This window comes from Halopseudomonas sabulinigri (assembly GCF_900105255.1).
Taxonomy (GTDB): domain Bacteria; phylum Pseudomonadota; class Gammaproteobacteria; order Pseudomonadales; family Pseudomonadaceae; genus Halopseudomonas; species Halopseudomonas sabulinigri.
Genome location: NZ_LT629763.1, coordinates 1,093,708 through 1,150,210 on the forward strand (window position 1 = coordinate 1,093,708; position 56,503 = coordinate 1,150,210).

The 56,503-nt window shown below is 58.9% G+C and carries 55 protein-coding genes (2 of these 55 running past the window's edge); 12 read left to right on the forward strand and 43 right to left on the reverse strand.

Features of this window, described 5'->3' with window-relative positions; genetic code table 11:
* Nucleotides 1–745 carry the 3' portion of a LysR family transcriptional regulator gene (locus tag BLU26_RS04880; protein WP_092284383.1) on the forward strand. The gene continues 179 nt to the left of window position 1, outside the view, so only the last 745 of its 924 coding nucleotides appear in the window; its start codon lies beyond the left edge, outside the window; the stop codon is at nucleotides 743–745.
* A 758-nt stretch (nucleotides 746–1,503) separates the two neighbouring features.
* Here the strand turns inward: BLU26_RS04880 and BLU26_RS04885 are convergent.
* From BLU26_RS04885 to BLU26_RS04905, 5 genes are all read right to left on the reverse strand, one after another.
* A complete protein-coding gene (locus BLU26_RS04885) occupies nucleotides 1,504–2,205 on the reverse strand; it encodes a TSCPD domain-containing protein (RefSeq protein WP_092284385.1) in 702 nt (233 codons plus the stop codon).
* A 72-nt stretch (nucleotides 2,206–2,277) separates the two neighbouring features.
* The gene (locus BLU26_RS04890) at nucleotides 2,278–4,431 is read right to left on the reverse strand and encodes an adenosylcobalamin-dependent ribonucleoside-diphosphate reductase (protein ID WP_092284388.1); all 2,154 of its coding nucleotides are present in this window, start codon (nucleotides 4,429–4,431) and stop codon (nucleotides 2,278–2,280) included.
* A gap of 255 nt (nucleotides 4,432–4,686) precedes the next feature.
* Nucleotides 4,687–5,268 carry a DUF1285 domain-containing protein gene (locus BLU26_RS04895; RefSeq protein ID WP_092284390.1) on the reverse strand — a complete coding sequence of 194 codons (582 nt, stop codon included), beginning with the start codon at nucleotides 5,266–5,268 and terminating at the stop codon, nucleotides 4,687–4,689.
* A 70-nt stretch (nucleotides 5,269–5,338) separates the two neighbouring features.
* Nucleotides 5,339–5,938, reverse strand: a complete 600-nt coding sequence (locus BLU26_RS04900) for a DUF4823 domain-containing protein (RefSeq protein ID WP_092284392.1) — start codon at nucleotides 5,936–5,938, stop codon at nucleotides 5,339–5,341.
* Nucleotides 5,939–5,970: 32 nt separating this feature from the next.
* The gene (locus BLU26_RS04905) at nucleotides 5,971–6,870 is read right to left on the reverse strand and encodes a radical SAM protein (RefSeq protein WP_092284394.1); all 900 of its coding nucleotides are present in this window, start codon (nucleotides 6,868–6,870) and stop codon (nucleotides 5,971–5,973) included.
* A 282-nt stretch (nucleotides 6,871–7,152) separates the two neighbouring features.
* Between BLU26_RS04905 and BLU26_RS04910 the strand changes: the two genes are divergently transcribed.
* Nucleotides 7,153–8,865 carry a carboxylesterase/lipase family protein gene (locus tag BLU26_RS04910; protein WP_092284396.1) on the forward strand — a complete coding sequence of 571 codons (1,713 nt, stop codon included), beginning with the start codon at nucleotides 7,153–7,155 and terminating at the stop codon, nucleotides 8,863–8,865.
* Nucleotides 8,866–8,969: 104 nt separating this feature from the next.
* On the opposite strand, the gene BLU26_RS04915 is transcribed toward BLU26_RS04910, so the two are convergent.
* Nucleotides 8,970–9,950 (reverse strand): amidohydrolase family protein, encoded by a 981-nt coding sequence (locus BLU26_RS04915; RefSeq protein WP_092284398.1) that lies wholly within the window; start codon nucleotides 9,948–9,950, stop codon nucleotides 8,970–8,972.
* Nucleotides 9,951–10,065: 115 nt separating this feature from the next.
* Nucleotides 10,066–10,716: a TetR/AcrR family transcriptional regulator gene (locus tag BLU26_RS04920; RefSeq protein ID WP_092284400.1), complete on the reverse strand. Its 651-nt coding sequence runs from the start codon at nucleotides 10,714–10,716 to the stop codon at nucleotides 10,066–10,068.
* 256 nt (nucleotides 10,717–10,972) lie between these two features.
* Here BLU26_RS04920 and BLU26_RS04925 point away from each other — a divergent pair, with 256 nt between their 5' ends.
* Nucleotides 10,973–12,139, forward strand: a complete 1,167-nt coding sequence (locus BLU26_RS04925) for an aminotransferase class V-fold PLP-dependent enzyme (protein WP_092284402.1) — start codon at nucleotides 10,973–10,975, stop codon at nucleotides 12,137–12,139.
* Nucleotides 12,140–12,375: 236 nt separating this feature from the next.
* Here the strand turns inward: BLU26_RS04925 and BLU26_RS04930 are convergent, their stop codons facing one another.
* From BLU26_RS04930 to BLU26_RS04990, 13 genes are all read right to left on the reverse strand, one after another.
* On the reverse strand, nucleotides 12,376–13,155 hold the full coding sequence (locus BLU26_RS04930; protein ID WP_092284404.1) for a TatD family hydrolase: 780 nt from the start codon (nucleotides 13,153–13,155) through the stop codon (nucleotides 12,376–12,378).
* Between the two features lie 3 nt (nucleotides 13,156–13,158).
* Nucleotides 13,159–13,515 (reverse strand): PilZ domain-containing protein, encoded by a 357-nt coding sequence (locus tag BLU26_RS04935; protein WP_092284406.1) that lies wholly within the window; start codon nucleotides 13,513–13,515, stop codon nucleotides 13,159–13,161.
* Between the two features lie 38 nt (nucleotides 13,516–13,553).
* Nucleotides 13,554–14,549 (reverse strand): DNA polymerase III subunit delta', encoded by a 996-nt coding sequence (locus BLU26_RS04940; protein ID WP_231702005.1) that lies wholly within the window; start codon nucleotides 14,547–14,549, stop codon nucleotides 13,554–13,556.
* Nucleotides 14,542–15,174 (reverse strand): dTMP kinase, encoded by a 633-nt coding sequence (tmk, locus tag BLU26_RS04945; protein WP_092284408.1) that lies wholly within the window; start codon nucleotides 15,172–15,174, stop codon nucleotides 14,542–14,544. The genes BLU26_RS04940 and tmk overlap by 8 nt, the downstream gene beginning before the upstream one ends.
* Nucleotides 15,171–16,238 (reverse strand): endolytic transglycosylase MltG, encoded by a 1,068-nt coding sequence (gene mltG / locus BLU26_RS04950; protein WP_231702043.1) that lies wholly within the window; start codon nucleotides 16,236–16,238, stop codon nucleotides 15,171–15,173. Before mltG ends, tmk begins: the two co-directional genes overlap by 4 nt.
* Before the next feature lie 2 nt (nucleotides 16,239–16,240).
* Nucleotides 16,241–17,065, reverse strand: coding sequence for an aminodeoxychorismate lyase (pabC, locus tag BLU26_RS04955; protein WP_092284412.1), 825 nt, complete (start codon nucleotides 17,063–17,065; stop codon nucleotides 16,241–16,243).
* 14 nt (nucleotides 17,066–17,079) lie between these two features.
* Complete coding sequence (gene fabF / locus BLU26_RS04960) at nucleotides 17,080–18,321, reverse strand: beta-ketoacyl-ACP synthase II (RefSeq protein WP_092284415.1); 1,242 nt, start codon at nucleotides 18,319–18,321, stop codon at nucleotides 17,080–17,082.
* Nucleotides 18,322–18,523: 202 nt separating this feature from the next.
* Nucleotides 18,524–18,760 carry an acyl carrier protein gene (gene acpP, locus BLU26_RS04965; RefSeq protein WP_092284417.1) on the reverse strand — a complete coding sequence of 79 codons (237 nt, stop codon included), beginning with the start codon at nucleotides 18,758–18,760 and terminating at the stop codon, nucleotides 18,524–18,526.
* Between the two features lie 177 nt (nucleotides 18,761–18,937).
* Entirely contained in the window at nucleotides 18,938–19,681 is a 744-nt protein-coding gene (gene fabG / locus BLU26_RS04970) for a 3-oxoacyl-ACP reductase FabG (protein WP_092284419.1), read from the reverse strand.
* A gap of 10 nt (nucleotides 19,682–19,691) precedes the next feature.
* Nucleotides 19,692–20,630: an ACP S-malonyltransferase gene (gene fabD / locus BLU26_RS04975; protein WP_092284421.1), complete on the reverse strand. Its 939-nt coding sequence runs from the start codon at nucleotides 20,628–20,630 to the stop codon at nucleotides 19,692–19,694.
* Between the two features lie 95 nt (nucleotides 20,631–20,725).
* A complete protein-coding gene (gene plsX / locus BLU26_RS04980; RefSeq protein ID WP_231702044.1) occupies nucleotides 20,726–21,703 on the reverse strand; it encodes a phosphate acyltransferase PlsX in 978 nt (325 codons plus the stop codon).
* A 36-nt stretch (nucleotides 21,704–21,739) separates the two neighbouring features.
* A complete protein-coding gene (rpmF, locus tag BLU26_RS04985) occupies nucleotides 21,740–21,922 on the reverse strand; it encodes a 50S ribosomal protein L32 (RefSeq protein WP_065335934.1) in 183 nt (60 codons plus the stop codon).
* 19 nt (nucleotides 21,923–21,941) lie between these two features.
* Nucleotides 21,942–22,376: a YceD family protein gene (locus BLU26_RS04990; RefSeq protein WP_157719303.1), complete on the reverse strand. Its 435-nt coding sequence runs from the start codon at nucleotides 22,374–22,376 to the stop codon at nucleotides 21,942–21,944.
* 220 nt (nucleotides 22,377–22,596) lie between these two features.
* Here BLU26_RS04990 and BLU26_RS04995 point away from each other — a divergent pair, with 220 nt between their 5' ends.
* The gene (locus BLU26_RS04995; protein WP_092284427.1) at nucleotides 22,597–23,175 is read left to right on the forward strand and encodes a Maf family protein; all 579 of its coding nucleotides are present in this window, start codon (nucleotides 22,597–22,599) and stop codon (nucleotides 23,173–23,175) included.
* 10 nt (nucleotides 23,176–23,185) lie between these two features.
* On the opposite strand, the gene BLU26_RS05000 is transcribed toward BLU26_RS04995, so the two are convergent.
* The 3 genes from BLU26_RS05000 to rluC are packed head-to-tail and all read right to left on the reverse strand — an operon-like array spanning nucleotide 23,186 to nucleotide 25,828.
* On the reverse strand, nucleotides 23,186–24,154 hold the full coding sequence (locus tag BLU26_RS05000; protein ID WP_092288367.1) for a S49 family peptidase: 969 nt from the start codon (nucleotides 24,152–24,154) through the stop codon (nucleotides 23,186–23,188).
* 29 nt (nucleotides 24,155–24,183) lie between these two features.
* Nucleotides 24,184–24,876 carry an HAD-IA family hydrolase gene (locus BLU26_RS05005; protein WP_092284429.1) on the reverse strand — a complete coding sequence of 231 codons (693 nt, stop codon included), beginning with the start codon at nucleotides 24,874–24,876 and terminating at the stop codon, nucleotides 24,184–24,186.
* Nucleotides 24,869–25,828 (reverse strand): 23S rRNA pseudouridine(955/2504/2580) synthase RluC, encoded by a 960-nt coding sequence (gene rluC / locus BLU26_RS05010; protein WP_092288368.1) that lies wholly within the window; start codon nucleotides 25,826–25,828, stop codon nucleotides 24,869–24,871. Before rluC ends, BLU26_RS05005 begins: the two co-directional genes overlap by 8 nt.
* Before the next feature lie 694 nt (nucleotides 25,829–26,522).
* Here rluC and rne point away from each other — a divergent pair.
* Nucleotides 26,523–29,864: a ribonuclease E gene (gene rne, locus BLU26_RS05020; RefSeq protein WP_092284433.1), complete on the forward strand. Its 3,342-nt coding sequence runs from the start codon at nucleotides 26,523–26,525 to the stop codon at nucleotides 29,862–29,864.
* 66 nt (nucleotides 29,865–29,930) lie between these two features.
* On the opposite strand, the gene murB is transcribed toward rne, so the two are convergent.
* From murB to BLU26_RS05060, 8 genes are all read right to left on the reverse strand, one after another.
* Entirely contained in the window at nucleotides 29,931–30,968 is a 1,038-nt protein-coding gene (gene murB / locus BLU26_RS05025) for a UDP-N-acetylmuramate dehydrogenase (protein ID WP_092284435.1), read from the reverse strand.
* Complete coding sequence (locus tag BLU26_RS05030) at nucleotides 30,965–31,441, reverse strand: low molecular weight protein-tyrosine-phosphatase (RefSeq protein WP_092284437.1); 477 nt, start codon at nucleotides 31,439–31,441, stop codon at nucleotides 30,965–30,967. Before BLU26_RS05030 ends, murB begins: the two co-directional genes overlap by 4 nt.
* Nucleotides 31,438–32,196, reverse strand: a complete 759-nt coding sequence (kdsB, locus tag BLU26_RS05035) for a 3-deoxy-manno-octulosonate cytidylyltransferase (protein WP_092284439.1) — start codon at nucleotides 32,194–32,196, stop codon at nucleotides 31,438–31,440. Before kdsB ends, BLU26_RS05030 begins: the two co-directional genes overlap by 4 nt.
* A 4-nt stretch (nucleotides 32,197–32,200) precedes the next feature.
* Entirely contained in the window at nucleotides 32,201–32,386 is a 186-nt protein-coding gene (locus BLU26_RS05040) for a Trm112 family protein (protein WP_092284441.1), read from the reverse strand.
* A gap of 4 nt (nucleotides 32,387–32,390) precedes the next feature.
* Nucleotides 32,391–33,422, reverse strand: a complete 1,032-nt coding sequence (lpxK, locus tag BLU26_RS05045; RefSeq protein ID WP_092284443.1) for a tetraacyldisaccharide 4'-kinase — start codon at nucleotides 33,420–33,422, stop codon at nucleotides 32,391–32,393.
* A 73-nt stretch (nucleotides 33,423–33,495) separates the two neighbouring features.
* Nucleotides 33,496–33,930, reverse strand: a complete 435-nt coding sequence (locus tag BLU26_RS05050; protein WP_092284445.1) for an ExbD/TolR family protein — start codon at nucleotides 33,928–33,930, stop codon at nucleotides 33,496–33,498.
* Nucleotides 33,931–33,932: 2 nt separating this feature from the next.
* On the reverse strand, nucleotides 33,933–34,616 hold the full coding sequence (locus tag BLU26_RS05055) for a MotA/TolQ/ExbB proton channel family protein (protein ID WP_092284447.1): 684 nt from the start codon (nucleotides 34,614–34,616) through the stop codon (nucleotides 33,933–33,935).
* A gap of 80 nt (nucleotides 34,617–34,696) precedes the next feature.
* Entirely contained in the window at nucleotides 34,697–37,003 is a 2,307-nt protein-coding gene (locus BLU26_RS05060) for a DNA internalization-related competence protein ComEC/Rec2 (protein WP_092284449.1), read from the reverse strand.
* 38 nt (nucleotides 37,004–37,041) lie between these two features.
* Between BLU26_RS05060 and BLU26_RS05065 the strand changes: the two genes are divergently transcribed.
* Nucleotides 37,042–37,566, forward strand: a complete 525-nt coding sequence (locus BLU26_RS05065; protein ID WP_092284451.1) for a DUF2062 domain-containing protein — start codon at nucleotides 37,042–37,044, stop codon at nucleotides 37,564–37,566.
* Here the strand turns inward: BLU26_RS05065 and lolD are convergent, their stop codons facing one another.
* Entirely contained in the window at nucleotides 37,567–38,250 is a 684-nt protein-coding gene (gene lolD / locus BLU26_RS05070) for a lipoprotein-releasing ABC transporter ATP-binding protein LolD (RefSeq protein ID WP_092284453.1), read from the reverse strand.
* Complete coding sequence (locus BLU26_RS05075) at nucleotides 38,243–39,487, reverse strand: lipoprotein-releasing ABC transporter permease subunit (protein WP_092284455.1); 1,245 nt, start codon at nucleotides 39,485–39,487, stop codon at nucleotides 38,243–38,245. Before BLU26_RS05075 ends, lolD begins: the two co-directional genes overlap by 8 nt.
* Nucleotides 39,488–39,597: 110 nt before the next feature.
* On the opposite strand from BLU26_RS05075, the gene BLU26_RS05080 reads away from it, so the two are divergent.
* From BLU26_RS05080 to BLU26_RS05090, 3 genes are read left to right on the forward strand one after another with little or no spacing between them, the layout of a single operon-like run.
* Nucleotides 39,598–40,173 carry a PilZ domain-containing protein gene (locus BLU26_RS05080; RefSeq protein WP_092284457.1) on the forward strand — a complete coding sequence of 192 codons (576 nt, stop codon included), beginning with the start codon at nucleotides 39,598–39,600 and terminating at the stop codon, nucleotides 40,171–40,173.
* The gene (locus tag BLU26_RS05085) at nucleotides 40,170–40,466 is read left to right on the forward strand and encodes a hypothetical protein (protein ID WP_092284459.1); all 297 of its coding nucleotides are present in this window, start codon (nucleotides 40,170–40,172) and stop codon (nucleotides 40,464–40,466) included. Before BLU26_RS05080 ends, BLU26_RS05085 begins: the two co-directional genes overlap by 4 nt.
* Before the next feature lie 4 nt (nucleotides 40,467–40,470).
* Nucleotides 40,471–41,199: a glycerophosphodiester phosphodiesterase gene (locus tag BLU26_RS05090; RefSeq protein ID WP_092284461.1), complete on the forward strand. Its 729-nt coding sequence runs from the start codon at nucleotides 40,471–40,473 to the stop codon at nucleotides 41,197–41,199.
* 19 nt (nucleotides 41,200–41,218) lie between these two features.
* Here BLU26_RS05090 and sthA read toward each other — a convergent pair whose 3' ends face one another.
* The 9 genes from sthA to BLU26_RS05135 all read right to left on the reverse strand — a co-directional run bounded on the left by sthA (nucleotide 41,219) and on the right by BLU26_RS05135 (nucleotide 49,943).
* Nucleotides 41,219–42,616 carry a Si-specific NAD(P)(+) transhydrogenase gene (gene sthA, locus BLU26_RS05095; RefSeq protein WP_092284463.1) on the reverse strand — a complete coding sequence of 466 codons (1,398 nt, stop codon included), beginning with the start codon at nucleotides 42,614–42,616 and terminating at the stop codon, nucleotides 41,219–41,221.
* A gap of 202 nt (nucleotides 42,617–42,818) precedes the next feature.
* On the reverse strand, nucleotides 42,819–43,061 hold the full coding sequence (gene nqrM, locus BLU26_RS05100; protein ID WP_092284465.1) for a (Na+)-NQR maturation NqrM: 243 nt from the start codon (nucleotides 43,059–43,061) through the stop codon (nucleotides 42,819–42,821).
* A 4-nt stretch (nucleotides 43,062–43,065) separates the two neighbouring features.
* A complete protein-coding gene (locus tag BLU26_RS05105) occupies nucleotides 43,066–44,088 on the reverse strand; it encodes an FAD:protein FMN transferase (RefSeq protein ID WP_092284467.1) in 1,023 nt (340 codons plus the stop codon).
* Between the two features lies 1 nt (nucleotide 44,089).
* Nucleotides 44,090–45,316, reverse strand: a complete 1,227-nt coding sequence (gene nqrF, locus BLU26_RS05110; RefSeq protein WP_172830676.1) for an NADH:ubiquinone reductase (Na(+)-transporting) subunit F — start codon at nucleotides 45,314–45,316, stop codon at nucleotides 44,090–44,092.
* Nucleotides 45,317–45,329: 13 nt separating this feature from the next.
* A complete protein-coding gene (nqrE, locus tag BLU26_RS05115) occupies nucleotides 45,330–45,938 on the reverse strand; it encodes an NADH:ubiquinone reductase (Na(+)-transporting) subunit E (protein ID WP_092288369.1) in 609 nt (202 codons plus the stop codon).
* Nucleotides 45,939–45,944: 6 nt separating this feature from the next.
* Nucleotides 45,945–46,616, reverse strand: coding sequence for an NADH:ubiquinone reductase (Na(+)-transporting) subunit D (locus BLU26_RS05120; protein WP_092284471.1), 672 nt, complete (start codon nucleotides 46,614–46,616; stop codon nucleotides 45,945–45,947).
* Between the two features lie 2 nt (nucleotides 46,617–46,618).
* Nucleotides 46,619–47,398, reverse strand: a complete 780-nt coding sequence (locus BLU26_RS05125; protein ID WP_092284473.1) for a Na(+)-translocating NADH-quinone reductase subunit C — start codon at nucleotides 47,396–47,398, stop codon at nucleotides 46,619–46,621.
* Nucleotides 47,388–48,602 (reverse strand): NADH:ubiquinone reductase (Na(+)-transporting) subunit B, encoded by a 1,215-nt coding sequence (locus BLU26_RS05130; protein ID WP_092284475.1) that lies wholly within the window; start codon nucleotides 48,600–48,602, stop codon nucleotides 47,388–47,390. The genes BLU26_RS05125 and BLU26_RS05130 overlap by 11 nt, the downstream gene beginning before the upstream one ends.
* Before the next feature lie 3 nt (nucleotides 48,603–48,605).
* The gene (locus BLU26_RS05135) at nucleotides 48,606–49,943 is read right to left on the reverse strand and encodes a Na(+)-translocating NADH-quinone reductase subunit A (RefSeq protein WP_092284477.1); all 1,338 of its coding nucleotides are present in this window, start codon (nucleotides 49,941–49,943) and stop codon (nucleotides 48,606–48,608) included.
* 294 nt (nucleotides 49,944–50,237) lie between these two features.
* Between BLU26_RS05135 and BLU26_RS05140 the strand changes: the two genes are divergently transcribed.
* Nucleotides 50,238–50,798: a chalcone isomerase family protein gene (locus BLU26_RS05140; RefSeq protein WP_092284479.1), complete on the forward strand. Its 561-nt coding sequence runs from the start codon at nucleotides 50,238–50,240 to the stop codon at nucleotides 50,796–50,798.
* Between the two features lie 61 nt (nucleotides 50,799–50,859).
* On the opposite strand, the gene BLU26_RS05145 is transcribed toward BLU26_RS05140, so the two are convergent.
* Nucleotides 50,860–52,299 (reverse strand): glyceraldehyde-3-phosphate dehydrogenase, encoded by a 1,440-nt coding sequence (locus BLU26_RS05145; RefSeq protein ID WP_092284481.1) that lies wholly within the window; start codon nucleotides 52,297–52,299, stop codon nucleotides 50,860–50,862.
* Between the two features lie 199 nt (nucleotides 52,300–52,498).
* Between BLU26_RS05145 and mfd the strand changes: the two genes are divergently transcribed.
* Together mfd and BLU26_RS05155 are read left to right on the forward strand one after the other, a co-directional pair.
* Entirely contained in the window at nucleotides 52,499–55,990 is a 3,492-nt protein-coding gene (gene mfd / locus BLU26_RS05150) for a transcription-repair coupling factor (RefSeq protein WP_092284483.1), read from the forward strand.
* Nucleotides 55,987–56,503, forward strand: partial view of a CsiV family protein gene (locus BLU26_RS05155; RefSeq protein ID WP_092284485.1) — the 5' portion only. 50 nt of this gene lie beyond the right edge of the window; 517 of the gene's 567 nt are visible here — the first part of the coding sequence; its start codon is at nucleotides 55,987–55,989; the stop codon falls past the right edge of the window. Before mfd ends, BLU26_RS05155 begins: the two co-directional genes overlap by 4 nt.

Sequence of the window (56,503 nt, forward strand, 5' to 3'; positions counted from 1 at the left end):
CGCCGGGCTGCGTCTGTTACGGCTGGCCGACAGCGTGCTACCGCAACTGCGGCAGGCGGAACGGGATATTCAGCGCCTGGCGGGCGGCCAGGCCGGACGCCTGCACATGGCTATCGAGTGCCACAGCTGTTTTCAGTGGCTGATGCCAACCATTGATCAGTTCCGCAACGCCTGGCCGGATGTAGAAGTCGACTTTGCCTCGGGTTTTTTCTTCGCCCCGCTGCCGGCACTGGCCCGCGGCGACCTGGACCTGGTCGTCACCTCCGACCCGCTGGACATTGCCGGCATCAGCTACGTGCCACTGTTCACCTACGAAGCCCTGCTGGCCGTCAGCAACCAGCATCCCCTGGCGGCGCAGAGCTACGTGCGCCCCGAGGATCTGGCCAGTGAAACCCTGATCAGCTACCCAGTCGATCGTGATAGGCTGGATGTGTTCAAGCACTTCCTCGACCCTGCCGGCATCGAACCCGCGAGTTTGCGCACCGCCGAGATGACCGTGATGATGATGCAGTTGGTCGCCTCGGGCCGCGGCGTCTGCTGCCTGCCCAACTGGGCCATGGCCGAGTATCTGCACAAGGGCTACGTGAGCGCGCGCAAGCTGGGGTCTGAGGGGCTATTTGGCACGCTTTACGCGGCGGTGCGTGAGGACATGCTGGAGATGTCGTATCTGCAGGACTTTTTGCTGACGGCGAAGGATACGTCCTTTGCGACGCTTGAAGGGGTGAGTGCCAAGCGGAGTGAGTGATCCCCTCTCACGCGAATCTCCGTAGGGCGGGTAACGCCAGAGACTTGCCACAATGGTGAATGGCTTCGGCCATCCACCCTACATTTTTGGCGGTCTTCAAGCGTGGTGTTTAGCTCACTATCGCTTTCGCCTCTAGGCGAGTCAGGGGGAGATGCTTGCCCATCGCCCCCTAACAACCCCCTCGGGAACCCAGCTGCGCGGCCCTGCGGGTTCGCTGCGTTGCTCAATCTGCCGGGGGCCCTCGCAAACTCGGCGCTACGCACCTCAGACACCGCGAGGACCTTTTTCCCGCCAGCTCTGCGCTACTCGCCCGCTCAGATGGGACTATAAGTCCGTGTCGTTGCTTGTTTTTGCGTTACTCAATCAAACAATCAAACCTGAAAACCGCAGCGGGGCCTAGCTTTTCGTCCCCTTCCAAGCTGTCGAGTAACGCCGGGATCGAGCGGAATAGCGTCGCGAGTTGTCTGAGCGAAGCGAGTTTTCGTGCGGCCGGCGAGGCGACGCCGCTCGGCGCCGAGTAACGCAGAGAAGCCGCAGGCCAGCTTAGTGGGGTGGACTTTTTTTTGGTTACTTTTGTTTGGCCAAACAAACAAAAGTGACTCGCCGGCAAAGGCGAAAGGCAACCGAGAAGAGAGCTCAAAAAGTAGCTTTGAATACCCATTTTCGAAGTACGGAAGCTCACCTCTAGAAGACGAAACAAACAAAAAACCGCCAAATTTGGCGGTTTTTTATGGAGCAAGAAAAGCTAAATCAAACACTTAGCCACACTTGCTATCACCACAACTCAAGCAAGTAAGACAGCCATCCATCTGCACAGCCGCCTTGGTATGACACTTGTTGCACATCTGCGCACCCGCCGGATACGCGGAAGCGCTGTCGTCACAGTCGGCTTCTGCCTGTCCCTGCGGCTTGAGGCTGTTGAACTCGGCCCGCTTCTGCTCGAGGTAGGCCAGCTGATGCTCATCCATCTCGTCCTTCAGCATGCCGATGCGCTTGAGATGCTGATCCAGCACATCGCCGATCTCGGCTACCAGGGACGGCATCCAACGACCGCCGCGCTTCATGTAGCCGCCCTTGGGGTCGAACACGCTGCGCAGCTCTTCTACCAGGAAAGTACAGTCACCGCCCTTGCGGAAAACGGCGGAGATAATCAGCGTGAGGGCTGAAATCCACTGGTAGTGCTCCATGTTTTTGGAGTTGATGAAAATCTCGAACGGGCGACGGGTTTCGTGATCGCTGCCGTGGTTGAGCACTACGTCGTTGATGGTGACGTAGATGGCGTGCTCGGAGGTCGGCGTCTTGATCTTGTAGGTGGAGCCTTCAAGAAACTCGGGACGCTTGAGTTTTTCATGCATTTCTTCGATTGCCGGGGCGGTGTTCTTGACTTCCGGCGCCTTGGCCGGCTCGTCGGGCTTCACCACAGAGTAGTCGACAATCTTGCTGTTGATCTTCAGTGCCATGTAACGCTTTCCTCGCTGCGCGGCTGCGCAGCCATCAATTCAATCGTGTTCGGTACGCCGCGGCGCAGCTTATCAGAACTTGCCGTAGTAGCCTTCTTTCAAGGCGTCGTACAGGTTGGCGGCAGAGTGCATTTCGCCGTCGTATTCAATTTCATCACCGCCTTTGGCCTCAATGAAGCTGCCATCTTCCAGCTTGAAGCGGTAGGTGGTGTTGGCCAGATCCTGCTCCTTCACCAGTACGCCCTGGAAAGCTTCCGGGTTGAAGCGGAAAGTGGTGCAGCCCTTGAGGCCCTTGTGGAAGGCGTACAGATAGATGTCCTTGAAGTCTTCGTAGGCGTAATCGGTCGGCACGTTGGCGGTCTTGGAGATAGAGGAGTCGATCCACTTCTGCGCCGCGGCCTGCACATCAACGTGCTCGGTGGGTTTTACGTCATCGGCGGCGATAAAGTAATCCGGCAGATTGCGGGTGCCGGCTTCCATGCTGGGCAGCGCCTCGGGATTGACGAAGTGACGGTAGGCCAGCAGCTCGAAGCTGAACACGTCTACCTTCTCTTTCGATTTTTTTCCTTCACGGATCACGTTACGGAAATAGTGATGCGCGAAGCTCGGCTCGATACCGTTGGAGGCATTGTTGGCCAGCGACAGCGAGATGGTGCCGGTAGGCGCAATCGAGCTGTGGTGGGTAAAGCGAGCGCCCTTCTCTGCCAGTGCCTTGGCCAACTTGGGATCTTCTGCGCTGACCTGCTGCATATAACGGCTGTACTTGGCCCAAAGCACCTTGCCCGGCAGCACATCGCCCGCCTTGACACCGTCTTTCACCATCTCCGGGCGCTTGGCCAGCATGGCCGCGGTGACCGTAAACTCTTCATCCATGATGGGCGCGGCGCCCTTCTCTTCCGCCAGTTCCAGGGCGGTACGCCAGCCTTGCATGGCCATTTCCTTGGAGACTTCTTCGGTGAATTCGAGCGACTTTTCCTCACCGTACTTCATGCACAGCATGGTCATCGTTGAACCCAGACCCAGGAAGCCCATGCCGTGGCGGCGCTTGCGGAAAATTTCGTTACGCTGCTGCTCCAAGGGCAGGCCGTTGATCTCGACCACGTTGTCCAGCATGCGGGTAAAGATGGCGACCACGCGGCGGTACTCGTCCCAGTCGAAACGCGCTTTCTCGGTGAAGGGGTCACGCACAAACAACGTCAGGTTGATTGAACCCAGCAGGCAGGCGCCGTAAGGCGGCAGCGGCTGCTCGCCACAGGGGTTGGTGGCGCGGATTTCTTCGCAGAACCAGTTGTTGTTCATCTCGTTGACGCGGTCGATGAGGATAAAACCCGGCTCGGCAAAGTCGTAGGTGGAGGCCATGATCATGTCCCAGATCCGCCGCGCCTTGATGGTGCGGAAGATACGGCAGGCCACCAAGCCGTCCTCACGGGTGACATAACGCTCGTTGCTTGGCCATTCGCGCCAGATGACCTGTTCCGGATCATCCACATTCACACCGTCAGCCAGCACTTCTGCCGAGTTCAGCGGGAACGCCAGCTGCCAGTCGGAATCGGTCTCGACCGCTTTCATGAACTCTTCGGTGATCAGCAGCGACAGATTGAACTGACGCAGACGACCGCCCTCACGCTTGGCGCGGATGAAGTCCATTACATCGGGGTGGCCGACATCAAAGGTGGCCATCTGCGCGCCACGACGGCCACCGGCAGAAGACACGGTGAAGCACATCTTGTCGTAGATATCCATGAACGACAGCGGGCCGGAGGTGTAGGCGCCAGCGCCTGACACGTAAGCACCCTTGGGGCGCAGGGTGGAGAATTCGTAGCCAATACCGCAGCCGGCCTTCAGCGTCAGGCCCGCCTCATGCAGCTTGGACAGAATATCGTCCATCGAGTCGCCAATAGTGGCGGACACGGTGCAGTTAATGGTCGAAGTCGCCGGTTTGTGCTCGAGCGCACCGGCGTTCGAAGTAATCCGGCCAGCAGGAATGGCACCGTGACGCAGGGCCCAGAGAAACTTCTCGTACCATTCTTCGCGCAACTCGGGTGCTTCAACATCAGACAGGGCACGGGCAACGCGCTGATAGGTCTCGTCAACCACGCCGTCGATGGCTTCGCCGTCCTTGGTTTTGAGTCGGTACTTGGTGTCCCAGATATCCTCTGAAGCGGGCTGCATGGGGATGCTGGTAACCACGTTGTGCAGGCGCTGCACCTTGGCTGTCTGACTCATTACTTTCTCCTGAAACACTCGACCGGACCCGCTGGGGGATTGACTTGCAGGCTTTTGACCTGCTATGCGCACCCCGGCGTACGAAACACTAGTTATTGTGCATTTCGGGAATCCTAGACCTACATATGGTAAATATCAACCGCAAAAAAGGACTCATTTGAGCCTTTTTCGGGTTGACTTTCGGGGCTATTGAGGCAGTGCAGAGACGCCTGGGGAAGCGCGCCCAGCAATGGCGCACCACAGTGCCGGATGCACCTATTCGCAACCGTCTATCGGGAAGAATTCACCGCTGCTCCAGACCCCCAATCGAGTCCGTCCGTTGACTTGATGCTCGACCGCTCGCTCAACCAGCTCATAAAACAGATTGCGACTGATCAGCGCATCCAGATTGCCGCGCAAGCGTACATAAGGTGAGGGTTCTTCGGTCTCGGCATCGACCGTCACGCGGATGCCATGCTCAGCATTAACCGTTACCTCGTCCTCAAGATTGGTGGTGAACATCAGTTTCTGCTGTTTACCCTCACCTTCCACCTTGAGCCGAGTGGCCACAAAGGGCGCGTCATCGACCTGAATGGCCCAGCGCTCAACCGGGGTTACCAGGTAGTAACGACCATCCTCGTCCAGCCGTAGAATACTGGCGAAGAGCTGCGCCAGTGCCTTGCGTTCTATGGGGTCCCCTTCGTGATACCAGGTACCGTCGCGGGTGATGCACATGTCCATCTCGCCACTGAGATCAGGGTTCCAGAGATGCACTGGTGCGGGGTCACGGCGCTGCAGGGCACCGCGCTGGGGAATACTGTCGAGCAGAGATTGTGCCGGCAGAGGGCGATCAGCCATATCAATCACTCCTTGGAGAAATGCAAGAGGGCCGGGCTCGCTTTATCAGCCCGGCTGAACTGCTTCTGACTCAGCGGCGGCCCAAAAGTTGCCGTGTATAGTCTTGCAGGGGCGGTCGCAGAAGGTCTTCCGGCTTGGCTTTGTAGAACTGCAGAAAGCCGCCCTTGGTATTGATGGTGGTGAAATCCACCAGGTGACGTGTTCCTACTTCCATCAAGATCAGTTGCAGCACACCGCTATCGGCGCCCACATCCTCCCACTGCTCGGAGGTTTCCCACTGCTCCTGACTACCGACGCCGTCTTCTGCTGCGGCGAAGCGTGTGTACAACAGATAGTCGTACTGATAGCTGCGCGCTTCCAGCAAGGCCTCTTCCAGGCCCAGCGGCTGCTGCGCACGGCGCACCATCGGGAACACCTCAACGGCGGCGGCGAAGGCTTCTTCAGCCACCACGTTGGGCCGCGAATAGGGATTGCCAATCGGCAAAAAATGACCTTGTGCGATATAGAGCTTGGAGTCGGACTGCAAGGTCCAGGTGCTGCTGCGGTTGATCTTGTAATGGTCCAGCAGGCCTGCGTCGCCCAGGTAATAACCGGCCTGCTGGGTCATGTCCGAGGGCTTCATGCAACCGGCAAGCATTGCCAGCAACAACACCATAGCCAAACGCCTCATGCACCTTCTCCTGTCTGCATTGACCAGCCGGTTTACAACCCGCGCATCCACTCCGGCCGCAGTTGTGCTCGCTCTGGCCGCGCAATGGCGTTGTCGATCTGCGCCAGCAACCGCGCTTTATCTGCTCCAAGCACACCTTTGAGCACCAGGGCATTGGAGGCATGGTCGCTGCGAAACACACTATTGTCCAGCTCCAGCGCGCCGACAAATTGCTGCAACTCATTGAACAATGAGGCCTGGTCCAGCTCAACAAAGTCGGGATACTGCTCCTTGAAGCGCGCCATGCCCTGCGGGAAGTTCACTACCAGCGTAGACACAAACTCGGGCTGCGTCAGGTTCATCAGGCGTGCCGAATTGGCGGCATGCTGCGCGCTCAAAGCCTTGCCACCGAGCCCATTGAGAATCATCACCGAGCGCTGCAGACCCGCCTCGCCAGCCTTGCTCAGTGCATCGGCGGTAGAGGCAAAAGTCTCGCCCTTGTTGACCCGTGCCAGCACTTCGTCGTCCCCCGACTCGGCGCCCACATACAGCATCTGCAGGCCGGCCTCACGCAGTTCACGCAGCTCCTCGACGCTCTTGCGCTTGATGTTGCGTGGCAGACAATAGGAGGTGACCCGCTCGACGCTGGGGATCTCGTCACGAATGGTTTCCAGAATACGCAGCAGCCGCCGCGTCGGCAGGACCATCGCATCGCCGTCGGCAAGAAAGATGCGCTGCACTATGTAGCTCGCGCCAACCCGGCGAATTTCCTCCAGCACCTGGGCCTCATCACGGGCGCGGAATTTCTTCTGCGGCGCGGTGTACATCTCACAGAAGGTGCACTTGTTCCAGGAACAGCCATTGGTCACCGGCAGAATCAGCGAGTGCGCCTCGCTCGGCGGGCGAAACACCGGTTCGATATAGCTGACAGGAAAATCCTGCTCAAGGGGCATGGGCAACTCCACAAGGCAATCAGGTAATACCACTGGTCGTAGGAGCCGGCGTAACCGCATTAATCGCGAGTAGTAATCCGCCCCGCGCCAAAGCTCTGGCTGAGCAAAACCGGTAATCCTAAGCAAATGCAGGAGAAAATCCAATCCCCCGCACAGGTTTGGAATCTGTCGACCCCATCACATATAGTCACCACAGCACATGACATATAGCCATTATGTCTCAGGCCGCTTCACCCCATACGCATAAGAACAATAGCCCCAGGGCAACGGAAAAATACAATAATGAAAGATAACAGCTCCCCGACCAGTACCGGTTTTTTGCTCAAAACCCTCACCGCCTCAATGTTGGCCATTACGCTGACTGGCTGCCTCAGTAGCGGCGGCGGCAGTGATGATGAGGCCACGCCAGACCCTCTCGCGGTGACTACCACCGAGGGTGATGTCAAAGGCGTCACTATTGAAGGCATGCGCGTGTTCCGGGGCATCCCGTACGCCGCAGCGCCAGTAGGCGAGCTGCGTTTTGCTCCGACAGCGCCAGCGCCAGAACGCGACGAAACCCTTGAACTGAGCGATGAGTTCGGCAGCATGTGCCCCCAGACCAACATCACCACCGGTGCAGCCCAAGGTGAGGAAGACTGCCTCTATCTGAACGTCTACACCCCCGGCGAGGCGGCTGACCTGCCCGTCATGGTGTGGATCCACGGCGGCGCCTTTGTGTTCGGCAACGGTGGCGGTGAGTACGACCCCACCCGCTTGGTAGCCGAAGACGTAATTGTGGTGACATTGAACTACCGCCTGGGCAACCTCGGCTTCCTGGCTCACCCCGACCTGGGCAACGGCGACGGCAACTTTGGCCTGATGGACCAGCAGCAGGCGCTACGCTGGGTCAAGGAAAACATCGAGGCGTTTGGCGGCGACCCGGCCAAGGTCACCGTGTTTGGCGAATCCGCTGGCGGTCACAGCATCATGAGCCACATCGTATCGCCCAGCGCCCAGGCCGAAGACCTGTTCCAGCGCGCTATTATTCAGAGCGGATCCTACGCGCCGGATCAAGCGCCATTGGCCGCTGCACAGGCTGGTGGGCTTGCCGTCGAGGCTGCCGCCCGCGCCGCAGGCGAGACCTGTGACGACCTGACTGCAGCTGAGTGCTTCCGCGCGCTCAGCGTGAGCCAGATTCTGGCCCTGCAGGGTAGCCAGAGCATCCCCACCAACGGCGGCACCTTTTTACCCCGCTCCATTCGCGTGGGTGTTGCTACAGGCCAGTATGACAACAACCTCGACATTCTGATGGGCAGTAACCAGGACGAAGGCACGCTGTTTGTCGCGCTGGACGAGTTGACCAACAGCCTCACCTCGCTCGACGCCATGGGCGTCGAGGAGTACCGCGACCGGGTGCATGCACTCTTTGCGCCCTACCTAGCGGTCATTCCCTACAACACCCGCCAGATTGCCGATGATTATATGGCTCGCTACGACGGCAACCCGAGTCAGCTGTCACTCGCGCTATCTGCGGTCTGGACCGATTACATGTTTGCCTGCAACAGTAAGAACCAGGCCGCCACCTTCGCCGCCAACAACCTGGATACCTTCCAATACTGGTTCCGCGACACCAATGCACCCTGGACGCTGATCCCGCCCGCCGTGCCGGTACCCGGTATTGGTAATGTACCCATCAGCTTCCCGCAGGGTGCCAGTCATGCCAGCGAAATCCCCTACGTGCTCTACCCCGAGCAACTGATGCGCGGCCGCTACAAGGGTACCGACGAGGCAGTAGATACTCTGGCCGCCGAGATGGTGACCTACTGGACCCAGTTCGCCAAATACGGTGATCCGAACGCCAGCGATGGCGCCACCACCACTTGGCCACAAGCCGGCGACAGTCAGGTAATGCAACTGAATGCGCCAGCCACCAGCACCGCTACCAAGGCCGATTTTGAGGCCTACCACTGGTGCGACTACTGGGCCAATCCGCCGCTTTCACTGCCCACGCTGTAAGCACCGGCCTGCAATAGGCTAACTGCTCAGCAAGAAAAAACCCGGCATCGTCAGTCTGATGCCGGGTTTTTTCTACAGCTGAAACCGCCGCAAGAATCAACGAATCACGGTTCAACGCGCTCAGCACTACCCTCCGGCCTGGGCAATACCGCCAAAAAGTTATCCCGCGCCACCTTGTGGGCGACCTCCTCCGGCAAGGCATCCAGAAACACATCAAAGCCGTGCATATACTTGCCGATGCTATCGAACCGCCCTACCACGTCCGAACCAATCATGAAGCGATCGGGATACTCCTCCACCAGCTTTACCCACCCGGCATTCGGTTTGCCCTCCTCATCCAGCAAATAGGGCTCGCGGACGGTCCACGACAGGTCGATATAGAGGTTCGCGTAAGCCTTGAGCATGCGCTGCAGAGTCGGCAGCAAAAATTCCAGCTTGGTCTGGTGCCGGTGAATCTCCATGCTGGTGCCCGCGTGTGCCCAGATGAAACGAACGCGCGGATGATTACGCAGCGGCTCTTCCACTTCCTGCAGATACAGAGGGTTGCGCTCGCGCTGTGAGGTGATGTTGCTGTGCACCATGACCGGTAAATCGTATTCAGCAGCCAGCGTGTAGACCCGGTCCATGGCATCGCTATTGGCACGCGGCGGCTCGCCATGAATCAGCGCGGTCAGGTCGTCATGCCGCGTGAATACCTCGCCTATACCCTGCCAGAGCCCGGGATACAGCTCCAGCATGCGCCGGATATGCGCGTCGGAGTTTTTGTCGTTGGGATTGAATCCGGAGAGGAACGGGTGAAAGCGGTGGCGCTGATCCGTCGGCAACTGCTTGTAAGCCTCTGCTACCAGCACGTCGGTTGCGGTGAACCAGTAAGCGCTGCCATCGTCGCCTGCATAATAACGCGGCCGCTTGGGCTCGTTTTCGCTCCATTTCTTGGCCACCGGAATGCCCGACAGCATGACATGCTCTACCCGCTTCTCATCCATCTGTTCGATCAGCGCCGGCATGCCGGCAGACTCTTGAAAAAAGTCGACGTAGTGCAGATGAGCATCGGTGTAGGTGTAATCGCGCGCCAGCAGCGGCATCGACAGACAGCACGCCAGCAAACCGCAGACAATCCGTAATGGGGGCAAGGTTCAGCTCCTGTTTGGTCTGTCTGATAGACCCTTGCCCCTGTCCGGGAGTTCAGTCGGTCGCGTCTCAGGCGCCCTGCTCGGTACTCTCCTGCTCTTTCTTGCGCTTGGACTTGTTGCCCATACGCACACCAATATCCATCAGAAACTGCATATAGCCTTCCTGATCCTTGATCACGTCTTTCCAGAACGGCGAGTGATACATCGCCATCGCGCCATGCACCAGCGCCCAGGCCGCGGAATAGTGAAAGTAGGCAGGCACATCTTCCAGCTTGCCCTCATCGATCCGTGTCTGGATCACCCCGGTCAGGTGATTGAAGTTGGAGCCGCGAATGGCGTGCAACTCCTCGACCAGAGCGGGTAGCTGATTGGCCTTGACCACCTTCTCTTCCAGTCGGTCGAAGAGACGGTAGCGTTCCGGATCGCTCATGCGGAAAGCGAAATACTCGCGAGACAAAGCTTCCTGATTACGCTCAATGTCCTTGGAGTGCAGCAATTCGGCCAGGTCACGCTCGTAATCCAGCATCAGCCGCAAGTAGATCTCAGCCTTGGATTTGAAATGCTTGTAAATAGTGCCCTTACCGATGCCAACCTCATCGGCGATCATCTCTACGGTGACGCTGTCTTCTCCTTGCTCAAGAAACAGACGCAACGCGCTATCCAGGATTTCCTGCTCCCGACGACGAAATTCGCGAACTTTACGTGACTCTTTCTGCATTAAGGCACCTGAGACTCAAACTGAAAATGTTTCCCATTATGCCAACTCGATGACCAGATGCCCATATTTGATTAAAAGCTGACCCATGGGTTCAGACCTGTCCCAATGTGCCTATTTTCTGGCTTGTGTTACAGAGGGCCTGCGGGGGCGATTCTCCGTACTCCATTTTGTCCGATATGTCGTGTTGTACCAGATCAGCGATCCGGCGTGACTTAAGCGGTTGGCAGCCACTATGCTGACAGGCAAAGGAGGCCCCATGAACACACCGCAATCCTGGCAACACGAATTCCCGCTCGACCCAAGCGTCTGTTATCTGAATCACGCCGCCGTAGCGCCCTGGCCCCAGCGGGCAGTCGAGGCAGTCACTCACTTTGCGCAGGAGAATGCCCGACAAGGCGCGCGTGATTACCCGCGCTGGGCAAGGCAGGAAAAACACCTGCGCAGTCAGTTGCAGCAACTGCTGAACGCACCCTCCAGTGACGACATCGCCTTGGTGAAAAACACCTCCGAAGCGCTGTCTTTCGTTGCCCAGGGTATCAATTGGCAAGCCGGCGACCAGATCATTACCAGCGATCAGGAATTTCCGTCCAATCGCATTCCCTGGCAGGCGTTGAGCGAACACGGCGTCAGCTTGCAGCAAGTTGCGCTCAACTGCGCCGATCCAGAACAGGCCTTGATCGACGCCATGGGCCCGCGCACCCGACTACTGACGATCAGCTCGGTGCAATACGCCAGCGGTCTGAAAATGGATCTGGTACGCCTGGGCGCGGCCTGCCGTGAGCGCGGGATACTATTCTGTGTTGACGCGATTCAATCGCTTGGTGCACTACCGTTCGACGTCCAGGCCATCGACTGCGACTTCGCCATGGCCGATGGGCATAAGTGGCTATTGGGCCCGGAGGGCCTGGGCGTCTTCTATTGCCGGGCCGCAGCGCGCGATCAGCTGCGCCTGACTCAGCACGGTTGGCACATGGTGGAGGCGATGGGCAACTACGACCTGACAGACTGGTCACCCGCCAGATCGGCTCGCCGATTTGAGGCAGGCAGCCCCAACACCCTGGCGCAGCAGGCGCTATCGGCGAGCCTGGAAGTACTGCTGGAGGTAGGCATGGAGCAAGTGGCAACACTGCTGCACCAGCGCATCAGCTACTTGATAAACCAACTTGAACAACTGCCCGGCGTACGTCTGCTTAGCCCAAAGACCGCAGACCGACAGGCTGGCATAGTGAGCTTTGCCATCGACGGAGTGGACCACGCCGCCCTGTACCGTGAGCTGATGCAGGCGGGGGTGGTCTGTGCGCAGCGCGGAGGCGGCATTCGCTGGTCACCACATTTCTACACCGGGGAAGCTACACTGGATCAGGCGCTGTGCCATCTGCGAACGCTGGTGACGGCACAGCGGAGTAAAAGCGCTTCACGATAAGGCGCCGCGCACGTATTCCAAATCAGTTTATAAAAACCTGCGTTAACGCTGGAAAGCCGGGGGATTTCAACAATACTCAAGCTATCAGATCGGCATCTCCCCCAAGTGCCGGGCTGAGCTGACAGGTTCTACCCTGTCTCAGTATCACTCCTAATGGTCTTAACCCGAACTCATCCCCCAGAGTTCGGGTTTTTTTTGCGCGCAGAGAAGCAGCCCAGCACGTCAGACCAAACGCCTCAGCGCTGCGTGAGGGGGAACAGGCGATGGAAGTTATCGCTGGTTTGCTGCCATAGCGTCGCCACAGACACACCGCGCAATTCGGCCAGGAAGGATGCTACCTCGCAGACAAACTGCGGCTCGTTCGGTTTTCCGCGATGCGGGACCGGCGCGAGATAGGGGGAGTCTGTCTCGACCAGCAGACGATCAACCGGCACCTGCCTGGCAACCTCGCGCAAGGCGTCGGCGTTGCGGAAGGTTACGATGCCGGATAACGAGATGTAGTAGCCCATATCCAGCGCAGCACGGGCCATAGCCCAGTCTTCGGTAAAGCAGTGCAATACCCCGGCATTGGCCAGATCGGCCTCGCGCAGCAGCGCCAGGGTATCGGCGCGCGCCGCGCGGGTGTGTATCACCACCGGCTTGCCCGTTTGCTTGGCCGCCTGCAGATGCACCTCAAACGAGGCTTTCTGCTGCTCGGCCAGCTCAGGCTCATAATGATAGTCCAGCCCGGTTTCGCCGATGGCCACGGTGCGCTCATGCTGCAGCGCTGTCAGCAGCCAGTCCAGCTCGGTTTCGGCACTGTCCTTCAAGTCCAGCGGATGCACGCCCACACTGCAGAACACGTCGGCATACCGTTCGGCCAGCGCTTGCACAATGGGCGCATTGGTGGCGTCAACGCCAATACACAGAAACTTGCCTACACCTCGGGCCCGCGCCGCATCCAGTGCTGCGTCGAGGGAGCCGTTGTAGGGAGTGAGATCAAGGCGATCAAGATGGCAGTGCGAATCTATGAGCATGAATTACATTGTGTGCGTGGGACGGTCGGATTTGAGAGCGCCGGCCAGATAGGTTTCGATCTTGCTGCGCGCGGTGTTGTCCTGGTCGCTGAACTGCACGCCAATACCCGCCGCACGGTTACCCTGGGCCCCTTTGGGCGTCACCCAGATAACCTTGCCAGCCACCGGAATCTTCTCCGGCTCTTCCATCAGGTTGAGCAGCATGAAAACCTCATCGCCCAGACGATAGGCCTTGTTGGTCGGAATAAACAGGCCACCGTGCTTCACGAACGGCATGTAGGCCGCGTACAGAACCGACTTGTCCTTGATCGTCAGCGACAGAATACCGTTGCGCGGACCAGGTGCGGTTGGATTGTTCATCGCTCTATCCTTGTTAGAAGCGTAATACGACTATCAGGTTAACGCCTTTGCAGCAGATTTTTCCACTGCACCAACGCCTTTTCCAGAAAGAGTACTCGATTCAGGTTGGCTTTGCTGGCAAATAGCCGGCGATGCTCAAGCAGCCAATCCTGCCAGGCGAGCAACCGCTGCACCTCCAGTTTCTGCGCCATGTAGCCCAGCACCTTTTCCATATCAGCGCTGGTGGCGTGGTCAACGGCGCCCTGTTGCAGCTTGAGCAGATCCAATGTCCAGGCACAGAACCAGTCGAGCAGGAGTTCGATGGGCACTGCATTCCATTGCTCGGCCAGCCGCGACGGTGCCACCTGCCCCTTGAGCAGCGCCTTGATACCCTCAACTACCTTTTCGCGCTGCGCCAGTGCGTCCTGCTGGGCCAGCGTCAACGCCAGCAAAGGCGCGCCACCGGCCATCTGCAGCAACAGCGCGCACTCTTCGCGGGAACGCTCACCACCCTGCTCCGTCAACCAGGCCAATGCCTCGGTGCCGGCGGGCAGGCCCAGCGGCTGCACTCGGCAACGACTGCGAACAGTCGGCAGCAGTCGGCTGGGCTGATCGCTGATCAATAACAGATAGGTTTGCGCGGAGGGCTCTTCCAGCGACTTCAACAGCGCGTTGGCGGCGTTTACGTTCATCGCTTCCGCCGGTTGCAGTACGACTACCTTGCGACCACCCTGTTGCGCGGTCTGGGAAATAAAATCTACCAGCTGACGCACCGCGTCCACGCGAATCGCCTTGCCCTCCTCCTCCGGCTCAAGCAGCAACAGGTCGGGGTGGCTCCCGGCAAGCCGCAGGTGACAACTGCGGCACTGATCGCAGGCGAACCCATGCTCCGGCGCGTCGCACATGAGAAAGGCGGCGAAAGCGCTGGCAAAGCGCCGCTTACCGCCACCGGGCTGGCCGCTGAACAGATAAGCATGGGCAACATCCTGCTGCGCTGTCAGCTGCTGCCAGATCGGCTGATGCCAAGGCGCAGGCCGGGTATCCAGATCAAGCACGCCACTGCTCCAGAATCCAATGTACCGCCGGTTGCAATGCGGCCTGCACGTCCGCCAGCGCGCCGCTGCCGTCAATCACCCGATAACGCTCGGGGGCCTGTGCTGCCCGGCTGAGATAGATGTTACGCACAGCGTCAAAAAAAGCGCGCTCTTCCTGCTCGAAACGATCAAGTGCGCTGCGCGCCTTGGCGCGGGCAAGGCCAACGTCTACCGGCACGTCGAACAGGAGCGTCAGGTCAGGCCGCAGCTTGCCCTGCACCCAGCTCTCAAGTACCGCAATACGCTCTGGATCAATACCACGCCCGCCGCCCTGGTAAGCATAGGTTGCATCGGTGAAGCGATCGCTTATCACGATTCGGCCGGCAGCCAACGCTGGGCGAATCACTTGGTTAAGGTGCTGAGCACGGGCAGCAAACATCAGCAATAGCTCCGCATCGTCGTCCATCTGCTCATCGTGATTGGCCAGCAACAGCCCTCGAATCTGCTCGGCAATCGGGGTGCCGCCAGGCTCACGGGTAAGCAGCGGATCGGCACCAGCCGCTCGCAGGGCTTCGGCTAGGTACTGCAAATTGGTCGACTTGCCCGCGCCCTCGGGACCCTCGAAGGTAACGAATAGCCCGCTCATTCGGCGCTCTCCTGATCGGCTGCAGCCGGCGCGGGGGATGAACGATAGTCAGCCCGGCGGCGCATCTGATACTCGCGTACCGCGCGATTGTGCTCAGCCAGACTGTTGGAGAACACGTGCGAACCATCTCCTTTGGCCACAAAGTAGAGGCTCTTGCCCGGCTTTGGATTAACCGCAGCTAACAGTGCTTCCCGGCCGGGCATCGCAATAGGCGTCGGCGGCAAGCCGTCGATGATGTAGGTGTTGTAATCAGAGGGCTGAGTCAGATGGCGGCGCGTAATATTGCCTTTGTAGTCAGCGCCCAGACCATAGATAACCGTCGGGTCTGTCTGCAACTTCATACCCAAGCGCAAACGACGGGTAAACACCCCCGCGATTTCGGGGCGCTCACTGGGCACACCGGTTTCACGCTCGACTATTGAGGCCATAATCAATGCCTCGTAAGGCGTGTCAAACGGCAGATCCTCGGCGCGCCCTGCCCAGGCATCGGCCAACTGCTGCTCCATGCGCTGGTAGGAACGCAGCAGCAGATCACGGTCGCTCATGCCCAGGGTGTACTGATAGGTATCCGGGAAGAAACGCCCTTCAGGGTGTACCCCCGACAGCTCAAGCGCATCCATTACCTGAGCATCACTCCAGTCTTCCGGCAATGTCTGCTGCAAGCGTTCGGCCTGGCGCAACGCAGCGCGCACCTGCGCAAAGTTCCAACCCTCCACCAGCGTCAGGTGGCGCTGCAGCACGTCACCGCGCTCCAATAGGTGCAGCAACTCGGCAGCGGTCATCGCTGGCTGCAGTGCATACTCGCCGACGTGCAACACCGCGCCTTCCATCTGCCATTGCCAGTAGCGCCGCAACCAGACGCTGTTCTCCAGTACCTGCTCACGCTCCAACTCGGCAAAGATACCCGCCGGTGTGCTGCCTGGTGGTACCTCGAGGGTTCGAGACTCCTCCAACTGCAAACGCTGATGCAGCGCAGTTTGCAGCGTGAGAAACCCCCACAGGCCACCCCCCAGCACTAAAAGAGTAGAAACCACGAATAAGAAAGCGAGGATCTTGCCAAGAATTTTCACGAATAAGCCTGTTTTGCCGAGGTCTGCATCTGACGAGTGCGCACACCAACCGGCCATTGCCGATCAGCCAGCCGCACCACTGGCCAGACACCAAATAAACTGTTGCAGCACATCACTTCATCAGCCGCCAGTAGTTCAGGATAACTGACCTGCCGGACCTGTGCCGGTTCACCCTGCTCTTGCAGCGCCGCAATCAGCCAGTCGCGCATTACGCCCTGCACACCGCACTGAGTCAACTCAGGCGTAATCCAGGCGCCATCGGCATAAAAGAACAGATTGCTCATGGTGCACTCAATCGGACGCCCCTGCTGATCGCACACCAAGCCTTCAGCAAACTCGCGGCCTTCCCACTCACTGCGGGCCAGTACCTGCTCCAGGCGGTTCAGATGCTTGATGCCCGCCAACAAGGGTTGCTGGGCCAAACGCGTACTGCAGGCGTAAAGGCGGATACCTTCCGCGGCATGCGCTTCAGGGTAGGCTGGCAGGGGTGCCGCCGAGATGATGCGATTGGGTTCGCTATGCTGCGGTATGGCATAGCCACGCTGCCCGCTACCGCGGGTGAAGATCAATTTGAGCACGCCGTCGCCAAGCCGCCTGGCAGCAGAACTCAGCTCATCTGCCAGATCATGCGGTAGCGGCAACCTCAGCGCCTGACAGCCGCGCTGCAAACGCTGCAGGTGCAACCCGAGCAGTGGCGCTGTGCCCGCCACGACCCGCAGGGTTTCAAACAAGCCGTCACCGTAGGCCAGGCCGCGATCAGTCAGGGGCACCTGATCGGCTTCCCGACCATTTACCAGCGTGAAGCGGCTTGCCCCGGTCATGGCGGCGTCAGCCCTCATTCACAACGACGGAAAACCAGACTGCCGTTGGTACCACCAAACCCGAACGAGTTGGACAGCGTCACGTTCAGTGCGCGCTGTTGCGCACTGTGGGCAACATAGTTGAGGTCGCAGCCCTCATCCGGGTTGTCGAGGTTAATGGTGGGTGGGGCGACCTGATCACGCAGCGCCAGCACGCTGAACACCGCTTCGACCGCACCGGCGGCGCCCAGCAGGTGCCCGGTCATGGACTTGGTGGAACTGATCGCCAGTTGCTGTGCGTGCTCACCAAACACGGCTTTCACCGCGCGGGTTTCAGCCAGGTCACCCGCCGGTGTAGAGGTGCCGTGGGCGTTGATGTAATCCACTTCATCCGGGTTGAGCCTGGCGTCCTTGAGCGCATTGGCCATGCACTTGGCCCCGCCGCGACCATCTTCCGGTGGCGCCGTCATGTGATAAGCATCGCCGCTCATGCCAAACCCGACCAGCTCGGCATAGATGTTCGCCCCGCGCGCCTTGGCGTGCTCGTACTCCTCCAGCACCATGGCGCCGGCGCCGTCGGACAGTACAAAGCCGTCTCTATCCTTATCCCAGGGGCGGCTGGCGCCCTGCGGGTCGTCATTACGCGTGCTCATCGCACGGGCAGCACTGAAACCACCAAGACCCAAACCACTGGTAGCCATTTCGGAGCCACCGGCGACCATCACGTCTGCTTCACCGTAGGCAATATTGCGCGCAGCCATGCCGATGCTGTGCGTGCCGGTTGTGCATGCGGTGGTCATCGCATAGTTGGGGCCTTGCAGACCGTATTGAATCGACAGATAACCGGCGACCATGTTGATGATCGAACCCGGAACAAAAAACGGAGAGATGCGACGCGGCCCGCTGTTCAGCAGCTGTTCGCAATTTTTTTCGATATTGGTGAGACCGCCGATACCCGAGCCCATTACTACACCAATACGATCGCGGTTTTCGTCAGATACTTCGATGCCCGAGTCCTTGATCGATTGAATGCAGGCAGCCAGGCCGTACTGAATGAACAAATCGAGCTTGCGCGCCTCTTTCGCCGCCATGTACAACTCGACGTCAAAGTCCCGAATGGACCCGCCAATGCGCGTATTGAAGGCACTGACATCCATGTGCTCGATGGTGGCAATACCACTTTTGCCAGCCAGGGCGGCCTGCCAACTGCTCTCTACCGTATTACCCAAGGGTGACAGCATACCCAGACCGGTTACCACGACGCGTCTGCGCGACACAGCGAACTCCTTATTCAACTCTTATAGCAACGACAGCCAGACAAAGCCTCTGCCGCGAACCTGCCATATTGTCGGCGCAAACGCGCCGCCCAGCAATACACTAGAACGACGCCAGCGTATCAGCATGATTCAGACATACAAAAAAGCCGCAGCTACTTGAGAGCACTGCGGCTTTTTTGGGACCTTTCAGCAGACTACGTGATTACTTCTGGTTTGAATTCACGTAGTTGATTGCTTCCTGGACGGTAGTGATCTTCTCGGCTTCTTCATCCGGAATCTCGGTCTCGAATTCTTCTTCGAGCGCCATTACCAGCTCCACGGTGTCCAGGGAGTCAGCGCCAAGATCTTCAACAAAAGAAGCGCTGTTGGTCACTTCTTCTTCTTTGACGCCGAGCTGTTCGGCAACGATTTTCTTGACGCGTTCTTCGATGGTACTCATACCTTGTTCTCACTCCTATTTGCAGTTCCGAGAAGCCGGACTGCGGGTAGTTTATAGAAACAAATTGCTTGGTTTCAAGCGCGAATCGTTCCTATCGTAAAGGGTGCAAAGCCTGCGGGGCCTGTACCCGGCAAAAAGTCATGCAAAAACATCATTCTAGCCGAGGTGGATAGCACCTCAGCTCATGTACATGCCGCCATTTACCGGCAACGTTGCACCGGTAATGTAGCCTGCCGACTCACTGGCAAGAAATCCTACTGCGGCTGCAATTTCATCTGCCTGCCCCAAACGGCCAAGCGGAATCTGCTCCAGCATCACGTCACGCTGGCTGTCATTAAGCGCACGCGTCATGTCTGTGTCAATAAAACCCGGTGCAACCGCGTTCACAGTAATAGCACGCGAGCCCACTTCGCGCGCCAATGCGCGAGTAAAACCTTCCATGCCGGCCTTGGCCGCAGCATAGTTGGACTGGCCGGCGTTACCCATGCCGCCCACCACCGAACTGATGTTGATGATACGCCCCCAACGGCCCTTGGTCATACCTCGCAGCACCGCCTTGGACAGGCGGTAAACCGAGCCTAGGTTGGTATTCAGTACATCGTCCCACTCATTGTCTTTCATGCGCATGAGCAGGTTATCGGCGGTAATACCCGCATTGTTCACCAGAATCGCCGGAGCACCGTAGGTATCGGTAATACTGCCCAAGACCGCGGCAACTGACTCGGGATCACGCACATCCAACTTCATTCCGGTGCCCTGATAACCGGCCTCAGCCAGCTTGTCGGCAATCGCCTGCGCACCCTGGTCACTGGTCGCAGTACCCACAACGATGGCACCCTGCGCAGCCAGTGTATGGGCGATAGCCTGGCCGATACCGCGGCTCGCGCCGGTCACCAGCGCTACTTTTCCTGCAAGAGTCATATCAAATTCCTTATGCAAAGCGTTCGCTGAACGCGGCAAAACCAGAAACACTGTCCAGACTGTGATTGGCAACGGCCTTGGCACAGCGCTTGTTAAGACCACCCAGAACCTTGCCCGGACCGCACTCGACCAGGTCAGTAACACCCTGCTCAGCCATGTAAACCACCGTCTCAACCCAGCGAACCGGACTGTAAAGTTGCTCGACTAGCAACTGCCGCAGATCGGCAACATCGGCTGCCGGACGCGCACTGACGTTCTGCACCAGCGTAATGGCCGGCACCTGCCAATCAATGGCGGCGAAATCAGCGGAAAGCTGCTCTGCTGCAGGCTGCATCAACGCGCAGTGTGAAGGCACGCTTACCGGCAAGGCAATCGCCCGCTTGGCACCCGCCGCCTTGCAGGCATCAATGGCGCGCTCCACAGCAGCAGCCTGACCGGCAATAACCACCTGCCCCGGGGCGTTGAAGTTTACCGCGCTGACCACCTCACCTTGAGAAGCAGCGGCGCACAGCTCGATAATCTGGTCATCCTCCAGCCCCAGTATCGCCGCCATGGCGCCCTGCCCTGCAGGCACGGCCTGCTGCATCAGCTGGCCACGGCGCTCGACCAAGCGCACCGCATCGGCGAAGCTCAACACCTCGGCCGCGACCAGCGCCGAATACTCACCCAGACTGTGACCTGCTACAAAACCGGGACGCACGGCACTGGTTTGGCACCACAGGCGCCACAACGCGACGGAGGCAGTCAGAATGGCTGGCTGCGTTCGATCAGTGCGATTCAGGTCCGCCTCCGGGCCATTCTGGGTCAATGCCCACAGGTCATAACCGAGCGCCTCTGACGCTTCACCGAAGGTATCCTTGATCACCGCGTGCTGCTCAGCCAGCTCACCCAGCATGCCAACGGCTTGCGAGCCCTGACCGGGGAATACGAAGCCAAGGGAATTAGTCATACCATCTTCCTGTTATCGAATGAATGAGGAGAGTCTAGACACATGATTGTGACAATGGAATTTGGATGCGTCTTGCACCGCCGAGGTCACAGCCCTCATCGCGCCGCCCTCAGCTGATCGGCAATTCGCGCCGGAAGATTGGCCTCACAAGCCTTCACCGCCTTGCCGATAGCCGCCAGCAAAGCCTCTTCGCCGGCACCACCATGACTTTTGATCACCACCGAACGCAAGCCCAGCAGACTGGCACCATTGTGGCGATCAGGGTCGTTGCGCTGCCGCATGGGCTTGAGCGAACGCCGAACCCAGGGCGACATCCAGCGCAGCAAGCGACTGGCCTGCAGGGCATCACGCATTTCCGACTGCAGATAGCTGGCAACACCCTCGCTCGCCTTGAGCAGCACATTACCAACAAAGCCGTCACACACCACCACATCGGCTTCACCGCGAAACAGCCCATCGCCCTCAACATGGCCGACGTAATTGAGGCGCTCACTGGCAGCCAGCAAGGCCGCCGCCGCGCGCACCTCGCGCGTGCCCTTGTTCACCTCGTGACCGATATTCAGCAAACCGACGCGAGGGCTGGAGTTGCCGGTCAACTGCGTAACCGCAGCCGAACCCATAAGAGCAAATTCAAGTAAGTGCTCGGCCGAGCAATCAACGTTCGCCCCCAGATCCAGCACATGGCAATCATGTCCGGCGACCGGCAGCGCCGCCATTATGGCTGGCCGCTGTACACCTTCGAGCATGCCAACAACGGATCGCGCCAGTACCATAAGCGCGCCGGTGTTGCCTGCACTCAGACAACCATCAGCGCGCCCATCACGTACCAACTCCAAGGCTACTCGCATAGAAGCATCCGGTTTGCCGCGCAACACGCGAGCAGGCGGATCATCGGCCAGAATTTGCTCGCTGGCAGGGAGCAGAGTAATTCGATCAGCGGGATAACGGGCAGCGGCAAGCAGCGGCTTGATAGCATCCGCAGAGCCAACCAGAATCAAATGCAGGGAGGGGTATAGCGCGAGGCTGCGAAGCGCAGCGGGGATAATGCAACGGGGACCGAAGTCCCCGCCCATCACATCAATCGCCAGGCGAATTGACGTGGACAAAACTTATTCGTCGTTGTCCTTGTTTACAACCTGACGACCACGGTAGAAACCGTCAGGAGAAACGTGGTGACGAAGATGAGTTTCGCCAGTGGTCTTGTCTACTGACAAGGCAGCGGAGGACAACGCATCGTGTGAACGACGCATGCCGCGTGCGGAACGGGACTTTTTGTTCTGCTGAACAGCCATGACTAATAAGCTCCTAAGCTCAGGTATCGCGTTTTAACTTGGCCAGCACGCTGAAAGGATTAGGCTTCTCAGACTTTTCCTCCAGCTCCGCCGTCTCAGGGCGATACCCTGGCGGATGCTGACATGTTTCCTGCGGGTGCATCGGAACTGCAGGCAAGGCCAGAAGCAGTTCGTCTTCGATCAGAGAAATCAGATCGAGCGGTTCTTCACCCACAATAACCGGTTCATAAAGACGGGGCAGCTGTTTGGCAGCCTCATCACTTTCGACAAAACCTACATCACACTCGCTGTCGAGCGGCACAATAACCTGCTCGAGGCAACGCTGGCAGATCAGCGGCGCATTGGTCTGATAGTGACCATGCATGGTGCCGATCCCCTGCTCGTCGCGGGCAAAATGCAGTTCAACCTGCACATCATCTGCGGGAGCCGCCAACACCGCCGCCAAACGCTGCATGCTATCCGCCTTTACCACGCCTTTCAGGGTGATTTGGCGATCAACAAGCCGTGCCGGCTCAATGTATGAGGGTATGGTTCCAGACATAAGCGCGCAATTCTAGGGATCAGCGCCCCATCTGTCAAAACTATTTGCAGGCAGAATCACTATTAGCGACCGACTCGCCAACCTCCGCACGCCAAGGCTAAGATGCCACCCAGTTAAAATCGGAGAAACCCCCATGCCGGCACTGATCCTGGCGTCCAGCTCCAGCTACCGCAAAACCCTGCTGCAGCGGCTGCACCTGCCATTCCAATGCGCCTCACCGGACATTGATGAAACACCCTCTGTCAACGAGCCACCAGAGCAGCTGACGCAGCGCCTCGCCCTGCAAAAGGCACAAAGCCTGCAGCAGGCCTTCCCCCAGCATCTGATAATCGGCTCGGATCAGGTGGTATTACTGGACGGCCAGCCGGTGAGCAAACCCGGCAGCCATCTCGAAGCCACCCGCCAGCTCAGAGCAAGCAGCGGTCAGACCCTGACCTTCTCGACGGCGCTCTGCCTATTGAACAGCGCCAGCGGCAACTACCAACTCATCGTGGAACCCTACCGCGTCACCTTTCGACAACTGGATGACGCGCAGATCGAGCGCTACCTCAGCCGCGAAAAACCCTACGACTGCGCCGGCAGCTTCAAGTCTGAAGGTTTTGGTATCAGCCTGGTGCACAGCATGCAGGGTGACGACCCCAATAGCCTGATCGGCCTGCCGCTGATCAAGCTATGCGACATGCTCGCCAAGGAAGGTATTTACCTACCCTGAGCCGCCCCGCTCAGCGCAAAGCCGGCCCGGAGAAACCTAGCTCGGTCGCCAACGCAGACCCCATGCTGGCACCCAGTTGACGGGTAAAGCGCTTGAATGGCGACTCCTGATGCGTGAAATCCACCAACTCATCGGCACCAATAACGTCCCGCGCCACCGCAGAAGTGCTCGACAAGCCGTCAATCAGCCCGAGCTCCAGCGCCTGCTCACCTGACCAGATCAAACCACTGAACATATCTGGCGTTTCTTTCAGGCGATCACCCCGCCCCGCTTTAACTTGACTGATGAACTGCTGATGGGTGGTATTCAGCACGCCCTGCCAGAACTCACGCTCTTCCGGCTTTTCCGGCTGGAATGGATCGAGAAAGGCCTTGTGCTCACCGGCAGTGTAAGTGCGACGCTCGACGCCCAGCTTATCCATAGTGCCGACAAACCCGAAACCGGCAGCTGTCACGCCGATAGAGCCTACCAGGCTGGCCTTGTCGGCATAAATCTCATCCGCCGCCGCCGCGATATAGTAGGCACCAGAAGCGCCCAGATCGGTAATGACCGCGTACAGCTTGATATCCGGGTGCAGCGCGCGCAGCCGTTTTATCTCGTCATAAACATAGCCTGATTGCACAGGGCTGCCGCCCGGGCTATTGATCCGCAACACTACACCCTTGGTATTGGCGTCTTCGAAGGCGTCGCGAAGCGCACCCACCAGATTATCCGCGCTGGCCTCTTCCTGGTCTGCAATCATGCCGCGCAATTCAATCACCGCCGTGTGCGGCCCGCCGACACTGCTCGACTCCATCTGTGCCAGCGGCGAAAACAGCATGATGGCGCCAAACAGATAAACAAAGGTCAGGGTTTTGAAAAAGATACCCCAGCGCCGCGAACGCTTTTGCTCCTGTAGCGATGCCAGCAGGGTCTTTTCCAGCAACTGCCAGGCCTTCTTATCCTCGGTCGCTTGCGCGCGCTCCTCCCTGGAAACCATCTTGCCTTCGGTCCATTGATCATTCTGCATCAAGCTTCCCCCATCGCCATTTTTTGATTGCTTGGACGGGGCGCTTTCAACCAGCCCGCCAACTCGACAAATTCATCAATCAGGTGCAGCGGCTTACAGCGCAGCAACTGCTCACGCGACTGCGCACCGTAAGTGACGCCAATACTGCCCATGCCAGCCTGTGTCGCCATGTCCAGATCAAAGGAGCTATCCCCGACCATGAGTGCACGCGACGGCGCGCCATCGAGTTGCTGGAGAATCTCTCGCAGCATTCTTGGATGAGGCTTGCTCGCCGTTTCATCTGCACAACGCGTGGCATCGAAATAATCGAGCAGGTCGTGACTGCGCAGCATCCGCTCCAGCCCACCACGCCCTTTACCCGTCGCCACGGCCAACCGGTAACCCTCAGCGCGCCAAGCGTCCAGTGCCTCCCGCACGCCTGGGAACAGCAGTACTGGCTGCGCCTCCTGCGCGCGGTACTGTTGGCGATAACTATCAACCACCACGGCAAGCCGCCGCGCGTCACTTTCATGCGGATACAAGGCCGCAACCGCCTCGGGCAAACCAAGGCCTATTATTCCGCGCACAGCAGTGGACGTTGGCACGGGCATGTCAGCATCCTGCGCCGCAGCGCGCATGGCGGAAACGATATGACCAACCGAATCTGAAAGCGTGCCGTCCCAGTCAAAAATCAGCGTATCAAACTCACGCATTGCGCAGCCGCCCCAAGGTACTGTCCCAGACGAGGCCAGGTTGCGCCTCAACTTTCAGCTCCTGACCATCCGCCATCACCACCCGCAGTGAACGCGCATGCAGGAATAGCCGCTTGCCGCCCAGCTCGCGCACTTCGCGGGAGAAGTCATCGTCACCGTACTTGGGATCACCGGCGATCGGGTGGCCGGCGTGCTTGGCATGCACACGTATCTGATGAGTGCGGCCGGTGATGGGCCGCGCTTCAACCAGTGTGGCCTGATCACCAAAACGCTCGAGCACACGAAACTCGGTGAGGCATTCCTTGCCTTCGGGATCCACTTCCACCATGCGCTCACCGGAACGCAGGTTATTTTTCTGTAGCGGCGCATGAACCCTTTTGGTGGACGCCGGCCAGCGACCGCGCACCAGCGCTTCATAGCATTTGGTCACACCGTCGCCACGCAGAGCTGCGTGCAGATGGCGCAAAACGCTGCGCTTTTTCGCAATCATCAGACAGCCAGAGGTATCACGGTCCAGCCGATGCACCAATTCCATTTGCGGGCAATCGGGACGCAATTGGCGCATCGCCTCGATGACGCCAAAGTTCAGCCCGCTACCGCCATGCACTGCCAGCCCGGCGGGCTTATTGACCACAATCAAGCCCTTGTCTTCATACAGGATGCCGGCCTCCAGCGCATTGAGAATCCCCTGCCCCACCAGCGCGGGCTCGTTGGGCGCCGGCAGACGCACCGGCGGAATACGCAGAACGTCCCCGGCCTGCAGGCGATAGTCCGGCTTGACCCGACCCTTGTTCACGCGCACCTCGCCCTTGCGCAAAATGCGATAGACCAGCGTCTTGGGCGCACCCTTGAGACGGGTAATGAGGTAGTTATCTATACGCTGCCCAGCCTGATCAGCATCAATCTGATCAAACTGGACCTGGACAGGAAGTTCGCTGGGGCTGTTTTTCATCCGCGCATGATACATTTTTTCATTCAATTGAAGCACTTAAAAAATGCTGCTATAGTCCAGCGAGCTGCCGCGTTTGCAGCCGGGGAGTCCAGCCCATACAAAGCTGCCGAGCCCCAGAAACAAAGCCATACGGTCTCCGCCTACAAACGAAAACGAATGATCGGCGCGACTGATGATTGCAACACTGCCTGCCATGAGGGCAGACAGACTATTAACCCGCTCGCGGACAACACGCTGAGCGGCACCCGATTCAAATGGGTAAGTGTTTAGGTGGAGATGCACAGCTTCAGGATAATGTGACGAGCGCTGACACTTGCCATTCAATGTGTCCCCGTTACCAGTCCAGCTGATTCCTCCCTAAGGACGCCTTGCAGCAACATCCGGGCAACACGCGAAGCCGGCCAGACCGCTGATCCGCACAACCTGCGTTGACAGCCACATGACCGCCACCCGGCAGCATAAAAGCCTGCCGCCGCACAGAACCCTCTTGTTACCGCAAGACAGTCCAAAGCAGTTTCTCTGTGTAGATGTAACAGATAGAACTGTCGTGGACGCTGCCAACCAGCAGCGAAGCGATGTGAACTCTGCACCCGGGCAATCAACCCGGGCCAGAAACACACCTGACACCTAACGCATGAGTCGCAGGTGCCGTACACGTGATATCCGTTTAGCCCTGGAATCACAACGGTACTTCATGAAAAGAATGCTTATCAACGCAACTCAACCCGAAGAGTTGCGTGTCGCCCTGGTAGACGGCCAGCGCCTTTATGACCTCGACATCGAATCCGGTGCTCGCGAACAGAAAAAGGCCAACATCTACAAAGGCCGTATTACCCGCGTCGAACCCAGCCTCGAAGCTGCCTTCGTCGACTTCGGCTCTGAACGCCACGGCTTTCTCCCGCTAAAAGAAATCTCCCGCGAATACTTCTCCAAGCAGGTAGAAGGCCGCGTCAATATCAAGGACGTTCTCAAGGAAGGCCAGGAAGTTATCGTTCAGGTCGACAAGGAAGAGCGTGGCAACAAGGGCGCCGCCCTGACCACCTTTATCAGTCTGGCTGGCCGCTACCTGGTACTGATGCCCAACAACCCGCGCGCCGGCGGAATCTCACGCCGCATCGAAGGTGAAGAGCGCAACGAACTGCGTGAAGCACTCAACAGTCTGAACGTACCTGCCGACATGGGCATGATCGTGCGCACTGCCGGCCTGGGCCGCAGCGCCGAAGAACTGCAATGGGATCTGGATTACCTGCTGCAACTCTGGGACGCAGTCAAAGGCGCTTCCTCCGAGCGCAGTGCGCCTTTCCTGATCTATCAGGAAAGCAACGTCATCATTCGCGCCATCCGCGACTACCTGCGCCAGGACATCGGCGAAGTGCTGATCGACAGCGAAACCGTGAAAGAAGAGGCCCTCAACTTCATCAGCCAGGTGATGCCGCAATACGCCAGCAAGGTGAAGCTGTATGAAGACAGCGTACCGCTGTTCAATCGCTTCCAGATTGAAAGCCAGATCGAAACCGCCTTCGAACGCGAAGTGAAGCTGCCCTCCGGCGGCTCCATCGTGATTGACCACACCGAAGCCCTGGTCTCCATCGACATCAACTCGGCACGTGCCACAAAGGGTGGCGATATCGAAGAGACCGCCCTGCAGACCAACCTGGAAGCGGCCGAAGAAATCGCCCGCCAACTGCGCCTGCGCGACATCGGCGGCCTGATCGTCATCGACTTTATCGACATGAGCCCGGCCAAAAACCAGCGCGCTGTTGAAGAGCGCGTACGCGAAAGTCTTGAGGCCGACCGCGCCCGCGTACAAGTGGGTCGCATCTCGCGTTTCGGCCTGCTGGAGATGTCCCGTCAGCGCCTGCGTCCTTCGCTGGGCGAGACCAGCGGCATCGTCTGCCCACGCTGTAATGGCCGCGGCACTATCCGCGACGTCGAATCGCTGTCGCTGTCGGTCCTGCGCCTGATCGAAGAAGAAGCCCTGAAAGAACGCACCGCTGAAGTACGCGCACATGTTCCGGTTGCCGTTGCCACCTTCCTGCTGAATGAAAAGCGCGAAGCCTTGGCCAAGACCGAAGCGCGCACCAAGATCCGTATTCTGATCTTGCCGACGCCGCACATGGACACTCCGCATTTCGAAGTCCAGCGCCTGCGTGATGATCACGAGTCGGTACTCAACCACGAAAGCAGCTTCACCATGAGCAGCGAAGTGGAAGCCGAAGAGCCGACTCCGGTTAGCCAGACGCGCGCCATCGTGCGCCAGGAAGCCGCCGTCAAGGCGCTTTCCCCGGCTCGCCCGGCCCCCACGCCGCCAGCACCGGTCGAAGCGGTACAGGCAGCTCAACCCAACCTGTTCAAGGGCTTGATCAAGTCTCTGGTTGGCCTGTTTGCGCATGACGACAACGCCAGCGCCGAGCCCGCCAAGGAAGCCGAGGCTAGCTCTGCTCCCAAGCGCCCCGCCCGCGACAGTAACAACCGTAACAGCGATGAGCGTCGTAACAATCGCAATCGTCGTCAGCGCGGGGAGCGTAACGAGCGCGGCAACCGGAATGAACGCAACGACGGCGAGCGCAAGCAACAAGCCTCTCGTAGCGAACGCAACAGCGCAGAAGCGCCTGCAGAGAAGCCGGCCGAAGCTGCAGCTCAGCCGCAGACCGGCTCACGCCGTCGCCGCCGTCCAGCTGATGCCGAGCAGCGCAGTAACCGCGACGATGACAACCAGGCAGCCCGCCAGCAGCCTCGCGAGCGCCGCCCACAGCAACGTCAGAACGAGCAGGAGCAGCAGGCGGAAGAAGTCAGCGTGAACGCCAGCACCGCTAACGAGACCCAGGATAATGCAGCCGAAGGTAACGAAGGCGAGCGTCCCAAGCGCCGCTCTCGCAGCAGCCAGCGCCGTCGCAACAACCGCCGCCGCCCGCAGCAGGAAAATACCGGTAACGAGTCAGCGGAAGCCGACAACAGCCAGGACGCCAACGCCGATGCCGCACAGGATGCCAAAGTAGCGCCTATCGCCGCAGCGGTCACCAGCGCTGAAGCAGTTACTGCCGAGCCATCCGCGGCGCCTACCACACCGGCCACCGACGACGCCGACGTGGCACCGGTAACCGACGTTCAAGCGCCTGTTGAAGCAGGCCTGAACGAAGCAGCCAGCAAAGTGGAAGCTTCGATGGAAAACGCAGTAGAGGCTTTCAGTCAGGCACAACCGGTAGAAAAGGCCAGCGAAGAAAGCGCAACCTCAGAGCCTGCGGCCGAAACGGACGACGAAGCACCGGCCCAACGCCCTGCCCGCCGTCAACGCCAGGAACGCCGTCGCCCTGCCGCTACTGCTGAAACCCAGCCTCAGGCTGCAGATGCAGATGCAGAAACGGCAGAGCAGCCAGCGGCCAGCGAAGCAGCCGCAGAAGCACCAACGGCAACCAGCGAGCAGCCGCAAGAGCAAAGCCGCACTGAAGCCGCAGTCGAGGCCAAGCCTGCAGCCGCCGCGGCGGCGAAACAGCCAGCGGTGGAGGCTGTCGCCGAGCCTGCTGCTGTCGAAGCGCCTGCTGAACCAGTAAGCGAGGCCGCCTCCGAACCGGCTCCAGAGGTTGTCGCAGAGCCTACCGCCGAGTCAGAAAGCAGCATTCCTGCCCTGACTGAAAGCGGTCGCGCCTACAACGACCCTCGCGAGATACGTCGTCGCCAGCTGGAAGCCAAACGTCTGGCCGAGGAAGCTGCGCAGCAGCCCGCCGAAGCCGCCACGTCGGTCGAATCCGAGCCCGCAGCAGCACCTGTGGAAGCCAGCGTTGCCGCTGAGCCCGCGCAGGTTGAAGCCAAAGCCGAGGCCACCGAGGCAGTAGCCGCTCAGTCCAAGCCGGCAGAGCAACCTAAGCAGGCCGACATGCTGGAAAGCTCCCAGCAGGACACCGCCGTTGAGGTCGACGCCAACAGCAACAGCAGTGAGCCCGAGAAGACAGAGCAAGGCACTGCCAAAGCTGAAGACGACGCCGAGCAATCAGCGGCAGAGCCGCAGGAGAAAGAAAGCGACACCAGCCGAACCTGATGTTCGGCTGCAAAAAAAGGGGATGCTTCGGCATCCCCTTTTTTTATCTTTCGCTACCAGGCAGCATCAGCTACAACTAGACACCGCCCCCAGCAACGGCGGCTCCCGCTCAAGCGCTACGCCAAAACGCCGCTGTACATCGGCGGCAATTTCCGCCGCCAGGGCCAGTATATCCGCTCCCCGTGCCTGGCCGTAGTTCACCAGCACCAGTGCCTGCTCTGCATGCACACCCACATCCCCGCGCCGCAACCCCTTCCAGCCGGCTTGATCAATCAACCAGCCCGCAGCGAGCTTGCATGCGCCCTGCGGTTGCGGAAAGTGTGGCATCTGCGGATAACGCAGCAGCAATGCATCTGCTTTGGCCTGCGGCACCAACGGATTCTTGAAGAAGCTTCCAGCGTTGGGCAAGCGCGCCGGGTCCGGTAACTTGCTGTGCCGGATAGCACACACCAGTTCACTGACGACGCGCGAGTCGGGCCGTTGCAATCCGGTTTGTTGCCAGGCCGCGGCCAAGGGTGCGTAGCCAACATTGATATAGGGCCTGGGTGATAGCTTGAAGCGCACTCGCAAGATGACATAACGTTCGGCTTCATGCTTGAACAGGCTGTCGCGGTAGTCAAACCGGCAGTCGGCTGCCTGCAGGCATTTGACCTCCCCCGTGCGACGATCCAGGGCATCCAGGCTGTCAAACAGGTCTCTGACTTCTACACCGTAGGCACCGATATTCTGAACCGGTGCCGCGCCCACCGTGCCGGGAATCAGCGACAGGTTCTCCAGCCCACTGAGGCCAAGATCCAGCGACCAGCGAACAAAGTCGTGCCAGTTTTCACCGGCAGCAGCTTCGACCACCACACTCTCGGGGCTGCGCGACATCACACGCCGACCACGAGTGCGCATCAACAGCACCAGACCAGGCACAGGCCCGGCAAGTACCAAGTTGCTGCCACCCCCGATGAGGGTGACCGGCCAGCCACTGCGCTGCGCCTGCGCCAATGCAGCGACCATTTCACTATCGCTTTCAACACACAGTAGCCGCTCCGCCCGCTCACTCAGGGCCAGCGTATTGAATGGTCGCAAATCGACCTGCGATCGCAGCTTGCTCACGTCGCCACCGAGACATCGAGCCAGGCATCGGCTGCCGTTTCCAGCATATCCAGCACCTGTTCGAAGCCCTGCTCGCCGCCGAAATAGGGATCCGGCACCTCCTGCGGCAATTCAGGAGCAACACTCATGAACAGCCGAATGCGACTGCGTGCAGCAGCCGGCGCGCGTGCTAGCAGGTTATCCAGATTGCTTTGATCCATCGCCAGAATCAGATCGAACTCAGTGAAATCGCTGTCGCGTACAGCACGTGCACGTTGCGCAGACAGGTCGTAGCCGCGCTGGCGCGCCGCTGCGGTGGCTCGGCGGTCCGGCGGCTCGCCTACGTGATAGCCGCCGGTGCCGGCAGAATCAACCTGATAACCGCTTTGCAGGCCACGCTCGCGCAAGCGAGCCTCGAATACACCCTGCGCACTGGGCGAGCGGCAGATGTTGCCCAGGCAAACAAACAACACACGCGTAACACTCCGGCTCATGCTTGCTCCAGCAATGCTCGCACGCGCTCCAGGTCGGCCTGGGTGTCCACTCCGGCAGGCAGCGCGATGCAGGCGTCGGCAACATGAATTCGCACACCAAACCAGAGGGCACGAAGTTGCTCCAGCGATTCCGCGCTTTCCAGCGGGCTTGCTGGCCAGGTCACATAGTCATGCAGAAAGCCGACCTTGTAAGCATAAATTCCGATGTGCCGGCGAAACGGAATGCCCGCCGGCAAGGCAGCAGGACCGTTGGCAAAGGCGTCACGGCACCAGGGCATGGGCGCACGACTGAAATACAGCGCAAAGCCCCGCTGATCACTTACCACCTTTACCGCATTCGGATTGAACAGTGACTCGCTGTCTTCAATCGGCTCAGCCAGTGTCGCTATGCCGGCTTCGGGATGAGCCAACAAGCTGCCGGCTACCTGATCAATCACCTCCGGCGGAATCAACGGCTCATCACCTTGCACGTTGACCACACAGGCATCGTCGGCCAGGCCTAACTTGCTGACCACTTCCTGCAGCCGATCGGTGCCAGAGGGGTGGTCTTCACGGGTCAACACCACGTCGGCACCAAACACTTCGCAGGCGGCGACGATGCGCGGATCGTCGGTGGCGACGGTAACGGAAGCAGCCCCACTCTTGCGCGCCTGCTCCCACACATGTTGCACCATGGGCTTGCCGGCGATCAGCTGGAGCGGCTTGCCGGGCAGCCGCGTCGAGGCGTAGCGAGCAGGAATAATAACGTGAAACATAGGCTCAGCGATCCAGTTTTTCGTCAGCGTCCAGCGCCCGGGCTTCGGTTTCCAACATCACCGGGATGCCATCACGCACCGGATAGGCCAAGCCATCAGCGCGGCACCAGAGCTCGCTTTTATCCGCACTCAATACCAACGGTCCCTTGCACAACGGACAAGCCAGTACATCTAACAGTTTTGGATCCATCGATTTACTCCTGAATGGGTGAATGCGGGGCGGATGCAGCGGGCAGAGTGGCAAGCAAGGCCGCAGCGAAAGCATCGCTCAGTTCGGCCTCTACGCTCAGATACCACCAGTTTTCCTGTGCCAAGGCACGGCACTTCACTGCATCCTTCTCGGTCATTATGACCAGTTTTTCCTTGGGGAGATCGTTCAGCGATTCGGGGGAGTAGCTGGCATGATCAGCAAACACGCGCGGCACATAACGGAAGCCGCACAATTCCAATGTGCGAAAAAAACGCTCTGGATTGCCAATGCCAGCCACTGCCACCACGTCACGCTCACCCTGCCAGAGATCCAATGGCACCTGCTTGCCAGTACGCAGGTGAATCAGGCTGGTTGGCCTTAGCTGCATGGCATAACAGGCGCCCTGATCCTGGGCGGCTCCGTTGCTGACCAGCAGGTCTACCGCGGCCAAACGCTCCGCAGGTTCACGCAGCGGCCCTTCCGGCAAACAGCGCGCATTGCCCAGGCCACGCTGTGCGTCGAGCATCACCAACTCCACGGTTCGCCCCAACGCATAGTGCTGCAGCCCGTCATCGCTGATGATCAGGTCAATATCGCCGCTGGCCAGCAGCGCCCGTGCAGCGGCCGGACGGTCGGGATCAATCACCACCGGCACCTGCGCGCGCTGCGCGATCAACAACGGCTCGTCGCCGCTGTGGTCGGCATTACCAGCAGGGTCGACGCGCCATGGCAAAGCAGGTGGCGTGCCGCCATAACCACGGCTGATCACCCCCACACGATAGCCATGACTACGCAGAAACGCGGCCAGCCAAAGCACCATCGGCGTCTTTCCTGTACCGCCCAGCGTTATATTACCAACGACAATCAGCGGAACCGGCGGCTGCCATTGCGCTGTCTGCCCGTTCAGATAACGCTGCCGACGGCGCTGCGCCACCAGGCGATACAACGCCGATAAGGGCCGCAAGAGTACCAGCCAGCGCGCCTTACCATACCAGGCACGCAGCAGACCCTGCTCAAGGCTCTGCTGCCACTTCATGGCAGCAACACCGATGCCCGCCTGCACCAGGGGCCTGGCGATGCAGCCGCGACAACCCCCGTGCAAAAGCCCTTCACTGCTGCTCGTCCGCTCCGACTTCGCTGGTGGTCAGCCGCAAGCGACTGAAGCCCAACTGTCCGGCCGCATCCATCGCGGTAATCACATACTGATGCGGGGTCTGCGCATCCGCCGTGATGACTACCGGCAGCATGTTATCGCCGCCGGACTCTTTCTGCAGCGCGGCCTTGAGATTACTCAGGTTCGGATTCAGCAGTGCCTTCTCGTTCAAGGCCATTTCACCGGTAGCGGCAATGGTGAGCTCAAGTTGCTGGATATTGCGATTTTCCACCCGCTCGCCGGAAACGGCCTGGGGCAAATCCAGCTTCAGCTGGGTTTCGCGGGTGAATGTGGTCGAAACCATGAAGAAAATCAGCAGCAGAAACACCACGTCAATCAGTGGCGTCAGGTTGACACTGACCTCCTCCGTTCTTTGCCGGCGAAAGTTCACGGTCAGGCTCCCTTACCGGCTACCGCCGCCGCTGGAGTACGTTTGCTGCTGCCGTTGTCCTTGCCGCCATTGAACTCCACATCACGATTGCCCTGCACCACCTCAACCAGCTTGGTGGCTTCCTGTTCCATGGCGATCACCAGCTCGTCTACACGGCGGACAAAGAAGCGATGAAAGAACACGGCGGGGATCGCCACGGTCAGACCCGCCGCTGTGGTAATCAGCGCCTTGGAGATACCGCCTGCCAACACGCCGGTGTTACCGGTGCCTTGGACCATAATGGCGCTGAACACGTCGATCATGCCGATCACCGTACCCAACAAACCCAGCAACGGGGTGATCGCCGCGATGGTACCGAGGGTGTTGAGGTAGCGCTCCAGCTCGTGCACCACCTTACCGGCTGCCTCCTGGATACACTCTTTCATGATTTCACGACCATGACGCGAGTTGGCCAGGCCGGCAGCGAGAATCTCACCCAGCGGGGAGTCGGCTCTTAGGGTTTTCAGTTTGACCGCATCGAGCTGGCCGTCCTTGATCCAGCGCCAGACTTGTCCAAGCAGGTTGTCCGGTGCCACGCGACTGGTGCGCAGCGCCCACAAACGCTCAATAACAATAGCCACAGCAATAACAGATGACAGAATGATCGGCAGCATCAGCCAGCCACCGGAACTGATCAATTCCCACACAAGCGATCCCTCCCCAAAATGGTTGTTTACTCTAGCACAGACATCTAACCGAAACGCCCTGTAACGGCAGTGCCCGCACCTTATTGTTCATGCCAGAAACGCCGTGCCTTCTCGCGCCAGTGCCAGGTAAGTTCTGGCTCGACCTGACCATCCAGACGAAAGCGCACGGCGCCGGAGACGGCAGTATAAACCGGTTCTACCGACAGTTCGCGATATCGTGCCACAACCTTGGGATGCGGATGCCCATAGCGATTGCTGGCGCCGGCACTGTAGACCACCCAGCGCGGCGCAACCTGGCGAATGAACGCATAGGAAGAAGAGCTGACACTACCGTGGTGCGGCGCAAGGAGCACGCTGGCTCGGCGCAGCGCCGGTAGCAGATGATACTCACCTGCCTGCCGAATATCCCCCGGCAGAAGTACCCCGCTCTGCCCCGCGCTCAACTGCAGCACACAGGAGCGGTCGTTGGACGCCGCCTGCTGCTGCGCGCCTGGCAACAGCTCGAAGGTGACACCATCCCAGGTCCAGCGTTGCGCCCTGCAAGGTTCGGCAACCAGACCCGCAGCCAGCCGTTCCGGCTCGCCACTGATCACTCGCTCAACCGGCAAGCGCTGCTGCACCGCCAGCGCGCCGCCGGCGTGGTCATTATCAGCATGACTGATCAACAGCATATCCAGCCGGGTGACACCGCTGGCCAACAGCGCCGGCAATACCACGGCCTCGCCCAGGTCAAAGCCGCTGGACAGGCGTGCCCCGGCGTCGTAGAGCAGATCGTGTTCGGCAGTCTGTACATGGATCGCCAAGCCCTGCCCCACATCCAGCACGGTCAGTTGCAGTTCGCCTTGATCCGGGCGCGCAAATTGGGGTAACAACAACGGCAGTAGACACAGCCCAGCAGGCAACCACAACAGCCGCGACAGCGGGCTCAGCAGCATCAGACTGCCAGCCAGCGCACACAGCCAGCCTAGCCAGCCGGGAAACGCGAAATGTACTAGCGGGCTGAAGCCCGCGACCCAGGTAAGCCCATTAAACAGCAACCCTAACGCGCCGGCGGCGTACTGCAAGAGCAGCGGCCAGCCGGTCAATAACTCCACCAATGCGCCCAGCAGCGCCAGCGGCAGAAGGAACACACTAAGACAGGGAATCGCGACCAGGTTAACCAGCAATGCCGACGCACTGCTCGGCATACCCCACAGCACCAGCCACGGCCACAACCCGAGATAGACTACCCACTGTGCGCTGCCCCAGCGCGCCCACACGCCTTGCAAAGCCAAACGACCGCTGAGGCCAAAAATCAGCAAACCCACCGCCATAAACGACAACCAGAACCCGGCCCGCAGCGGCGCAGCGGGGTTCAGCGCCACCACCACTACCAACGCTGCCAGCCAGATCAGCAGCGGACTGGGCCTGCGCTGCCAGAGTTGCATGCAACACGCCAGGGCGCACATCAACAATGCGCGTTGCACCGGCACGGCAAAGCCAGACAGTGCCGCGTAGACAGCGGCCGCAGCCAGTGCCACCGGTGCAGAAAGCCATAGCTGCGGCCAGGCCCAGGCGAAACGACCCCAGCGCAGCAGTTGCCTGGTAAGCCAGAACACAGTCAGCGCGAGCATGCCCACATGCAGCCCTGAAATAACCATCAGGTGGCTTGTGCCCGTAGCCTGCAATACTTCCCAATCAGAGTCGCTCAAGCTCGACTTGTCACCCAACACCAGCGCCAATAATCGCTGACCCTCGGGCACTGGCGCCAAGGCCGCCGAGAAACGCGCGCGCAGTGCTTCACGCCAGGAGGCACTGGCTGACGCCGACACCCGCTCGCCGCCCCGCACACTGCCCAAGCCGCCCGTGCCCGCGGCGTACAGCCAGGCTTCATAATCAAAACTGCCGGGATTGCTTAACCCCCTTGGCCGCCGTAACCGCGTCTCGAACGACCAGAGTTCGCCGGCCGCTACCGGCTCACCACCCCACCAATGCAAGCGCAGACTCGGCAGCGTTTCGCCACTGTCCTGGCGCCGCACGGACTCCAGCTGAAAGCGCCGACCGGTCTCGGTCTGTTCCGGCAAGCCCGCAATGCGCCCTTCAATTTGCACCGTATGGCCATCCAAGGCCTGATCCAGTCGCTGCGCTATAGCCTGATGGTGAAAGATCAAGGCCCAGACCAATCCGCATAACAAAAAACACAAACAGCGCCCCGCGGCCCCCACACGCCAAAGTAGCAGCGCCGCCGGCAGCAGCGGCACCAGCCACCCAAGTGAAGGGAGTTGTGAGAAACACAGTGGTAGCAGCAAGCCCGCAAGCAGACTCGCCAACAACAGACGCAGATCGCTCAAGCAAACATCCTGTAATCGACTATGCTGCCAGGCAGTAGTGCCCGTCTGACATTCCATGCATAATTGGCGCACGCCACAGTAGCCGAAACCCTGCGATGCCTCGCCGTCTATTCAAACGACTGATGCCCCATCCGGACCGAATCAAAGGCAGCAAGTCCCTGCGCTTCATGGGTAACTTGCTACACGATCCGAACCTCTGGCATCTCAACCGCCACAGCGTTGCGCGGGCAATGGCAGTGGGTCTGTTCGTCGCGCTCATGCCCATTCCACTACAGATGCTGGTCGCCGCAGCAATTGCCGTACTGGTGCGTTCCAACCTGCCGATTTCGGTCAGCCTGGTCTGGCTGACCAACCCGGTCACCATGCCGCCGATTTTCTATGCCCAATACAAGGTCGGCACCCTACTCCTGGGCGCGCCCGAACGCAGCATGCCCATGGAGCTGTCCTTCAATTGGCTGATGGCGGAGCTGCATCACATCTGGCAACCCCTGTTACTGGGGTCGTTTCTGGTGGCCACGGTCTCGGCAGCGTTGGGCTACTGCCTGACCATGTTGTATTGGCGGTGGTGGGTGTCGCGCAACTGGCAACGGCGCAAAATGCGAAACCGTCACCAGTCCTGATCAAGACTGCTCGCAGAGCTGCCCTTTCTTGAGCGTAAAAATGCGATCCATCTGCGCTGCCAGGGTCAGGTCGTGCGTGACCACCAAAAAGGCCGTACGCAGTGTTTGGCTAAGCTCGAGCATCAATTGCTGAATACTCTCCGCAGTATGCTGATCCAGGTTCCCCGTGGGTTCATCCAGCAGCACGCAGGCCGGTTCATTGATTAGCGCTCGAGCAATGGCAACGCGCTGGCGCTCGCCGCCAGACAGCTCAGCCGGCTTATGTCCTATCCGCTCTGCAAGACCGACGCGCTCCAGCATCACTGTCGCTCGCTTGCGGGCTTCTGCTATTGGCGTCTTACCGATCAGCAAGGGCATACAGACATTTTCCAGCGCGCTGAACTCCGGCAACAAATGGTGAAACTGGTACACAAAGCCCAGATCAGCATTGCGCAACTTACCGCGCTGGGTTTCCTGCATGGCCGATAGCTGCTGGCCGGCCAGCCAGACCTCCCCTTCAGAGGGCGTATCCAGCCCGCCCAGCATATTCAACAGGGTGGTCTTGCCCGAGCCGGAGCTGCCGACAATGGCGATACGCTCGCCGCGGTGCAGAGAGAAGTGGACTTGATCCAGCACCCGCAGGCGCTGCGGGCCAACCGCGTATTCTTTACTGAGGCTACGGCATTCGAGAACAACATCAGTCATAACGCAGGGCCTCCGCCGGCTCGGTTCGCGATGCCCGCCAGGCGGGATACAGGGTGGCGAGGAAGCTCAAACTGAGCGCTGCCCCACAGATAATGAAAACGTCACTCCAGATCAGCTCCGAAGGCAGATAGCTGATGAAATAGACATCTGAGCTGAGAAACTGAATACCCAGCACGCGCTCAAGCCAGGCCACCATCTGCGATACGTTCAACGCAGCGAGCACCCCCAGCACGCAACCGCTGATGGTGCCCACCACCCCGATCACCGAGCCCTGCACCATGAAAATGCCCATGATCGACATGGGTGTTGCGCCCAGGGTACGCAGAATGGCGATATCCGCTTTCTTGTCGGTCACCACCATGACCAGGGTTGAGATGATATTGAAGGCCGCGACCGCCACAATCAGCATCAGCAGCAAACCTATCATGGTCTTTTCCATCTTGATCGCCGCAAACAGGTTGCCATGGGTACGCGTCCAGTCCTGCGCGTAATAATCACCCGGTAGCTGCTTGACCAGATCCCAGGCCACCTTGGGCGCCTCGAAGAGGTTATCCAGCTTGATGCGCACGCCCTGCACCTGGCCCGGCTGCCAACGGTTAAGTCTGCCCGCATCCGCTACATTGATCATCGCCAGCGAGCTGTCCAGTTCGGCACCCACCTTGAATACCCCCGCGACAGTAAAGCGCTTGAGGCGCGGAAAAACACCCGCCGGGGTTACCGAGGCTTCCGGCAATACAAAGGTGAGTTTGTCGCCCACGTCTACGTTGAAGCGCTTGGCGATCAGCTCACCAATAATGATGCCGAATTCGCCTTCCACCAGATTATCCAGTGAACCGCTCTGCATGTGGTTTTCAATGATGGACACCGTCTTCTCGGCAGACGGCTCAACACCGGTCACCAACACTGGCGCGACGCTGCCATCGTGGGTCAGCATCCCTTGCAACTGAATAAAGGGCGCAGTCGCCACCACCTTGGGGTTAGCGATCAATTGCTCCGACAGACCCTGCCAGTCGCTGATCGGCTGGTAACCGTTGATGGTCGCATGCGGCACCATGCCCAGAATGCGGGTACGCAATTCACGGTCAAACCCGTTCATTACCGACAGCACCAGGATCATCACCATGACACCCAGGGTGAGTCCCAGCATGGAAATGAGAGAGATAAAGGAAATAAAGTGGTTACGGCGCTTGGCGCGCGTATAACGCAGCCCGATAAAAAACGGTAAGGGTCTGAACATGAAAAGCAGGTTACCTTATAAGCCGGGCTCAGCCGGTGAATTTTGAGCGACATGTTACACTGAACAGCAGCACTTGGTCAGCGCTGCGTAGGCGCCACACGAGATACGCCATGCAAACAGACAATAATGACAAGCGGGAGTTCTTCCGCATTCAGGATCAGATGGCGCTCGACGTCAAACCCATCGACGGACCAGGTGCCGACCTGGGGAGCCAGCATGGCCCACTGTTTGACCTGCTGACCGACATGCACATGCTCGACTACGAGTCACAGCACTTGTTACGGCAGATTTCCGAGCGCGACCGTGCCTTGGCCCAGTACCTCAAAATCATTAACAAACGCATCGACCTGCTGGGCAAAACCCTGGCCGTCGAGCTTTCTGGTGACTTCGGCGAGCCGGTAGAGGTCACTATCAGCGAGGGCGGCATGTCGTTCGAGTCAGACACCGCCTACCCTAAGGACGCTTGGCTGGCAGTTCGCCTGATTCTATTACCTGCACCACTGGGACTGGCGATTCCCGGCCGAGTAGTGCGCTGCGACCCCACAGATACTGCAAACCGCTGGGCGCTCGGCATAAACTTCGATGTGCTGACCGACGCACAGCGCCAACTGCTCGCCCGGCATATACTGCAAAAACAGGCACAGGATATACGTGCCGCAAAATCGACTGAAAGGACCTCGACATGAAACCGCTTCTGCACAGCCTCATTCTCACCAGCACCCTGCTGGCCGCCAGCCCACTCTACGCCGACACGCTAAGCATCCCGGTCGGCGAACAGAGCAGCGCTCAGGCCACAAGCCTGCCCCAACGGGGCGCCAGCTTCGATGCCGTGTTGCGCGGCTGGGGTGAACCGGCAAAGCGACATGCCGCGGTGGGCCAACCACCGATAACCCGTTGGGACTATAACGGCTTCAGCGTGTACTTCGAGTACAGCCATGTGATCGACAGCGTGCGCCAGCACACGCCCAAGGCACCCTGATTCTATGCCGTTGATTTATGGTCACCGCGGTGCCCGGGGCGAAGCCCCGGAAAACACATTGGCCAGCTTTCAGAAGGCCTTGAATGCAGGCGTCACCCGTGCAGAGCTGGATCTGCACCTGTCCGCAGACCAGGAACTGATGGTCATCCACGACCCCACGCTCAAGCGCACTACCGGGCGGCGCGGCAAGGTTGCCCAACACAGTGCCGCGGAGTTGATGCAACTGGATGCTCGGCTGGGCCTGGCCGGCTGGCTGGAACCCTGCCCAATTCCCAGCCTGGAGCAGCTGTTCAGCCATTTCCCCGAGTTCGAACACTATCAGCTGGAAGTAAAAAGTGGTTCTGAGCGCCAGTCGCGTATTGTGCTCAAGGCCGTCCGGCAACTGGTGGATCGCTTTCAGTTACACGACAAGGTGGTAGTGACCTCCAGCAGCCGTACCCTGCTCAAATACGCTAAAAAGTCGGGCTTCTCGCTGCCTACCGGGCTGGTTGAGGAATATGGCCTGCTCGACCCGATCAAGGCAGCGCAGCGATACGGTTGCGAGTACCTGATACTCAACTGGAAGCTATGCACCCCTCAGCGGCTGCGCCAGGCGCAGGCGGCGGGTCTGCATGTTTCGGTATGGACGGTAAACGAGCCGCAGCGTCTGCAGTGGCTGGCCGATATGGGCGTGGATAGCCTGATCACCGACTATCCCTTACGCGCCATGCAGCTACTCAAGCAGGGTGCCTGAGCAACGCACCCTGCTTTTGTTAAAACAGCCTGTTCAGGCCATCCAGCGCGGCAACCCGATAGGCTTCGGCCATGGTGGGGTAATTGAAGGTCGTGTTGACGAAGTAATTGATGCTGTTGGCTTCGCCCTGCTGGTTCATGATGGCCTGGCCGATGTGCACAATCTCAGAGGCCTGGTCACCAAAACAGTGAATGCCCAGCACTTCCAGCGATTCACGATGAAACAATATTTTCAGCATACCCACAGGTTCGCCACTGATCTGTGCGCGCGCCATATTCTTGAAAAAGGCCTGGCCGATTTCATAGGGCACCTTTTCGTTGGTCAGCTCCTGCTCAGTCTTACCCAGCGAACTGATCTCGGGAATGGTGTAGATGCCCGTGGGTACATCATCCACGAAACGCCAAGCATCATTGCTGACGATATTGCCTGCCGCTGAACGGCCTTGGTCGAAGGCGGCGCTGGCCAGACTCGGCCAACCAATCACATCGCCCACCGCGTAGATGTTGGGTACTGCTGTCCGGTAGTTCTCATCCACACTCAATTGGCCTCTGCCGTTCGGGTGCAGACCGATATTCTCCAGCCCCAGGCCATCGGTATTGCCCGTACGACCGTTACACCATAGCAGGGCATCAGCCTTGAGCCGCTTGCCGGACTTGAGGTGCAATACTACGCCACGGTTATCCGTTCCCTCGATCTTCTCGTACTCTTCGTTATGACGAATCAGCACGCTGTTGTTACGCAGGTGATAGCTCAGCGCATCGGAGATCTCGTCGTCCAGGAAACTGAGTAGCCGCTCGCGGTTATCAATCAGGTCTACCTTCACGCCAAGCCCGCAGAAGATCGAGGCGTACTCGCAGCCGATCACGCCGGCACCATAGATAATCAAGGTTCGTGGCGTGTGGTTAAGACGCAAGATGGTGTCGCTATCGTAGATTCGCGGGTGCCCAAAGTTAACGTCAGACGGCCGGTACGGCCGCGACCCCGTCGCGACTATGACCTCCTTAGCGATCAGCTTTTCCACCACGCCGGTGTTGTTGACCAGCTCGATGGTATGCTCGTCGGCGAAACTGCCCTTGCCAAAAAACACATCTACGCGATTACGAGCGTAGTAGCTGGTGCGCGACGCCACCTGCTTGGCCATCACTTTTTCCGCGCTTTTCAACACATCCGGAAAGGGAAACCAGCGTGGGTCGCCAATCGCCCGGAACATCGGATTGGTATTGAACTGAATGATCTGCTTGACCGAATAGCGCAGTGCCTTCGACGGGATGGTACCCAGGTGAGTGCAGTTGCCGCCCACTTCCTTGCGCTCCTCCACCACCGCCACCTTGCGGCCGTGTTTGGCGGCATTCATCGCCGCACCCTCACCTGCCGGGCCAGAGCCCAGCACCACCACATCGTAGTTGTATACGGCCATTCACTCGGTTCCTTGTATTGCAGGTAAACAGCTTGGCGCGCGCAGCCAGGCCGGCTTTACAGCATGCGCCAGCCCAGCCAGAAGACCAGAGCCGGCTGGCACAACAGATCGTTATTGCAGATGCGGCTAGTCACGCCAAGCCACGCGTGCCGCGCGGAGCGAGAACCAGCCTGGGCACCCTAAACCGCGCTGCGGCCCGCGACTAGTCGACTTTGGTGGCGTCACGCGCCAGCTCGAACTCCTGACTGCGCGGCGTAACACCCGCGTTGGCTGTCGCTTCTTCGCACTTTGTGGTGTCACCGCCGCAAATGCCGCAGGATTTGTCGAGCCCGGTTGCACCAATGCCACCGCAGGAGCCAGCAATCGGTTTGCGGCCCATCATTACGCCGATGGCCATGCCGGCCACAATCAGCAGCATCAGGGGAAATACCAGAAGCCAAACCATGGTTTTACTCCTCGCTCTGCGCCAGAGCGTTGAATTGAGGGGTGCCTTTGGAGACAAAGACCTCCCCGTCACGAATAACAAAAAAGGCGGGTATATCGTGCGCAATCGCGTAATCCCAACCGCGATCCTCGCCCATGATCATCAATAATGTGGAAAGAGCATCCGCCTCGGCCGCAGTATCGTCCAGCACAGTGACGGCTGCCAGCTTGTGCATCACCGGGTGACCGGAGCGGGCATCGAAGGTGTGCGAAAAACGCTGCCCGTCGACCTCGTAATAATTACGATAGTCTCCGGAAGTAGAGACGCTCTCACCATCCAGCGCGAGAATCATCTGTGCCACGCGCTCGTCATCACGCGGCTCTTCGATCGCAATGCGCCAAGGCCGGTTACCCGGTTTGTGGCCAGCAGCCTTGAGCTCCCCTGTCATCTCCACCATATAGTTTGTGACGCCGTAGCTCGCCAACCGTTCCACCACCCGGTCAATCATATAGCCAGCCGCCAGGCTGCTAAGATCAAGCGACAGAGCGACATCCTTGCATAGTTGACCATCCGCGCGGATGTGCAGGTGCTGCTGTCCTACATTCAACATGGCCTGCTGCAGCTGATCGGGGTGCGGCGCCTGGTGCTCTTCACCACCATGAAATCCCCACAACTTGAGCAAAGGAGCGACGGTAATATCAAAGGATCCGTCACTGTCGATGTAGAGCTTGTCCGTCAGCTGTACCATGTCGATGACCGATTGCGGCATCGACATGCAGGTGCCAGCACTCGCATCATTGAAATGTGCAAGGTCCGAGTCACTGCGCCAATTGGAGACTTCCTTATCGAAATGCGCGAGCATTTCTTCAATATCCTGCTGCAGCGCGTCCGGCTCGGGTGAGTGCTCCGAAGGCACCCATTTGATGGAATAGGTGCTACCCATGGTCGCGCCGTACATTTCCGCAACCGGGTCTACAGAATTGAAACAGCCCGTTAGGGCTGCTGCGAAAGCAACAGCTATAACGGGCCGGGAGAAGCGCAAGCGCATCTTAACCGCCAAAGTCATCGAGCAGAATATTCTCGGGTTCTACCCCCAGGTCCTGCAGCATTTTGATCACCGAGGCGTTCATCATCGGCGGACCGCACATGTAGAACTCGCAGTCTTCCGGTGCTGGATGGTCCTTCAGATAGTTCTCCAACAGGACATTATGGATGAAGCCGGTCGGGCCCTCCCAATTATCCTCGGGGAGTGGGTCAGACAACGCCAGGTGCCATTCAAAGTTCTCGTTCTCTGCCGCCAAGGTGTCGTACTCGTCGACATAGAAGGCTTCACGCAGCGAGCGCGCACCGTACCAGAAGGTGATCTTGCGGGTAGAATTGAGACGCTTGAGCTGATCAAAGATGTGTGAACGCATCGGCGCCATACCGGCACCACCGCCGATGAAGACCATTTCCGCGTCGGTATCCTTGGCGAAGAACTCACCAAATGGCCCATACACAGTGACCTTGTCGCCCGGCTTGAGACTGAACACCCAAGACGACATCTGGCCAGGCGGCAGGTCATCACGACCCGGCGGCGGCGATGCTACCCGGATGTTGAATTTCACCAAGCCACGCTCTTCCGGATAGTTGGCCATCGAGTAAGCGCGAATCACTGTCTCATCTACCTTGGAGACGTAGCGCCACAGGTCGAACTTGTCCCAGTCACCACGGAATTCCGGCTGAATGTCGAAATCCTTGTAGTTGACGGTGTGCGGCGGGCATTCCAGCTGCACATAACCACCAGCACGGAAGTCGACGTTCTCGCCTTCCGGCAACTTGAGCGTCAGCTCCTTGATGAAAGTAGCAACGTTGGGATTGGACTCAACGGTGCATTCCCACTTCTTGACGCCGAAGACTTCTTCGGGGACTTCGATCTTCATATCCTGTTTGACCGGGGTCTGGCAGGACAGGCGCCATCCTTCCTTGGCTTCGCGCTTGGTGAAGTGCGACTCCTCGGTAGGCAGCATTTCGCCGCCGCCACTCTCGACAATGCACTTGCACTGGGCGCAAGTACCGCCGCCGCCGCAGGCGGAGGACAGGAAAATACCGTTGGCCGACAAGGTGTTCAGCAGCTTGGAGCCGGCGGCTACAGTCACGGTGCGCTCACCATTGATTTCAATGGTGACGTCGCCACTGCTGACCAGCTTCGAACGGGCGATCAGAATGATGGCAACCAGCGACAACACGATGGCTGTAAACATCCCGACGCCCAGAAAAATTTCCATGTTCATCAGTTACAGCTCCTCTTTACAGTTGCACGCCGGAAAAGGACATGAAACCCAGCGACATCAGACCCACGGTGATGAAGGTGATACCCAGGCCACGCAAGCCATCGGGTACATCGCTGTATTTCAACTTTTCACGGATACCTGCCAACGCGATGATGGCCAGTGCCCAGCCGATACCCGCACCAGCACCGTAAACCACACTCTCACCAAAGGCGTAGTCGCGCTCTACCATGAACAGTGAGGCACCCATGATGGCGCAGTTCACTGTAATCAAAGGTAGGAACACACCCAGCGCGTTATAAAGAGCAGGGACGAACTTATCGAGCAACATTTCAAGGATCTGCACGATGGCGGCGATCACACCGATATAGCTCAGCAGACCCAAAAAGCTCAGGTCTACATTCGGCAGACCAGCCCAGGCCAGCGCACCATCTTTCAGCAGATAGGTGTAGATCAGGTTGTTGGCCGGTGTGGTGATAGCCAGCACCACGACTACCGCAACACCCAAACCGATAGCAGTCTCAACCTTCTTGGAGATGGCGATGAAGGTACACATCCCCAGGAAGAAGGCGAGCGCCATGTTCTCTACAAAGATCGCCCGAACCAGCAGGCTTATGTAATGTTCAATCATGGCTTACATAGCCTCCTTCATGGCACGGGTCTGCGGCGCCATCTTGAATTCCGGCGCTTCTACCTGATCAGTTTTCCAGGAGCGCAGGCCCCAAATGATCAGGCCGATGATGAAGAATGCAGACGGCGGCAACAGCAACAAGCCGTTGGGCTGATACCAGCCACCGGCGTTGACCACCGGCAGAATCTCGATACCAAACAGGCTACCGGCACCCAACAATTCGCGCACAGTCGCAACGCAGATCAGGATGAAGCTGTAACCCAGACCGTTACCAATACCATCCAGGAAGCTCATGTGTGGCGGGTTCTGCATGGCGAAGGCTTCCGCGCGGCCCATCACGATGCAGTTGGTGATAATCAGCCCAACAAACACCGACAGCTGCTTGCTGATGCTGTACGCATAGGCCTTGAGCACCTGGTCAACCACGATAACCAGCGAGGCAATGATCACCATCTGCACAATCATGCGGATCGAGCTGGGGATCTGGTTACGCACCACTGAGATGAACAGGTTGGACAGCGCAGTCACCGAGGTCAGTGCAATACACATGACCAGAGTCACATTCAGGCTGGTGGTTACCGCCAGCGCGGAGCAGATACCAAGAATCTGCAGCGCGATGGGGTTGTTACTGAAAATCGGATCAAAGAGCACCTGTTTGGCGCTTGCCTTAGCCATGATTATGCCTCCCCTGCGCGAAGATGATCGAGGAACTCGCCAAAGCCGTCTTGACCCAGCCAGAAACGCACCAGGTTTTCCACGCCCCGACTGGTCAGGGTCGCGCCGGCCAGTGCATCTACCTGATGCTCGGCATTCGGACTGTTACTGTCTACGCCGCCCTTGATGACGCTGATATCAACATCACCGGACTCGTCATAAACCACCTTGCCGGTCCACTGCTTCTTCCAGTTCGGGTTATCCACCTCACCACCCAGACCGGGCGTCTCGGCGTGCTGATAAAAGCCCAGCCCCACCACGGTTTTCAGATCGCTTTCCAGCGCCATGAAACCGTACAGAGTCGACCACAGCCCATAGCCATGGATCGGCAGAATCAGCGTCTGGATCTCGCCCTGCTCGTCCTCTACCACGTACACGGTCGAGTAATACGCTTGACGGCGAATACTGGCGATATCGGCCTTGGGGTCCATGCGCTCGGAGGTCGCAGGGTCCTTGGCCGCTTTTTGCTGGTCGTAGGTCAGCGGGTCTTTCGCATCGCTGAACTCGCCAGTGCGCAGATCAACCAGGCGCGGCGTGATTTGCTTGAATTGCTCCTGCACGCTCACACCTTCTTTATAAAGGCCGGCAATCTGCAGAATGTTGCGCTGTTTGTCCTGCAACTGGTTAGTGACTTGGACCGGCTTGAGTGCGACCGCAGCGGCAGACACCACTACAGAGCAGACCAGACAGACCAGGAGCGCAACCGTCAGCGTGCGGACAACGGATTCTTTCTTACTGGACATTGCGAGCAAGCCTCCGTTTGATGTTGGCTTGAACCACAAAGTGGTCGATGAGCGGTGCAAACAGGTTGGCGAACAGGATGGCCAGCATCATGCCTTCCGGAAAGGCCGGGTTGACCACACGAATGAGGATCACCATCAAGCCGATCAATGCGCCAAACAGCCATTTGCCGGTGTTGGTCATGGAGGCTGATACCGGGTCCGTCGCCATGAAGATCATGCCGAAAGCGAAACCGCCCACCACCATATGCCAATACCAAGGCACCGAGAACATCGGATTGGTATCCGAACCTATGCTGTTGAACAGCAGGCTGGTGGCAATCATTCCGATCATTACGCCGGCGACGATACGCCAGTTGGCGATCTTGGTCAGCAGCAGTACCGCACCACCGATAAAGATGGCCAGCGTAGAGACCTCACCCATCGAACCCTGCAGGTTGCCGTAGAAGGCGTCCCACCAGGTGATGCCCTGGGCAACCACTTGCTCGATGCCGCCAGACGCCGCCATGCTCAGCGCGGTAGCGCCAGCAAAACCGTCCACTGCTGTCCAGACTGCGTCGCCCGACATCTGCGCCGGATAGGCGAAGAACAGGAAAGCGCGGCCGGTCAGTGCCGGGTTGAGGAAGTTCTTGCCGGTACCGCCAAAGACTTCCTTGCCGATCACCACGCCAAAGCTGATACCCAGCGCGACCTGCCACAGCGGAATGCTCGGCGGTACGATCAGGGCAAACAGAATCGAGGTAACGAAGAAGCCTTCGTTCACTTCGTGCTTGCGGATGGAGGCAAAAACCACTTCCCAGAAGCCGCCAACCAGGAAGGTAACGGCATACACGGGCAGGAAGTAGGCAGCGCCGTGAATCAGGTTGTCCCACAGACTGTCAGGATTAAACCCAGCAAACAACTGTATAAGCGCAATACGCCAGTTATCCTGGGCCGCCAGCAGGTCTGCATTACCAGCATAGATACTGTTGGCCTGGTAACCGATGTTGTACATCCCGTAGAAAATAACCGGGAAAGTACAAAGCCATACGGTAATCATCATGCGCTTGAGGTCGAGACCGTCACGCACGTGGGCGGTGGTCTTGGTGACACTGCCCGGGCGATAGAAGAAGGTATCAACGGCTTCGTAGAGGGCATACCACTTTTCGTGCTTGCCGCCCTTCTCGAAGTTGTGCTCGATCTTGTCGAGGAATGCGCGTACACCCATGACTTAACCCTCCTTCTCAATGCGAGTCAGGTTATCCCGCAGAATCGGGCCGTATTCGTACTTGCCAGCACAGACATAGCTGCACAGCGCCAGGTCCTCTTCATCCAGCTCCAGACAACCCAGCTTCTGGGCCATCTCGGTGTCACCCACGATCAGGTAACGCAGCAGTTGGGTAGGCAGAATATCCAGCGGCATGACCATCTCGTAGTTGCCCACCGGAACCATGGCGCGCGGGCTGCCATTGGTGCTGGTATCAAAATTGAACAGGCGCGAAGGAGCCAGCTTGGAAACAAAGATATTCAGCACCGAGTGCTTGTTTTTGCCGGCGCGTAAATAGTGCAGCAGCTGACGCTCGTCACCTTCTTTCAGTACCGATACCTGGGAGTGGAAGCGGCCCAGATAGGCAACCGGACCACGGGCCATGCGGCCGCCGAACACAGAGCCGGAGATTACCCGGTTGTTCGCCGGGGTCAGCTCACCCGCGGTGAGCTCTTCCAGGTTGGCGCCCAAGCGGGTTTTCAGCAGGCGCGGCTTTTCAACCTGTGGGCCGGCGAGTGCGACGTAGCGATCAGTCCAGATCTTGCCCTGGGTAAACAGCACACCCACGGCAATGACATCCTGATAGTTAATCTGCCAAACCGTCTTGCTTTCACTGACCGGATCAAGATTATGGATATGCGTGCCGGCCAGACCGGCCGGATGCGGACCAGCAAATGCCTCGGCACTCACACCAGTGACCGACTCACCCGGCAGGCTCACACCTTCAGCCTTGCACAGCCAGACCTTGGCCAGGCGCGCGAGCACCTTGAGGCCGCTCTCGAAGTCGGCAGCGTGTTGCTTGATGATGATAGCCGGATCAGCCGACAGCGGATTGGTATCGATCGCGGTAACGAAGATGGAACTGGGCTTGCCATCGACCGCAGGGGTTTTACTGAACGGCCGCGTGCGCAGGGCGGTCCACAAACCGGAGTTGATCAGCTGATCACGTACCGCCTGCGGGTCCAATGCAGCAAGCTGCTCGGCAGAGTGGGCATCGAAAGGCACTGCATCATCACCGTCGATGTCGATAACGACAGACTGCAGCACGCGCTTTTCACCGCGATTGATGGCACTGACGATACCGGCAGCGGGCGAAGTAAAAATGACACCAGGCGTTTTTTTATCACTGAACAGGAGCTGACCCAGCTTGACCCGGTCCCCCTCGCGCACCTCCATAGTGGGCTTCATACCATGGTAATCGAAGCCTACTACAGCGACACTGCGTACCTGACGGGCGTCATCGATACGCTGCTCGGGTGAGCCGGTGATTGGCAGATCCAAGCCCCGTTTGATTTTTATCATACGAATAGCCTAATCACTAGTTTGGAATCTTTAAGGGCGGGCTGCTGGTGCGGAGCACAACAAGCTCTGGCGGAATGGCTCTTGGCAACAGACACGGAATCAGGGCGAGGCAGCCACAAACCCCCATCAAAAATCCCGCTAAGTATAAGGTTCCTGCCCAGTCAATGCTACTCGGCCCCTTGGTTTTTTCCGGTTTTTAATCGACTACATTGATTAAATCTATGGCGCTGAAAGCCGCGCTATTACGGCCATTGGCGTAGACTGAAACACTGCATTGCCAACCCGGAGACAATCATGCGCACGCCCTACCTGCTGCTTGCCAGCCTATTACTGGCAAATACTGGCTACGCCAGCACCGAGCGCTTCAATCAGGCCAGCTTCGCCGACAGCGTCACCGTGCAAAACAGTAACCAAGTATTGCAACAGCGTAGTCGCTATCTGCTGGAATATCTTTTTGTCGACGTATACAGCGCCGCACTTTACGCACCGGCAGACAGCCAACTGTCCTCACTGTTGACCAGCGACAACCCATTGCGCCTTGAGCTTTACTACTACCGCTCGATCAAGCGCAGCGACGTAATCAAGGCGGCCTGGACCGCCTTGAATCGTCAGTACAACGCGGCGACGCTGGCCGAGCTCAAGCCGAAAGTCGACCGCCTGCATGCCACCTTCAAGGACATCCAGCCCGGCGACCGCTACAGTCTTACCCGCCTGAACGAAGGCACCCTGGTACTGCAACTCAACGGCGCAACCGTATTCACCGCCAACGACAGACAGCTGGCCGACGCTTATCTGGGCATCTGGCTGCGGGCAAACGGTTTGTCGGACGACCTACGCAATGCCCTGCTGAACTGACCGGGGCAAATCACAGACAACAAAAAAGGCGCCGAGGCGCCTTTTTTGCAATGCCCATCAATCAGGCCGGGAACGCCGGCGGATTAACGTGAGCCATGTCTTCCAGAATACGCACTACCTGGCAGCTGTAGCCAAACTCGTTGTCATACCAGACGTACAGAATAACGCGGTTGTCGTTGCAGATGGTCGCCTCAGCATCAACCACACCGGCGTGACGCGATCCCACGAAGTCGGAAGAAACCACCTCTACCGAGTTGGTGAAGTCGATCTGCTTGTGCAGGTCAGAGTGCAGCGCCATGTGACGCAGGTACTCGTTCACCTCATCACGATCGGTCGACTTTTCCAGGTTCAGGTTGAGAATAGCCATGGAAACGTTCGGCGTCGGCACACGGATAGCGTTACCACTCAGCTTGCCCGCCAGCTCCGGCAGTGCCTTGGCAACCGCCTTGGCAGCACCGGTCTCGGTAATAACCATGTTCAACGCAGCGCTACGACCGCGGCGATCACCCTTATGGAAGTTATCGATGAGGTTCTGGTCGTTAGTGTACGAGTGAACCGTCTCAACGTGACCATTGACGATGCCGAACTTGTCGTTGATGGCCTTGAGCACCGGCACAATGGCGTTGGTGGTGCAAGACGCAGCGGAGATGATCTTGTCTTCCGGGGTCATCGCAGCGTGATTGATGCCGTGCACGATGTTTTTCAGGTCGCCCTTGCCCGGTGCAGTCAAAACCACCTGACTGGCACCCTTGCACTGCAAGTGCTGGGAAAGGCCGGCCTCGTCGCGCCATACGCCGGTGTTATCAACGATGATCGCATCGCTTATGCCGTAGCTGGTGTAATCGATGCTGGCTGGATCGCTGGCATAAATAACCTGGATCTGATTGCCATTGGCAGTCAGCGTGTTGTTTTCTTCATCAATGGTGATGGTGCCTTGGAAGGAGCCGTGTACAGAGTCGCGGCGCAGCAGGCTGGCGCGCTTGGCCAGGTCGTTGGCAGCACCCTTGCGAACCACAATGGCGCGCAGACGCAGGCCATCGCCAGCACCGGCCTTCTCGATCATGATGCGGGCCAGCAGGCGACCGATACGCCCAAAGCCGTAAAGCACTACGTCACGACCCTGGCGGCGCTCGCCAGTGTGGCCAATGACGCTGCTCAACTCGTCACGCAGGAAAGCATCCAGATCATCGCTGCCACTCTCGCGGAATTTTTTAACCAGACGAGCGAGGTCGATGGACGCTGGGCCCAGGTCAAGGTCAAGCAGCGCTTTGATAACCGGGAAGGTGTCGTGCACTGACAGTTCGGTGTCGTCGATCTGACGCGCAAACCGGTGTGACTTCAACAGACTGATGACCGAGCGGTTGACCAGGCCACGGCCATAAATGGACGTCACCACGTTGTGCTCACGGTACAGACGACCGATCAGAGGAATCATGGCTTCGGCGGTCGCTTCACGATCCGTCCAGCTTTCCAGACACTGCTCGAATTGGGCTTGAGTCACGGCTTTACCTTCCAAGTCTTGATAACTAAAGGGCGCATATTATGCTGTCCGCAGCCCGCCGAGGCAATGTCCTGTCCAAAAACAGCCGGAGAATGCCCCATCAGCAGGCTGACGGCGTTACACTTAGCCCCTCTGAGAACGGGCCGAATCGCGACTGGCGATACGGCGCCAAGCTACGCGACCATCAAGAGCCTACTGCATGCCTGTTGAAACCTCTCTGTTGTCACCCCCAGCCAGCCAAGGCCCTGGATCAAAGGCACACTGGGCCGGACTGCACGGGGCAGCAAGGGCGCTGGCGATCGCAGAAGCCGCCTCACAGCATCGCGGTCTGAGCCTGGTCATCAGCACCGACACCTCCGCCGCCGACAGTCTGGAACAGGAGCTGCGCTTTTTTTCGCCCGAGTTGCCGGTACTTAGCTTCCCTGATTGGGAAACGCTGCCCTACGACCGCTTTTCACCGCACCAGGACATCATTTCGCAGCGGCTGCGTACGCTATTCCAACTACCCCAGGTCGAGCAGGGCATACTGGTAGTCCCCCTGACCACCCTGTTGCACCGCTTGCCGCCACGTAGCTTTCTCGGCGGCTCGGTATTGATGCTGGAGCTGGGCCAACGCCTGGACATCGAGCAGATGCGCCTGAACCTCGACGCCGCCGGTTATCGTTGCGTCGACACCGTGTACGAGCACGGCGACTATGCCGTACGCGGCGCCCTGCTCGATCTTTACCCCATGGGTAGCAAACTGCCCTATCGCATTGATTTGTTTGACGATGAAATCGAAACCCTGCGCACCTTCGATCCGGAGAGCCAGCGCTCGATCGACAAGGTAGAGCGTATTCATCTGCTGCCGGCCAAGGAGTTTCCGCTCGACAAGTCTGCACTGACCGGTTTCCGCGCCCGTTTCCGCGAGCGCTTTGAGGTAGACCATCGGCGCTGTCCGCTGTACCAGGATCTCGCCGAAGGCCTGGTACCGCCGGGCATCGAATATTACCTGCCGCTGTTCTTCGATGAGCTGGGTAGCCTGTTCGATTACCTACCGCAGAACACTCATTTATTCACCCTGCCCGGTATCGAAGCCAGCGCCGAGCATTTCTGGAACGACGTGCGCACCCGGCATAGTGAACAGGGCGTAGACCCAACCCGCCCCTTGCTGCCGCCCGGCGAGCTGTTTTTGCCGGTTGAAGAATGCTTCGCACGCATCAAGGGCTTTGCCCGCACCATTTGCCATCAGACCGAATTGGCTGATGGCGAGCGCGGCACCGACCTTGGTTGCCTGCCACCGCCCGAACTGCCCATCGACAACAAGCTGGAAAATCCGTTGCAAGCGCTACAACGCTTCTTGCAGGCGCACAACGGTCGCACCCTGTTCGTCGCCGAAACGGCTGGCCGTCGAGAGGCGCTGATCGAACTGCTGGCGCGCATTGATCAGCGTCCCCAGCAAGTCGACAGCTGGCTCGACTTTGTCAACACCGAGCATTCGCTGGCCATGACCATAGCGCCGCTGGACCAGGGGCTGCTCACACAATCGCCAGCGATAGCCGTTATCGCCGAGAGCCAACTGTTCGGCCAGCGTGTCATGCAGCGCCGCCGCCGTGGCAAAGCCACGGATATGGGCGACGCCATTATCCGCGACCTGACCGAGCTACGCGAAGGTGCGCCCGTGGTGCACATCGACCACGGCGTAGGCCGCTACCTGGGTCTGACCAACCTCACAGTCGAGGATCAGCAGACCGAATTTCTGATGCTGGAGTACGCCGACGAAGCCAAGCTCTATGTGCCGGTAGCCAACCTGCACCTGATCGCACGCTACTCCGGCTCCGAGGATGAAAACGCCCCTCTGCATCGCCTTGGCTCCGAAACCTGGCAGAAAGCCAAGCGCAAAGCCGCCGAGAAGGTACGCGACGTGGCTGCCGAGCTGTTGGATGTGTACGCGCGTCGCGCGGCGCGGGCAGGTTTCAGCTTCAGCGCCCCGGAACGCGACTACCAGAGCTTTGCCGACGACTTCCCGTTCGAGGAAACCGCCGATCAGGAAGCCGCCATCACCGCCGTGCTGCAAGACATGACCAACCCGCAACCGATGGACCGACTGGTCTGTGGCGACGTCGGCTTTGGCAAGACCGAAGTCGCCATGCGCGCGGCCTTCCTCGCCGTGCATAGCGGCAAGCAGGTGGCGGTACTGGTTCCCACTACCCTCCTCGCCCAGCAGCACTACAACAGCTTCAAGGATCGCTTTGCCAACTGGCCGGTGAAGGTCGAGGTGATGTCCCGCTTCAAGTCGGCCAAAGAGGTCAAGGCCGCGGTTCAGGAGCTGGCCGAGGGCAAGGTCGATATCATGATCGGTACCCACAAGCTGCTGCAGGAAGATGTGAAGTTTCAGGACCTGGGGCTGGTCATCATCGATGAGGAACATCGTTTTGGTGTACGCCAGAAGGAACAGCTGAAAACCCTGCGCAGCGAAGTGGACGTACTGACGCTCACCGCCACGCCCATTCCGCGCACACTGAATATGTCCTTCTCCGGTATGCGCGACCTGTCGATCATCGCGACGCCGCCAGCGCGGCGCCTGTCGGTCAAGACTTTCGTCATGTCGCAGCAGAAACCGGTACTCAAGGAAGCGATACTGCGCGAACTGTTACGCGGTGGGCAGGTTTATTACCTGCACAACGAAGTGCAGACCATCGAGAAATGCGCCGCCGATCTGGCCGAACTGATTCCCGAGGCACGTATCGCCGTCAGCCATGGGCAAATGCCCGAGCGGGCCCTGGAGCAGGTGATGCGCGATTTTTATCACCGCCGTTTCAATATTCTGGTGACCACGACCATCATTGAAACCGGCATCGACGTGCCCAGTGCCAACACCATCATTATTGAACGCGCCGACAAGTTCGGCCTGGCCCAGCTGCACCAGCTACGCGGGCGCGTGGGCCGCAGCCACCACCAGGCTTATGCCTACCTACTGACGCCGGAGGGCAAGAAGGTTACCCGCGATGCGGAGAAACGGCTGGAAGCCATCGCCATGGCCCAGGATCTGGGCGCCGGCTTTACCCTGGCGACCCACGATCTGGAGATTCGCGGCGCTGGCGAGCTGCTGGGCGACGGCCAAAGCGGTCAGATTCAGGCGGTCGGCTTTACGCTCTACATGGAAATGCTCGAACGCGCGGTCAAGGCCATCAAGCAGGGCAAACAGCCGGAACTGGATCAGCCATTGGGCGGCGGGCCCGATATCAACCTGCGCCTGGCCGCGCTCATTCCCGACGATTATCTGCCCGATGTACATGCGCGGCTGATTCTGTACAAGCGCATTGCCAACGCCACCGACGACGAAACACTAAAGGACCTCCAGGTCGAAATGATCGACCGTTTTGGCCTGTTACCCGAGCAGGTCAAGACGCTATTTCGCGTTACCGCATTGAAACTGCGCTGTGACCCTCTGGGTATCACCAAGGTGGATGTAGGCGCCGAGCACGGTCGGATCGAGTTTGGCGCGCAAACCGAGATAGACCCCATGGTGCTGGTGCGCATGATTCAGGACAATCCGCAGCGTTATCGCCTTGAAGGCGCGACCGTATTCCGCTTCAATGCGCCCATGGGCGGCGTGGAGCTGCGCCTCAATACTGTAGAAGCACTACTCGACCGACTGGCGCAAGCGCCACAGGAAACAAACCCGAAAGGCAAAGGAAAACGCCCATGAAGCATTTGTGCAAGAAGCTCGGCCTGGCCCTGCTGGCCACCCTCGTCAGCACAGTGGCGCTGGCACAGTCAGCCGATGAATACCTGGTGGAGGTGGTCTTTTTTGGGCAACCCTCTGCACCGTTGGTAGTGGGCACGCCACCGGATCTCGACTGGGCCGACAACGCGACCAAGCTGGATGAGACCACGCGCAGCGACGTGCGTGCAATCGACCCGACACGCTTCCGCCTGGCCCCAGACGTACGCAAACTGGAGCAAAAGGGTTATCAGATCTATCTGCACCAGGCCTGGTCTCAGCCGCTGGACAACAACCTGGATATAGCTCTGAGCAAGGGCCAGGCCGATAACGGTATTTATCCGGTACAGGGCCTGGTCAATCTCAGTCAGGACAATCTGATGGAGATCGCTGTGTCATTCTGGCGTAACCGCACAGCGAACGAGGTACAGATGAGCGGCGCCTCTGTTATCTCCGAGCATCTGCATCAGAAACGCGCCCTGCGTTTGAACGAAACCC

What these genes read in the sequence shown, in the direction of transcription:
- plsX (WP_231702044.1), bottom strand. Translation starts at nt 21,703, where the DNA reads ATGGGCGGGGACTTCGGTCCCCGTTGCATTATCCCCGCTGCGCTTCGC.
- kdsB (WP_092284439.1), bottom strand. Translation starts at nt 32,196, where the DNA reads ATGTTTCACGTTATTATTCCTGCTCGCTACGCCTCGACGCGGCTGCCC.
- BLU26_RS04990 (WP_157719303.1), bottom strand. Translation starts at nt 22,376, where the DNA reads ATGCAGCGTTTGGCGGCGGTGTTGGCGGCTCCCGCAGATGATGTGCAG.
- lpxK (WP_092284443.1), bottom strand. Translation starts at nt 33,422, where the DNA reads ATGAAGTGGCAGCAGAGCCTTGAGCAGGGTCTGCTGCGTGCCTGGTAT.
- BLU26_RS05090 (WP_092284461.1), top strand. Translation starts at nt 40,471, where the DNA reads ATGCCGTTGATTTATGGTCACCGCGGTGCCCGGGGCGAAGCCCCGGAA.
- BLU26_RS04910 (WP_092284396.1), top strand. Translation starts at nt 7,153, where the DNA reads ATGAAAGATAACAGCTCCCCGACCAGTACCGGTTTTTTGCTCAAAACC.
- fabG (WP_092284419.1), bottom strand. Translation starts at nt 19,681, where the DNA reads ATGACTCTTGCAGGAAAAGTAGCGCTGGTGACCGGCGCGAGCCGCGGT.
- rne (WP_092284433.1), top strand. Translation starts at nt 26,523, where the DNA reads ATGAAAAGAATGCTTATCAACGCAACTCAACCCGAAGAGTTGCGTGTC.
- BLU26_RS05075 (WP_092284455.1), bottom strand. Translation starts at nt 39,487, where the DNA reads ATGTTCAGACCCTTACCGTTTTTTATCGGGCTGCGTTATACGCGCGCC.
- rpmF (WP_065335934.1), bottom strand. Translation starts at nt 21,922, where the DNA reads ATGGCTGTTCAGCAGAACAAAAAGTCCCGTTCCGCACGCGGCATGCGT.
- BLU26_RS05135 (WP_092284477.1), bottom strand. Translation starts at nt 49,943, where the DNA reads ATGATAAAAATCAAACGGGGCTTGGATCTGCCAATCACCGGCTCACCC.
- BLU26_RS05085 (WP_092284459.1), top strand. Translation starts at nt 40,170, where the DNA reads ATGAAACCGCTTCTGCACAGCCTCATTCTCACCAGCACCCTGCTGGCC.
- BLU26_RS05140 (WP_092284479.1), top strand. Translation starts at nt 50,238, where the DNA reads ATGCGCACGCCCTACCTGCTGCTTGCCAGCCTATTACTGGCAAATACT.
- BLU26_RS04925 (WP_092284402.1), top strand. Translation starts at nt 10,973, where the DNA reads ATGAACACACCGCAATCCTGGCAACACGAATTCCCGCTCGACCCAAGC.
- BLU26_RS04935 (WP_092284406.1), bottom strand. Translation starts at nt 13,515, where the DNA reads ATGAACAATCCAACCGCACCTGGTCCGCGCAACGGTATTCTGTCGCTG.
- BLU26_RS04920 (WP_092284400.1), bottom strand. Translation starts at nt 10,716, where the DNA reads ATGCAGAAAGAGTCACGTAAAGTTCGCGAATTTCGTCGTCGGGAGCAG.
- BLU26_RS05040 (WP_092284441.1), bottom strand. Translation starts at nt 32,386, where the DNA reads ATGGATCCAAAACTGTTAGATGTACTGGCTTGTCCGTTGTGCAAGGGA.
- BLU26_RS04895 (WP_092284390.1), bottom strand. Translation starts at nt 5,268, where the DNA reads ATGGCTGATCGCCCTCTGCCGGCACAATCTCTGCTCGACAGTATTCCC.
- BLU26_RS04995 (WP_092284427.1), top strand. Translation starts at nt 22,597, where the DNA reads ATGCCGGCACTGATCCTGGCGTCCAGCTCCAGCTACCGCAAAACCCTG.
- BLU26_RS05005 (WP_092284429.1), bottom strand. Translation starts at nt 24,876, where the DNA reads ATGCGTGAGTTTGATACGCTGATTTTTGACTGGGACGGCACGCTTTCA.
- BLU26_RS05130 (WP_092284475.1), bottom strand. Translation starts at nt 48,602, where the DNA reads ATGGGTGTACGCGCATTCCTCGACAAGATCGAGCACAACTTCGAGAAG.
- BLU26_RS04905 (WP_092284394.1), bottom strand. Translation starts at nt 6,870, where the DNA reads ATGCCCCTTGAGCAGGATTTTCCTGTCAGCTATATCGAACCGGTGTTT.
- BLU26_RS04890 (WP_092284388.1), bottom strand. Translation starts at nt 4,431, where the DNA reads ATGAGTCAGACAGCCAAGGTGCAGCGCCTGCACAACGTGGTTACCAGC.
- rluC (WP_092288368.1), bottom strand. Translation starts at nt 25,828, where the DNA reads ATGAAAAACAGCCCCAGCGAACTTCCTGTCCAGGTCCAGTTTGATCAG.
- nqrM (WP_092284465.1), bottom strand. Translation starts at nt 43,061, where the DNA reads ATGGTTTGGCTTCTGGTATTTCCCCTGATGCTGCTGATTGTGGCCGGC.
- sthA (WP_092284463.1), bottom strand. Translation starts at nt 42,616, where the DNA reads ATGGCCGTATACAACTACGATGTGGTGGTGCTGGGCTCTGGCCCGGCA.
- lolD (WP_092284453.1), bottom strand. Translation starts at nt 38,250, where the DNA reads ATGACTGATGTTGTTCTCGAATGCCGTAGCCTCAGTAAAGAATACGCG.
- tmk (WP_092284408.1), bottom strand. Translation starts at nt 15,174, where the DNA reads ATGAGCGGGCTATTCGTTACCTTCGAGGGTCCCGAGGGCGCGGGCAAG.
- BLU26_RS04885 (WP_092284385.1), bottom strand. Translation starts at nt 2,205, where the DNA reads ATGGCACTGAAGATCAACAGCAAGATTGTCGACTACTCTGTGGTGAAG.
- BLU26_RS05125 (WP_092284473.1), bottom strand. Translation starts at nt 47,398, where the DNA reads ATGTCCAGTAAGAAAGAATCCGTTGTCCGCACGCTGACGGTTGCGCTC.
- BLU26_RS04900 (WP_092284392.1), bottom strand. Translation starts at nt 5,938, where the DNA reads ATGAGGCGTTTGGCTATGGTGTTGTTGCTGGCAATGCTTGCCGGTTGC.
- BLU26_RS05105 (WP_092284467.1), bottom strand. Translation starts at nt 44,088, where the DNA reads ATGCGCTTGCGCTTCTCCCGGCCCGTTATAGCTGTTGCTTTCGCAGCA.
- BLU26_RS05120 (WP_092284471.1), bottom strand. Translation starts at nt 46,616, where the DNA reads ATGGCTAAGGCAAGCGCCAAACAGGTGCTCTTTGATCCGATTTTCAGT.
- mfd (WP_092284483.1), top strand. Translation starts at nt 52,499, where the DNA reads ATGCCTGTTGAAACCTCTCTGTTGTCACCCCCAGCCAGCCAAGGCCCT.
- BLU26_RS05030 (WP_092284437.1), bottom strand. Translation starts at nt 31,441, where the DNA reads ATGAGCCGGAGTGTTACGCGTGTGTTGTTTGTTTGCCTGGGCAACATC.
- BLU26_RS04915 (WP_092284398.1), bottom strand. Translation starts at nt 9,950, where the DNA reads ATGCCGCTGCTGGCGCGCGATTACACCTACACCGATGCTCATCTGCAC.
- fabD (WP_092284421.1), bottom strand. Translation starts at nt 20,630, where the DNA reads ATGACTAATTCCCTTGGCTTCGTATTCCCCGGTCAGGGCTCGCAAGCC.
- BLU26_RS04930 (WP_092284404.1), bottom strand. Translation starts at nt 13,155, where the DNA reads ATGCTCATAGATTCGCACTGCCATCTTGATCGCCTTGATCTCACTCCC.
- BLU26_RS05065 (WP_092284451.1), top strand. Translation starts at nt 37,042, where the DNA reads ATGCCTCGCCGTCTATTCAAACGACTGATGCCCCATCCGGACCGAATC.
- BLU26_RS05060 (WP_092284449.1), bottom strand. Translation starts at nt 37,003, where the DNA reads ATGGAATGTCAGACGGGCACTACTGCCTGGCAGCATAGTCGATTACAG.
- BLU26_RS05080 (WP_092284457.1), top strand. Translation starts at nt 39,598, where the DNA reads ATGCAAACAGACAATAATGACAAGCGGGAGTTCTTCCGCATTCAGGAT.
- BLU26_RS05000 (WP_092288367.1), bottom strand. Translation starts at nt 24,154, where the DNA reads ATGGTTTCCAGGGAGGAGCGCGCGCAAGCGACCGAGGATAAGAAGGCC.
- pabC (WP_092284412.1), bottom strand. Translation starts at nt 17,065, where the DNA reads ATGACCGGGGCAAGCCGCTTCACGCTGGTAAATGGTCGGGAAGCCGAT.
- acpP (WP_092284417.1), bottom strand. Translation starts at nt 18,760, where the DNA reads ATGAGTACCATCGAAGAACGCGTCAAGAAAATCGTTGCCGAACAGCTC.